The organism is uncultured Nostoc sp. (genome assembly GCF_937863485.1).
GTDB lineage: Bacteria > Cyanobacteriota > Cyanobacteriia > Cyanobacteriales > Nostocaceae > Nostoc.
This window is the reverse complement of sequence record NZ_CALMFY010000023.1, coordinates 1-53,338: the sequence shown is the minus strand read 5'-3', so window position 1 is coordinate 53,338 and position 53,338 is coordinate 1. Positions and strand designations below refer to the sequence as shown.

54 protein-coding genes and 4 pseudogenes are annotated in these 53,338 nt (G+C 41.3%); 33 read left to right on the top strand and 25 right to left on the bottom strand.

All coding sequences use genetic code 11. The annotated features are described in order from the left end of the window. Window positions 1–619 precede the first annotated feature (619 nt). Window positions 620–814: a hypothetical protein gene (locus Q0541_RS03550; protein WP_298905490.1), complete on the top strand. Its 195-nt coding sequence runs from the start codon at window positions 620–622 to the stop codon at window positions 812–814. Between the two features lie 242 nt (window positions 815–1,056). Here Q0541_RS03550 and Q0541_RS03545 read toward each other — a convergent pair whose 3' ends face one another. Continuing rightward, window positions 1,057–1,602, bottom strand: a complete 546-nt coding sequence (locus Q0541_RS03545) for a hypothetical protein (protein WP_298905488.1) — start codon at window positions 1,600–1,602, stop codon at window positions 1,057–1,059. Window positions 1,603–1,933: 331 nt separating this feature from the next. Here Q0541_RS03545 and Q0541_RS03540 point away from each other — a divergent pair, with 331 nt between their 5' ends. After that, window positions 1,934–2,116 (top strand): hypothetical protein, encoded by a 183-nt coding sequence (locus tag Q0541_RS03540; protein ID WP_298905486.1) that lies wholly within the window; start codon window positions 1,934–1,936, stop codon window positions 2,114–2,116. 24 nt (window positions 2,117–2,140) lie between these two features. On the opposite strand, the gene Q0541_RS03535 is transcribed toward Q0541_RS03540, so the two are convergent. From Q0541_RS03535 to Q0541_RS03520, 4 genes are all read right to left on the bottom strand, one after another. Continuing rightward, window positions 2,141–2,482: a 4Fe-4S binding protein gene (locus Q0541_RS03535; RefSeq protein WP_298905484.1), complete on the bottom strand. Its 342-nt coding sequence runs from the start codon at window positions 2,480–2,482 to the stop codon at window positions 2,141–2,143. Between the two features lie 12 nt (window positions 2,483–2,494). Continuing rightward, window positions 2,495–4,192 (bottom strand): FAD-binding protein, encoded by a 1,698-nt coding sequence (locus tag Q0541_RS03530; RefSeq protein WP_298905482.1) that lies wholly within the window; start codon window positions 4,190–4,192, stop codon window positions 2,495–2,497. 153 nt (window positions 4,193–4,345) lie between these two features. After that, window positions 4,346–5,569 carry a glutathione S-transferase family protein gene (locus tag Q0541_RS03525; RefSeq protein ID WP_298905480.1) on the bottom strand — a complete coding sequence of 408 codons (1,224 nt, stop codon included), beginning with the start codon at window positions 5,567–5,569 and terminating at the stop codon, window positions 4,346–4,348. A gap of 3 nt (window positions 5,570–5,572) precedes the next feature. Beyond that, window positions 5,573–6,229: a class I SAM-dependent methyltransferase family protein gene (locus Q0541_RS03520; protein WP_298905478.1), complete on the bottom strand. Its 657-nt coding sequence runs from the start codon at window positions 6,227–6,229 to the stop codon at window positions 5,573–5,575. A gap of 291 nt (window positions 6,230–6,520) precedes the next feature. Between Q0541_RS03520 and Q0541_RS03515 the strand changes: the two genes are divergently transcribed. The 3 genes from Q0541_RS03515 (at window position 6,521) to Q0541_RS03505 (ending at window position 10,806) form a co-directional block, all read left to right on the top strand. After that, the gene (locus Q0541_RS03515) at window positions 6,521–7,696 is read left to right on the top strand and encodes an ImmA/IrrE family metallo-endopeptidase (protein ID WP_298905476.1); all 1,176 of its coding nucleotides are present in this window, start codon (window positions 6,521–6,523) and stop codon (window positions 7,694–7,696) included. Window positions 7,697–7,704: 8 nt separating this feature from the next. Next, on the top strand, window positions 7,705–8,238 hold the full coding sequence (locus Q0541_RS03510; protein ID WP_298905474.1) for a hypothetical protein: 534 nt from the start codon (window positions 7,705–7,707) through the stop codon (window positions 8,236–8,238). A 276-nt stretch (window positions 8,239–8,514) separates the two neighbouring features. After that, window positions 8,515–10,806, top strand: a complete 2,292-nt coding sequence (locus Q0541_RS03505; RefSeq protein ID WP_298905472.1) for an FAD/NAD(P)-binding protein — start codon at window positions 8,515–8,517, stop codon at window positions 10,804–10,806. A gap of 13 nt (window positions 10,807–10,819) precedes the next feature. On the opposite strand, the gene Q0541_RS03500 is transcribed toward Q0541_RS03505, so the two are convergent. Further along, entirely contained in the window at window positions 10,820–11,509 is a 690-nt protein-coding gene (locus Q0541_RS03500; RefSeq protein WP_298905470.1) for an SDR family NAD(P)-dependent oxidoreductase, read from the bottom strand. Between the two features lie 433 nt (window positions 11,510–11,942). Here Q0541_RS03500 and Q0541_RS03495 point away from each other — a divergent pair, with 433 nt between their 5' ends. Further along, entirely contained in the window at window positions 11,943–12,893 is a 951-nt protein-coding gene (locus tag Q0541_RS03495; RefSeq protein ID WP_298905468.1) for a D-2-hydroxyacid dehydrogenase, read from the top strand. A gap of 63 nt (window positions 12,894–12,956) precedes the next feature. On the opposite strand, the gene Q0541_RS03490 is transcribed toward Q0541_RS03495, so the two are convergent. From Q0541_RS03490 to Q0541_RS03465, 6 genes are all read right to left on the bottom strand, one after another. Further along, a complete protein-coding gene (locus tag Q0541_RS03490; protein WP_298905466.1) occupies window positions 12,957–13,829 on the bottom strand; it encodes a bile acid:sodium symporter in 873 nt (290 codons plus the stop codon). Window positions 13,830–13,982: 153 nt separating this feature from the next. After that, the gene (locus tag Q0541_RS03485; protein ID WP_298905464.1) at window positions 13,983–16,367 is read right to left on the bottom strand and encodes a sulfatase-like hydrolase/transferase; all 2,385 of its coding nucleotides are present in this window, start codon (window positions 16,365–16,367) and stop codon (window positions 13,983–13,985) included. A 77-nt stretch (window positions 16,368–16,444) separates the two neighbouring features. Then, window positions 16,445–17,515: a formylglycine-generating enzyme family protein gene (locus Q0541_RS03480; RefSeq protein ID WP_298905458.1), complete on the bottom strand. Its 1,071-nt coding sequence runs from the start codon at window positions 17,513–17,515 to the stop codon at window positions 16,445–16,447. Between the two features lie 722 nt (window positions 17,516–18,237). Then, window positions 18,238–18,453: a hypothetical protein gene (locus tag Q0541_RS03475; RefSeq protein WP_298905454.1), complete on the bottom strand. Its 216-nt coding sequence runs from the start codon at window positions 18,451–18,453 to the stop codon at window positions 18,238–18,240. Between the two features lie 58 nt (window positions 18,454–18,511). After that, entirely contained in the window at window positions 18,512–19,360 is an 849-nt protein-coding gene (locus Q0541_RS03470; protein WP_298905453.1) for a class I SAM-dependent methyltransferase, read from the bottom strand. 44 nt (window positions 19,361–19,404) lie between these two features. Further along, a complete protein-coding gene (locus Q0541_RS03465; protein ID WP_298905452.1) occupies window positions 19,405–20,151 on the bottom strand; it encodes an aspartate/glutamate racemase family protein in 747 nt (248 codons plus the stop codon). A 275-nt stretch (window positions 20,152–20,426) separates the two neighbouring features. Between Q0541_RS03465 and Q0541_RS03460 the strand changes: the two genes are divergently transcribed. From Q0541_RS03460 to Q0541_RS03435, 6 genes are all read left to right on the top strand, one after another. Next, window positions 20,427–21,098 carry a glutathione S-transferase family protein gene (locus Q0541_RS03460; RefSeq protein ID WP_298905451.1) on the top strand — a complete coding sequence of 224 codons (672 nt, stop codon included), beginning with the start codon at window positions 20,427–20,429 and terminating at the stop codon, window positions 21,096–21,098. A gap of 84 nt (window positions 21,099–21,182) precedes the next feature. After that, window positions 21,183–22,049, top strand: coding sequence for a CmcJ/NvfI family oxidoreductase (locus tag Q0541_RS03455; RefSeq protein WP_298905449.1), 867 nt, complete (start codon window positions 21,183–21,185; stop codon window positions 22,047–22,049). A gap of 50 nt (window positions 22,050–22,099) precedes the next feature. Continuing rightward, window positions 22,100–22,810, top strand: coding sequence for an adenylyl-sulfate kinase (locus tag Q0541_RS03450; RefSeq protein ID WP_298905447.1), 711 nt, complete (start codon window positions 22,100–22,102; stop codon window positions 22,808–22,810). Next, window positions 22,810–22,992 carry a hypothetical protein gene (locus tag Q0541_RS03445; protein WP_298905443.1) on the top strand — a complete coding sequence of 61 codons (183 nt, stop codon included), beginning with the start codon at window positions 22,810–22,812 and terminating at the stop codon, window positions 22,990–22,992. The genes Q0541_RS03450 and Q0541_RS03445 overlap by 1 nt, the downstream gene beginning before the upstream one ends. 2 nt (window positions 22,993–22,994) lie before the next feature. Further along, on the top strand, window positions 22,995–24,038 hold the full coding sequence (locus tag Q0541_RS03440) for a hypothetical protein (RefSeq protein ID WP_298905441.1): 1,044 nt from the start codon (window positions 22,995–22,997) through the stop codon (window positions 24,036–24,038). Between the two features lie 87 nt (window positions 24,039–24,125). Further along, entirely contained in the window at window positions 24,126–24,941 is an 816-nt protein-coding gene (locus Q0541_RS03435) for a class I SAM-dependent methyltransferase (protein ID WP_298905439.1), read from the top strand. A gap of 56 nt (window positions 24,942–24,997) precedes the next feature. Here the strand turns inward: Q0541_RS03435 and Q0541_RS03430 are convergent, their stop codons facing one another. Next, entirely contained in the window at window positions 24,998–26,008 is a 1,011-nt protein-coding gene (locus Q0541_RS03430) for an Mrp/NBP35 family ATP-binding protein (RefSeq protein WP_298905437.1), read from the bottom strand. 100 nt (window positions 26,009–26,108) lie between these two features. On the opposite strand from Q0541_RS03430, the gene Q0541_RS03425 reads away from it, so the two are divergent. Next, entirely contained in the window at window positions 26,109–26,621 is a 513-nt protein-coding gene (locus tag Q0541_RS03425; protein ID WP_298905435.1) for a 2'-5' RNA ligase family protein, read from the top strand. 35 nt (window positions 26,622–26,656) lie between these two features. On the opposite strand, the gene Q0541_RS03420 is transcribed toward Q0541_RS03425, so the two are convergent. The 9 genes and pseudogenes from Q0541_RS03420 to Q0541_RS03380 all read right to left on the bottom strand — a co-directional run. Next, window positions 26,657–27,619, bottom strand: coding sequence for a HEAT repeat domain-containing protein (locus tag Q0541_RS03420; RefSeq protein WP_298905433.1), 963 nt, complete (start codon window positions 27,617–27,619; stop codon window positions 26,657–26,659). 19 nt (window positions 27,620–27,638) lie between these two features. Continuing rightward, window positions 27,639–27,866 carry a ferredoxin family protein gene (locus Q0541_RS03415; RefSeq protein ID WP_298905432.1) on the bottom strand — a complete coding sequence of 76 codons (228 nt, stop codon included), beginning with the start codon at window positions 27,864–27,866 and terminating at the stop codon, window positions 27,639–27,641. Window positions 27,867–28,054: 188 nt separating this feature from the next. Beyond that, window positions 28,055–28,516, bottom strand: a complete 462-nt coding sequence (locus tag Q0541_RS03410) for a GNAT family N-acetyltransferase (protein WP_298905430.1) — start codon at window positions 28,514–28,516, stop codon at window positions 28,055–28,057. Window positions 28,517–28,540: 24 nt separating this feature from the next. Then, window positions 28,541–29,323: a class I SAM-dependent methyltransferase gene (locus Q0541_RS03405; RefSeq protein WP_298905429.1), complete on the bottom strand. Its 783-nt coding sequence runs from the start codon at window positions 29,321–29,323 to the stop codon at window positions 28,541–28,543. A gap of 240 nt (window positions 29,324–29,563) precedes the next feature. After that, on the bottom strand, window positions 29,564–30,067 hold the full coding sequence (locus Q0541_RS03400) for a GNAT family N-acetyltransferase (protein ID WP_298905428.1): 504 nt from the start codon (window positions 30,065–30,067) through the stop codon (window positions 29,564–29,566). Window positions 30,068–30,234: 167 nt separating this feature from the next. Next, window positions 30,235–31,674 carry a fumarate reductase/succinate dehydrogenase flavoprotein subunit gene (locus Q0541_RS03395; protein WP_298905427.1) on the bottom strand — a complete coding sequence of 480 codons (1,440 nt, stop codon included), beginning with the start codon at window positions 31,672–31,674 and terminating at the stop codon, window positions 30,235–30,237. Between the two features lie 16 nt (window positions 31,675–31,690). Then, window positions 31,691–32,101: pseudogene (locus Q0541_RS03390) on the bottom strand (FAD-binding protein); the annotation flags it as partial. 26 nt (window positions 32,102–32,127) lie between these two features. Then, on the bottom strand, window positions 32,128–33,189 hold the full coding sequence (locus tag Q0541_RS03385; protein ID WP_298905425.1) for a sulfonate ABC transporter substrate-binding protein: 1,062 nt from the start codon (window positions 33,187–33,189) through the stop codon (window positions 32,128–32,130). 380 nt (window positions 33,190–33,569) lie between these two features. Beyond that, window positions 33,570–33,746 (bottom strand): annotated as a pseudogene (locus tag Q0541_RS03380) (IS630 family transposase); the annotation flags it as partial. A gap of 158 nt (window positions 33,747–33,904) precedes the next feature. On the opposite strand from Q0541_RS03380, the pseudogene Q0541_RS03375 reads away from it, so the two are divergent. Beyond that, a pseudogene (locus Q0541_RS03375) lies at window positions 33,905–34,112 on the top strand (hypothetical protein); the annotation flags it as partial. A gap of 82 nt (window positions 34,113–34,194) precedes the next feature. On the opposite strand, the gene Q0541_RS03370 reads toward Q0541_RS03375, so the two are convergent. Beyond that, window positions 34,195–34,413 (bottom strand): hypothetical protein, encoded by a 219-nt coding sequence (locus tag Q0541_RS03370; RefSeq protein WP_298905423.1) that lies wholly within the window; start codon window positions 34,411–34,413, stop codon window positions 34,195–34,197. A 76-nt stretch (window positions 34,414–34,489) separates the two neighbouring features. After that, window positions 34,490–34,651: pseudogene (locus Q0541_RS03365) on the bottom strand (alkanesulfonate monooxygenase); the annotation flags it as partial. Window positions 34,652–34,958: 307 nt separating this feature from the next. Here Q0541_RS03365 and Q0541_RS03360 point away from each other — a divergent pair. From Q0541_RS03360 to Q0541_RS03275, 19 genes are all read left to right on the top strand, one after another. Beyond that, window positions 34,959–35,750, top strand: coding sequence for an LLM class flavin-dependent oxidoreductase (locus Q0541_RS03360; RefSeq protein ID WP_298905421.1), 792 nt, complete (start codon window positions 34,959–34,961; stop codon window positions 35,748–35,750). Then, on the top strand, window positions 35,650–36,225 hold the full coding sequence (locus Q0541_RS03355; RefSeq protein WP_298905419.1) for an LLM class flavin-dependent oxidoreductase: 576 nt from the start codon (window positions 35,650–35,652) through the stop codon (window positions 36,223–36,225). Before Q0541_RS03360 ends, Q0541_RS03355 begins: the two co-directional genes overlap by 101 nt. 126 nt (window positions 36,226–36,351) lie before the next feature. Then, on the top strand, window positions 36,352–37,167 hold the full coding sequence (locus Q0541_RS03350; protein WP_298905418.1) for a hypothetical protein: 816 nt from the start codon (window positions 36,352–36,354) through the stop codon (window positions 37,165–37,167). A 472-nt stretch (window positions 37,168–37,639) separates the two neighbouring features. After that, a complete protein-coding gene (locus Q0541_RS03345; RefSeq protein ID WP_298905416.1) occupies window positions 37,640–38,725 on the top strand; it encodes an aliphatic sulfonate ABC transporter substrate-binding protein in 1,086 nt (361 codons plus the stop codon). Window positions 38,726–38,751: 26 nt separating this feature from the next. Continuing rightward, window positions 38,752–39,633 carry a MetQ/NlpA family ABC transporter substrate-binding protein gene (locus Q0541_RS03340; RefSeq protein WP_298905415.1) on the top strand — a complete coding sequence of 294 codons (882 nt, stop codon included), beginning with the start codon at window positions 38,752–38,754 and terminating at the stop codon, window positions 39,631–39,633. A gap of 35 nt (window positions 39,634–39,668) precedes the next feature. Further along, window positions 39,669–40,646 carry an ATP-binding cassette domain-containing protein gene (locus Q0541_RS03335; protein ID WP_298905413.1) on the top strand — a complete coding sequence of 326 codons (978 nt, stop codon included), beginning with the start codon at window positions 39,669–39,671 and terminating at the stop codon, window positions 40,644–40,646. A 76-nt stretch (window positions 40,647–40,722) separates the two neighbouring features. Beyond that, complete coding sequence (locus tag Q0541_RS03330; RefSeq protein WP_298905411.1) at window positions 40,723–41,586, top strand: MetQ/NlpA family ABC transporter substrate-binding protein; 864 nt, start codon at window positions 40,723–40,725, stop codon at window positions 41,584–41,586. Between the two features lie 18 nt (window positions 41,587–41,604). Then, window positions 41,605–42,942 (top strand): LLM class flavin-dependent oxidoreductase, encoded by a 1,338-nt coding sequence (locus Q0541_RS03325; RefSeq protein ID WP_298905410.1) that lies wholly within the window; start codon window positions 41,605–41,607, stop codon window positions 42,940–42,942. An 82-nt stretch (window positions 42,943–43,024) separates the two neighbouring features. Next, window positions 43,025–44,053 carry an aliphatic sulfonate ABC transporter substrate-binding protein gene (locus tag Q0541_RS03320; protein ID WP_298905408.1) on the top strand — a complete coding sequence of 343 codons (1,029 nt, stop codon included), beginning with the start codon at window positions 43,025–43,027 and terminating at the stop codon, window positions 44,051–44,053. A 33-nt stretch (window positions 44,054–44,086) separates the two neighbouring features. After that, window positions 44,087–44,884 (top strand): class I SAM-dependent methyltransferase, encoded by a 798-nt coding sequence (locus Q0541_RS03315; protein ID WP_298905406.1) that lies wholly within the window; start codon window positions 44,087–44,089, stop codon window positions 44,882–44,884. Between the two features lie 445 nt (window positions 44,885–45,329). Beyond that, the gene (locus Q0541_RS03310) at window positions 45,330–45,515 is read left to right on the top strand and encodes a hypothetical protein (protein WP_298905404.1); all 186 of its coding nucleotides are present in this window, start codon (window positions 45,330–45,332) and stop codon (window positions 45,513–45,515) included. A 21-nt stretch (window positions 45,516–45,536) separates the two neighbouring features. Continuing rightward, on the top strand, window positions 45,537–46,775 hold the full coding sequence (locus tag Q0541_RS03305; protein ID WP_298905402.1) for an acyl-CoA dehydrogenase family protein: 1,239 nt from the start codon (window positions 45,537–45,539) through the stop codon (window positions 46,773–46,775). Window positions 46,776–46,876: 101 nt separating this feature from the next. Then, complete coding sequence (locus Q0541_RS03300) at window positions 46,877–48,073, top strand: LLM class flavin-dependent oxidoreductase (protein ID WP_298905400.1); 1,197 nt, start codon at window positions 46,877–46,879, stop codon at window positions 48,071–48,073. Window positions 48,074–48,145: 72 nt separating this feature from the next. Further along, on the top strand, window positions 48,146–48,577 hold the full coding sequence (locus Q0541_RS03295; RefSeq protein WP_298905398.1) for a GNAT family acetyltransferase: 432 nt from the start codon (window positions 48,146–48,148) through the stop codon (window positions 48,575–48,577). Between the two features lie 72 nt (window positions 48,578–48,649). Further along, window positions 48,650–48,766: an HAD hydrolase-like protein gene (locus tag Q0541_RS34285; protein ID WP_366941802.1), complete on the top strand. Its 117-nt coding sequence runs from the start codon at window positions 48,650–48,652 to the stop codon at window positions 48,764–48,766. Window positions 48,767–48,959: 193 nt separating this feature from the next. After that, window positions 48,960–49,616 carry a methionine ABC transporter permease gene (locus Q0541_RS03290; protein WP_298905396.1) on the top strand — a complete coding sequence of 219 codons (657 nt, stop codon included), beginning with the start codon at window positions 48,960–48,962 and terminating at the stop codon, window positions 49,614–49,616. Between the two features lie 123 nt (window positions 49,617–49,739). Next, a complete protein-coding gene (locus tag Q0541_RS03285; protein WP_298905394.1) occupies window positions 49,740–50,588 on the top strand; it encodes a MetQ/NlpA family ABC transporter substrate-binding protein in 849 nt (282 codons plus the stop codon). A 277-nt stretch (window positions 50,589–50,865) separates the two neighbouring features. Beyond that, a complete protein-coding gene (locus tag Q0541_RS03280) occupies window positions 50,866–51,939 on the top strand; it encodes an aliphatic sulfonate ABC transporter substrate-binding protein (protein WP_298905392.1) in 1,074 nt (357 codons plus the stop codon). Between the two features lie 31 nt (window positions 51,940–51,970). Next, a complete protein-coding gene (locus Q0541_RS03275) occupies window positions 51,971–53,002 on the top strand; it encodes an ABC transporter substrate-binding protein (RefSeq protein WP_298905390.1) in 1,032 nt (343 codons plus the stop codon). Here Q0541_RS03275 and Q0541_RS03270 read toward each other — a convergent pair. Then, window positions 52,989–53,123 carry a hypothetical protein gene (locus Q0541_RS03270; protein WP_298905388.1) on the bottom strand — a complete coding sequence of 45 codons (135 nt, stop codon included), beginning with the start codon at window positions 53,121–53,123 and terminating at the stop codon, window positions 52,989–52,991. The genes Q0541_RS03275 and Q0541_RS03270 overlap by 14 nt on opposite strands. Between the last annotated feature and the right edge of the window lie 215 nt (window positions 53,124–53,338).

Sequence of the window (53,338 nt, the reverse complement as noted above, 5' to 3'; positions counted from 1 at the left end):
TTAAGATTCTAAACCAGAAAAAACTGAAAAATAACACACCTTGAAAGGGCTAGTCTTAGGTATTTTTGAAGAAAATCTTTGTGTGGTGATCGTTTTATGCTGTTTGCTCTTAAATTCCAACCTAATCCATTCCGCTTTCTGATGTATACCGAGTATCCCAACCATCTGCGATCGCAGAACCTCTTCGCTTTACAATAGCAAGTATATTTTGTGCCATGACTACACTTTGGCGCTTTCGCTCTTTGTATGGTAAGCAATGACAAGGCATTTTAACCCTGGTAAGTGCTTTGAGTTAAATCACAACAGAATCAAAAGACTCCTTATAAGGAAAACCACAATAAGGACAAAAGCTAAATTTGAGTAATATATTGCTTTATCAGACTTAGCGCAACTATTACGTAACCAAGTTCCACATAGAAAACAAAACTTAGACCTGGGCGACAACCAAATATCTTCAAGCGTTGTTCCTGTAGTCCAGCAATGGGGACAAAATTAGTTTACAATCTTCTAACACTTTATTTAACACTACCCCAATTAAGAGTATTTACCTTTGGTGTCGCCAGAATGAGGAAAATGTTAGAGTTAAGAACTAACCGATAGTGAGAAATGTAAATAAGATATGGCTGACCAAAAAGATAAAGCTCAAGAAAAAAACCGCATTGAACAGCTTCAGGAAGAACAAGGTAACACTGATTCTAAACACTCAGGTGGTGCTGGTGCTTCTGGTGGCAATTCAGGTGCAGGTAAATCTGGCACATCAAAAATTTCTGCCACTGGTACACCTGATGATATTGAAAAAATTGATCAGGAGTAAAGCTGACTCCGACGACGAGTCAAGGTTTAACTGGGTCGGTTTTCATTAAGAAATCAACTCAACAATGGTGCATTGAATACCTGATTATTCACTCCACCATTGTTGAGCATCCTCAAGTCAAAAGGCGCACCTCACTGATTTGACTGTTTTTAACTAGGTTAAAAAGCCTGTACAAGATAAAACTACCTGGTACAAATCCAGAGTAGTGTTAATCTTAATCTATACCTCATTTTCCGCTCCAATTAAGATGGGTTTGCCCTAGCAGTTCCCTGGAGTCTGAGAGTCTGATATGACTGTAATTGTCCAAACAGGGGAGTGCGGATAGATCCTGATGTTTTTTGAGTAGTTAAAATGGCTTCGGTTTGAACAGGAGTTTCTCGCGTCCCGATAACTAAGTTGATAATTGGTAAGAGTAAGCTCAGTTTGACTATATTTCCTCCTAAATTAGGGTTTGGTGACTTGCTAATAATTACTGTCACTAATGTACCGATATCAGTAGCTAAGGTTTTAATTTGGTCACCACTGAAATGAGTGGAAATATTTTGAGTTTTGTAATCAAGCTGTGGAACTCCATTCAGAAGTGAGTACTTAATGTAAATACCTTCGCCCTGAAGTTCAAACTCATTCGGTCGTTGCACAACAATTGCTTGTGCTGGTTTTGTGGATTTGGTCATCAAAAAAGATACCAGTGATGTGGCGGTCAAACCAGTCACAAAGGTGAGAGTAGTTTTAAGAATTTGACGGCGGGGAAAACTCGCAGACATCTCTTTTAAGTTAGGTTTCATCATTAATAAATCTCAGAAGCTGATAAATCTTATCTTTTCAATCATCTCAATAAATTCATTGTTTGTATTAAGAAAATATTAAATTTTGATTAACATTGATCTATCTTTTATCATGGCTTCATGCGATCGCATAAAGCCACCCTCAGAGAAAACCAATCGTGTTGCAAACTTAAAGCTCTGAAAGGGTGACAAAGGGGCTGAAGCTGAGAAGATAGAAGAGTGTGACCGTTTTGGGGTAAAAAAGATAGGTGAGGTATTCTCAACAAGACCTATCAAATTTTTTTCATCAAGGTCTACAGGCTATGGTTATTATCCAGTCTGCTTTATAACTTCTTTGTCACTCCTTCAGGTCAAACCCATTGAACTAAAAGATGTGGCAGTGAGCGATGATAAAAGCGATCACTGGGATAAAGCCAGTGTTCACGAATTTGACGGAACTTATAGCGAATATATCTTGAATAAAGTCTCCAAAGTATTTCCAGAACTACGTCAAAAAGTGCTTGAAAGTGCTGAATAAAAACTTACTCCCCAAACACCCAAATTAACTTTGATAAGGACGTGGCAGTTGATGCAGCTTATGAGCCGTATCCAAGTCACTATTGTTTTTTCTACCATATCCCCAACCCAAGAGGCGACGATATTCACCCATAATGCCACTTTCAATTAAATCATCCTCATTGACTGCAACATTGGTATGAGATTCAGGCGCAACATAGAGTGCATCCGCAGGACAATAAGCCTCACACATGAAACAAGTTTGACAGTCTTCCTTGCGGGCGATCGCAGGTGGCTGGTTAGGTACGGAGTCAAAGACATTGGTAGGACACACTTGGACGCACAAATTGCAATTGATACAGAGTTTATGGCTGACAAGCTCGATCATGATATGCTCCTGCTACAACTTTGATACAGAGGGTATGGTTTGAGTGGTTTCTACTGGTGGTGTAGCGATTGCATCCGTAATCCAATCACGCCTTACCCAAAGCTTATCCAAGCCTCCTGTTGCTTGGTAATAACGCTGATTTGGATCGGTTTCGGGATAGTCCACACGAATATGTTCGCTGCGCGTTTCCGTGCGATGTAACGCGCTAAAATATGCCCATCGTGCTACAGCCGTCAGAGCAGCTGCTCGACGAGAAAATTCCACATCGCGCACTGTATCTTGTTTCGGGTTTTCTTGTACTTGCTGCCACAGCGTTTCTAATTTAGCGAGAGAATCCAAAAGTCCTTGCTCAGAACGCAAGTAATTCTTCTCCAACGGGAACATCTGGGCTTGTACACCATGCACGATCGCCTCACTATCGAATGTTTGAGAAGTGGGTGAGGGTGACGATGGGCTACGCCCCGCCAAAGGCGATGGCGTTCCGTCTACCGTAGGCGATCGCAATCCCACTTGACCAGCAGGATGCGTAACCCGTTCATTTGCATGAGCGCCTAGACTCTTAGCAAAGTCCGCTGCTCCAACTCCTGCCCATTGCCCTGTGGAAATTGCCCAGGCAGCATTGGGGCCACCACCCCCAGAAGCTAAACCGACTAAAAACTCCCGCGATGCTGCATCACCGGCAGCGTAAAGACCAGGAACTTTTGTAGCGCAATTATCATTCACAATCCGAATCCCACCTGTACCACGGACTGTACCCTCTAAAATAAGTGTCACAGGCACTCGTTCTGTATAGGGGTCAATACCAGCTTTTGTATAGGGTAGAAAAGCGATAAAATGAGACTTTTCAATCACTGCTTTAACTTCTGGTGTGGCTCGATCCAAACGAGCATAAACGGGGCCTTTCAAGAGGGCATTAGGGAGAAACGATGGATCGCGACGACCATTGATATAGCCACCCAGATCATTGCCTGCTTCATCCGTATAACTAGCCCAGCCAAAGGGAACACCCCTGGTTACAGTCCCATTGAAAGCCGTCGAAATGGCATAGTGATTAGAAGCTTCCATACTAGAAAGTTCCCCACCAGCTTCCACTGCCATCAACAGGCCATCACCTGTATTGGTATTGCAACCTAATGCTTTACTCAAGAATGCACAACCGCCATTCGCTAAGACTACTGCACTAGCACGAACGGTATAAGTACGATCATGCTGCCTCTGCACACCTCTTGCTCCAGCTACTGAGCCGTCGTCAGCCAATAAAAGCTCTAAAGCCGGACTTTGATCAAGAATCTGCACACCTACACGCAAAAGGTTTTTGCGAAGTACCCGCATATATTCAGGGCCATAATAACTCTGACGCACAGATTCCCCATCTTCTTTGGGGAAATGATAGCCCCAACTTTCCACTAAGGGCAAACTCAGCCAAGTTTTTTCGATAACACGCTCGATCCAACGTGAGTTAGCGAGGTTTTTTCCTATGCGATAACGCTCCGATAAAACTTTGTCCCAATTCTCTGGAGAAGGAGCCATGATGCCATTGCCACTAGCCGCCGCCGCACCACTCGTACCCAGAAAACCTTTATCAACAATGATGACTTTGACTCCTTGGGATGCGGCTGCCCAGGCTGCCCATGCTGCGGCAGGGCCACCACCAATTACCAGTACATCAGCAGTTAATTGTAGTTCATTTTCACTATGGACTGCTAGCAATTCCCTTTCCTCAATAAAGTTTCTACAGTACGGCAGAATTCAGGAGCAAAGCCGGAGACGCTCCGCCTCCGGTCAAAATTCAGAAGCGCTCCAACTTTTCGCTGTGTCTCTGATGAGGCAAATTCATTCATGCATTCAGCAACGCCCATAAAATTAATAAACAGAAGTCAACAATTTATCGATTGCAGCCCGAAACGCCGTTGCTGCACCAGCACCCATGTCACGGGGAGCGCAGATGCGATTTCTCAAATATGCGAAAGTGATCGCCCCCACAGCAGCGAAGATGGGATCAACACTACTATTTTTACCACCAGTCCTTCCACCCGGTAAAGTTTCGCCATTGCCATGAATGAGATAATCAGCTAGTTGTCGGAGGTGAAAATCAACAGCGTCCTTAACTGTGGTAGAATCACTATCTGCTGCTAAAGCCTGGACTCCAGAATTTCTGATAATATCTGCGATCGCAACTTCCCGATTATCGCTCAATCTCTCAGCCGCTTCTGCGCGATATTGAATTTTCTCACTATCTGCCACATCCAGAGGTAAAGGATTTCCAATCGGTTCTACACCCCATCTGCGACGCAAAAGTAAATTGTTGGTGATATTATCCGATTTTACCCTCTGATAAGCAGGACGCTGATTAAGTGCGTCAAACCAAGCATTAATTCGAGGAAAGCGAGGATTTCCTTTGAGGTGATATCCCCGATATACAGGTAAATTAGCCGACAATCTATCTAGATGGGGGCTATACAGAATGTCAACTAAGCTAAACGTACTTACAAAGTAAGGGCCGGTATATTTAGCTAAAGCTTGCTCAAGTTCATCTAACTTCGCCTCAAATGCTGCTTGTAAGTTTGCCAACTCATTAGCATCTACAGGTGCTTCTCTCAAGAATTTGTAAGCAATCTCTCTAAAACCGTTAGTCTCAGCATCTTCAACTAACTGCCTAGTAACAGCATTTTTTTCTGAATCTTCAGGTAATAATGCTGGATGTGGAAACCTTTCTTCTAAAGCTAAGAGAATATCTTTGGATTCGTATACTAACTTTCCTTCAATTTTTGCCGCTGGGACAAGGGTTGTGGGAACTAAGTCAGTGTACCATTTAGGTTTATTACTTAAATCAATAAATTCCGTTGCGAAGGGAATTTCCTTTTCTTCCAGAGCAAACCAAACTCGTTCGCAGAAAGGACACCAAGAATTAGTATCTCGATAAAGCAAGACTGGTGGTTGTGTGTTTGGGGGAAGTTTCTGTAAACTGTTGGGTATTGGTGCAGTAGAAGGAGATTGTCCTGTCCTCTTTACTCTACGCGCAAAGGTATTTTTTCTAGCAGTGTCTAAAACTTCTTCCCAAGTTGATAGTGTGTTTTGAATAGACATTTTTTACCTCGCTTTACTAGGAATACCGGAAAACACAAATAACTGTTGCTCTTTAGGTGCAGCCAAGTTCTTGCCAAGGTATTGATGAAGACCTACACCCATGTCTTTTGTAGCAGTGAACTTGAAGTTCACTTCCTCAAATCCAGATGCACTTAAAATTTTCCGTACATTGTTAGAGTAAGTAATACCGTTGGAGTGTCCACGAGTCCAAATGACAAAAGCACCTGGTTTACTCAGAAAACTCAGGTTATCTAATAAGCGATTAAGTTCATCTTCCTCAGCCAGATTGCCAAAGACACCACACACAATCACGATATCTGCTGGTACTGCTCCTACATAGTTAGTGGCAAGAGTTGCATCACCATTGATAATCTCAATTTGCTTGGCTAAACCCAAAGACTCTATAGTTGCTCGTCCACGCTCAACTAAATTTGAATTTATTTCAACTAGTCGTGCAGAAACATCCTTCGCACGAGGGTGATTTTTTAAAGTTCCTAGTAAATCTCGTCCATCACCCGCACAAACACTCACTATTCGGATAGCGCCATCAGGTGAGGCATTCAAGCTGTAAGCAATATATTCCTGCACGATTTCTAGACGCTGCTGCAATTTTGGCTCAGTGTTGTAGAGGTCGTGCCATTCATACCAATCTTTTGGCATAAGGAGTGATTCCCATTTGATACACACTGTCTGTTTATAAACTACGGTTAGTATATCAAATAACTGTAGTTTTAGGACGAAGGCAGAGTATCACAAACATTTATATAAAATCAAGCCTTATTGAATAAAAACCGGCCTTAATTGCTTGGTTATACGTAAAAATTATGTATAGTATTGGTGTGTAAATGCTTGTATAAAAAAGTTCAATATCTGTTGCTAAGAGGTTCCTGATTTGTCAAATACAGTAAGATGATTTTGGGTAAAGAAAATTTTTAAGCGTTTTTAAGAGTAATGGCGTTTGATTATGCGGTTTTGGGAAGAAAGCTCAAGGATGCGCGGGAAAGTCTTTTAATTGCTCCGCAAGATCCTGCATCACGCCTTCAAATAAACCTCCAGGAGTATCTAAATATTGAAGAGGGTAGGAACAGAATTACAGGTGATCAGTTAGTATTATTAGCCGTTCTATACCGTCGTGATTTTAGATACTTTGTTACGGGTGACTATCCATCAGCAGAGTCACAAGTTCAAGAGATGTTTCGACGAAATGCTGCCCTTTCCCAGAGCGATCGCGTCGCTATTCAGGAATTTGTTCGGCTCTGTGAATACGAAGATTTCCTGGAGAGAGAAATATTTCAGCGTCAGTCTATACCGATTCCCAATTATGGACAATTTTCGTTTGGTCACAGACACTTCAAAAGACAAGGCGAAGAAGCTGCCTTTTTTGAGAGAGAACGTTTAGCTCTGGGAAAACAACCAATAGAAAATATATTTGAGTTGATCAGAAATCAAGGTATTCATATTTTTAAACGTCAATTAAAGGATAAAAATATTTCTGCCTTATACATCAATCATCCGGTTGCTGGACATTGTATTCTTGTCAACTACCTTGATGACTTGTATCGGCAAAATTTTTCTGCTGCTCATGAGTACTGTCATGCTTTATTTGATTCATCTCAAGGTCAAGAGGTTACATACTTAAAATCCTCAAATGATAAATCTGAGCTTGAATGGAGAGCTAATAGTTTTGCAGGTAATTTTTTGCTTCCAAAGCAAAGACTGGAATTAGACTACTCACCTGTCAACACTTATGAAGCCTGGATTAGTCTGATCCGACAAATTGCCGAACGCTTTCGAGTTAGCTCACAAGTTGTCATAATCCGTTTATCTGAACTTAAATGGATTGATAAAGGCTTACAACAGCAGTTATTCCAAGATCAACGTTTAATTATTAAGCATGATGAGAAATTTGATCCTGAAACTCCACCAAGTTTATCTTCAGGGATACGAGACAAATCGACTCAAATTATACGCCGAGGTTTATCTTGGCACTTTATTGATCTTGGTACAGAGGCATACAGACGTGGAGAAATTACTTATCAAAAACTTCTAGATATGCTGTTACTTCCTTTAGAAGATGGTTATCAACTTCTACATGAACTGTTAACGTTTCTGGAGGTAGATAGCTAGTGAAAGGAGTGGTAACTATCGATAAGTGTTCAATTTTGAATTTCATGTATATCAATCGCTTTTATCTCCTCAAAGCACTTGGTTATTCTGTAATTACAACGGTGTATGTACAACTGGAATTTGAGAATGCAAAACACAAATATCCTGATAGCTTGACTTATTTCAGTAATTTAGTCAATTCTGGTGAAATTTCAAGATTTCCCTTGCAAATAGAGGATTTAGTAGAAATGTCAACTGTTCCTCAGTCAAAACGTGCAAGCGATGCAGAGTTATCTTGTTTTGTAGTTGCCAAACGTATTGGTGGTAAAGTTATGACTGATGATGGGAGGGCAATCAAGTACATTCAACGATACATTCAAATGCCTCCAGATAGTGTCACTCAGTTGGTTGAGGTTTTAATAGAAGCTTATTTGGAAAATCACTTAGGAGATCATGAACTTAAACCAATACAAAAAATGCTAGCAGACCATAAGTTTGTTATCAAGATTGATTTAGCTAATGAGGCAGCGAAAAGAAAATGGATGTTGGGTGACTACAGTTGATTAACTTTTAACGCATTCAATAACCGGAGCAAACCTATCATGAGGAATTTGTACGAAGTTTTGGTTATTTCGTTTACTAGTAAGGGATGATTACCATGTAATCCAAAACTACGGTTAATTTATCAATTAAATGTATTTAATGCCTGGAAAACAGGTATTATAAGACTTGAGACGTAATAAAGTCTTAATTCTTTTAGCTGGGTTGTAAATGTGTTTAGTCCTGTTAGATAGACTTTATGAAATCGGCGCAACTATTAGATTCTAACTAAGACTGCCATGAACCCTAGTTTTTTAACTGCCCATACTCCAACCACGATCGCTATTGTTGGCGGAGGTTTTAGTGGTTCTCTAGTCGCTACCCACTTATTGAAAACTGCCAGCCAACCTCTCACCATTAAGCTGATTGAGCGCAGTGACCAAATTGGCAAGGGAATTGCCTACAGCACAGATACCAACTGTCATTTGCTGAATGTATCGGCAGGCAACATGAGTGCATTTGCCCATGATCCAGGGCATTTGTTACGTTGGCTTCAGCACAACCGCGATGAGTTAACAGCATTTTTTTCAGAAGAAGTCAATGCCAGTACCTTCATACCTCGTAAGGTCTATGGTTTATACATTCAATCGGTTTTGGCAGAAGCAGAAGCCACAGCACCTAGTGATGTGCGACTAGAACGCTTGACCGATGAAGTGGTAGGGGTACAGCCTGAAGAAAAAGGCGCAATGATTTCTCTGCGTAGTGGTCGCTGTTTTGCCGCAGACAGAGTTGTGTTGGCATTGGGGAACTCACCTTCTGCACCCCCCGCCATCCAAAACGCCAACAGTAATGATGATTATCTACGGAATGCTTGGTCAGCCGATGCCCTAGCAGACCTTGATGCTGATGCACCTGTGTTGCTAATTGGTACGGGACTGACGATGGTGGATATGGTTTTATCTCTGAGCGATCGCCAACATCGGGGCAAAATTTATGCTGTGTCCCGACGCGGATTATTTCCCCTCAAACATCAAGCGGCTCAACCTTATCCCTGCTTCTTGACCCCAGAAAATTTACCAAAAAGTGTACGCGGCTGGTTACGTCGGGTGCGTGCCGAGGTGGAAATTGCTGCTGCCCAAGGCTACGACTGGCGAGCAGTAATTGATTCTCTGCGTCCCATGATCCAGAAAATCTGGCAAAAACTACCGACCGAGGAACAGCAACGTTTTTTGCGTCATCTGACACCCTATTGGGATGTGCATCGTCACCGCATTGCCCCACAAGTGGCGGATGTTGTCACTGAAATGCTAGATTCTGGTCAACTCACTATCTCTGCCGGGCGGATTCAGGAATATCAAGCTTTGGCGGACGGTGTAGCAGTGACCGTGTGTCAGCGCAAAACCCAAACTAATAATATCTTGCACGTCCACCGGGTGGTGAATTGTACAGGGGTAGCAGCAGATTATCGCCGATCGCCTCATCCTCTGATTACTAATTTGCGATCGCAGAAATTAATTCGCCCCAATGCCATTGGTTTAGGATTAGATACAGATACCCACGGTGCTTTATATGCAGCAGACGGTAACGTTTCGACGCTGCTTTATACTTTGGGAACTCCCCGCAAGGGCGACTTGTGGGAAAGTATCGCTGTACCAGAATTACGGGGACAGGCGCAGGAATTATCTAAGGCGTTGTTGCAGTCGCTACCAGTGCGTGTGCGGACTATTGCGACGATGCCTTTGTTAAGCGTAACTGATGGCAGTGCAGAGATACCCCAGTCAACTTTCCTATTTCGGCAATTTTTTGACCCTGAAACTAGTAGTTACACTTATTTAATTGCCGATCAGCAGACAGGAGATGCTGTTCTAGTCGATCCTGTATTAGAGCAAGTTGACCGCGATTTGCAATCATTAGGTGAACTGGGATTAAAGCTACGCTACTGTCTAGAAACTCACCTTCATGCCGATCACATCACAGGGGCAGGCAAACTCAGGCAACAAACAGGCGCTCAGGTAATTGTTCCCCAGAATACTGCTGTGACAAAAGCCGATCGCTCCCTTGTCGGTGGCGAAATCCTAGAGGTGGGATCGGTAATCATCGAAACAATTTCCACGCCAGGTCACACCGCCAGTCATATAGCATATTTGGTGAACAAAACCCATTTGTTAACTGGTGATGCCTTGTTCATTCGTGGTTGTGGACGCACAGATTTTCAGGGAGGTGATGCTGGAATTTTATACGATGTGGTGACACAACGCTTATTCGCCTTACCAGATGATACTTTGGTATATCCTGCCCATGATTATAAAGGACGCACAGTTTCCACCATTGGCGAAGAAAAGCGGCTTAATCCCAGATTTAGCGATCGCAGCCGTAGTCAATTCATTACCATCATGAATAATCTTAAATTGAGTTATCCCCAAAAGATGAATGCAGCTGTACCTGCGAATGAATACTGTGGTGATTTTATTCCTCAAGAAAGCTTAGACCAGGCTACAAGTTCGGCAACAGATCAAGAACAGAAACAAATAGAACTCACAGTCATGACTAATACAGAAATTTACAATGATTACTTTGCTATGTATATCTAGAGCAGAGTGAAAATCAAAATTTTTCTACCCAAGGTCGCAATTCAACTTCCCAAGTCCAAGCATTGCGAGGTTGGCTCAGAATGTTCAGGTAAGTTTGAGCGATGGCATCTGGATCAAGTAAACTATCTGGTTGATTATCTGGTTCTATCCGGGTAGCAGAACGAATTCCTCCATCAATCACAAAATGCGCCACATGGATATTCTGAGGAGCCAATTCACGGGCAATGCTCTGAGCCAAACCCCGTAAAGCAAATTTACCCATTGCAAACGGTGCAGACTGAGGATAACCCTTAACACTAGCGGAAGCACCTGTAAAAAAGATAGCTCCTCCACCCACAGCTAACTGACGTTTTGCTGCCGCTTGTGCTACTAAAAAGCCACCATACGCAGTAATTTCTAATGTTTTGGCAACATCGGCTGGGTCAAGTTCCACAAATGAACCCCGAACGCGCCAGCTAGGATTATACACAACTAATGTTGGTACTCCTAGTTTTTGTTCGACATCTGTAAATAGTTGTTCAACTTCATCTAGTTGAGAAGCATCAGCAGTAAAATTGACGGCTCCAATTTCATCAGATAATGCTTTGAGCTTATCAATTTGTCGCGCTGCTAAAGCAATAGTAAAACCTTCTTTTGCCAATAAACGCGCTAGTGAGGCACTGAGTCCACTACCAGCCCCAACAATTAATGCAATATTTGCCATACCTTTAATTTTTTCCTCATAATTTTATACAAACTCTCACCCTATAGAGTGATTAGCAATTTGTGATCCACTACAAACTACAATAAATCTATCGATAAACAGTATTTTGTAGTTCATGCACAGTATCATGGAAATTCAATCCAGATCAAGTCTGCTTGGACTCCAAAAATATATAGGTGATCCCCAGAGTTTGAATGATGGGTTACGAGAACGGGAACTAGCACCCCGTGTTCGCAAATCGTGGAATTTGTCTTTACGGGAAAGTGGGGTGAGACTTCATTTTTACTCTGGAAGTAGTAAGGAAAACTGTTAACTAGATTATGCGATGGTCGCTTTGCGAACCACCATAGGCATCGCTGTCTGCTCGTGATAGATGAGTAATCAGCAACATCCTCAGTAATTCACAATTTAACATGGTATAAAGGATCAACGCGTGGTCAAACTAATTTTACCTATAGAGCTTGCTGCTGAGATTGAGCCACATCTACCATCGGATACAAAATTTGTGCGGGTAGATAGTGATGGTAATTTTGATGGTGATGCTAGTGATGCTGAAGTTTATCTCAGTGGGTTAGAATTGAAGCCCACGACTCTACATAAGGTGCTAGCAGCTGCTCCTGGAATACGTTGGCAACAGACTCCTAGTGCTGGTGTGAATCACATCTTGACACCCATTTTTCTCGAATACGATATTATCCTCACTAATGGCGCGGGGGTTCATGCAATTCCCATTTCAGAATTTGTCTTAACTTTGATCCTCTATCACACCAAGCAGTTACGGGAACTGCAAGCAGATCATGATCAACGCAGATGGGAAAAAAGCTGGTTAGTACTACCAGAGTTAGCAAATTCAACTGTGTTAATTCTTGGGACTGGGAATATAGGTCAAGCGATCGCATCTCGCGCTAAAGCATTTGGAGCGAAAGTTTGGGGTGGTCGTCGTCGTCCTGAACCTCTAACAAACTTTGATAAAATCGTCGTTGGCAATGAATGGCACGCATTGTTACCAGAAGTTGACTATCTAGTTGTAGCCACACCTCTGACACCAGAAACCAAGGCCTTAATTGATGAAACAGTACTGCGATCGCTACCCAGTCATGCTTATTTAATTAATGTGGGTCGCGGTGCAGTTGTGGATGAATCAGCTTTAACTAAGGCTCTCACTGAAGGCTGGATTGCAGGTGCAGGATTAGACACAGTTTCTATTGAACCCTTACCGCCAGAAAGTCCTCTATGGTCATTACCTAACCTCTTGATTACACCCCATACTTCCGCAATTTCCCCAGCATTGAAAGAACGCATTGTCGCCTTGTTTCTCGATAATTTAGAGCGTTACCGAGTCGGTCAGCCTTTAAGAAATGTAGTCAATAAGCAAGCAGGATAGTAAACAAGCTCTTGACTTTTTGTCAAAATGAGCAACAGAGATATTTTTGTAGTTAGGAGAGTTTCAACCTTCTACCTGTTCTATCTCTACACCCGTTCCTTGGTCTAGTTCTATGAACTTTGGCCCAGCGATCAGAACTACAATCATCATTAAAATACTTGTCACCATAATGATGCTGACTACGCTAGGATCTTCAAAATTACTTGTAGCTACTAATAATGCTGCGGCAAAATTACGTTGAGCTGTTCCTACTCCTAGAACTCGTTGAGTATCGATACCAGGGCCGCCCAAAAGATAACCCACGGTAAAGGAGAAGACTATAAAAACGGCACAAACTAAAATTGCACCTGTTTGTAATAAGCCAATGATATCGTTAGTGTGAACTATCAGCCTGACAACCAGACCTAAAAGCAATCCAGCATTAGATAATTTGAACAAAATCGGCTGGATAATGGGGGCGATCGCACTCAATTTTGCTTTGATGAATAATCCAATGATTAATGGACTGACCATCATTAACAATAAGGGTTTGGCAATGTCCCAGGAGTTAATCTGCACACCTTCCACCACTAAGGGCAATACAATCGGCATATAAAAAATTGTGCCCAGCATTAGCAACATCATTAATCCCACCGAGAAAGCTATATTGCCTTTAACTATATGGGCAAGTTTAGGTAGTGCTGGAGGCCCTGATGCTACTGCCATGATCAGTAAGCCATCTCTGAGTGGTTCACTTAAATGTACTACTTGTAGTAACAAATATACAAAAAGCGGCACTAGCACAAAATTTGTTAGCAGCGATGATATGACTAAGCGGAGGTTGCGGAGTGGTTCCCAAATCTGTTGTACAGTTAGACTTAACCCTGCACCCAGCATAGTGAACACGATAAATGTGAAAAGTGCGAGTTTGTCGATTAGTGACAAGATTTCGTTCATGATTTTTTATCTTACGCAGAGACGCAGAGGGGCGGAGGGGCGGAGGAGGGAGTGTGAGGAATGTGGGGAGAAAGAGAATTTATGCTTCCCTCTCCTCCCACACTTCCAATGCCCACTTGCCCTGAGCGAAGTCGAAGGGATGCCCAATCCCTATTACTTCAATTCCAGGGTGACTTGCTGTAAGTTGCCGGTGAATGCAAAAGGTGTTTGGTAAGTACCTACCGCAGGTGTGCCAGTATCTTGACCAATATCAAAGGTTTCATCTAAACCAAATCGGTAGCCTATGGTTTTATCAATGCGGCCTTCCGCAACCTGTTGATCATTAATCAAGAGCTTACCAGTACCGCCTGCCCCCGGAGCGCCACCATCATAAGTAAAGTCAAATTTGATTTGGGATTTGCCGATCGCAATTGGTTGGGAAGATTGAATGATTGTGCGATCGCTATTTAAGAAGTTGTAGGCAAAGGTGGGTTTACCTTTTTTCAAAAAGAAACTCCAACCCGCAAAACGTCCGCCTTGGGTGACTAAAACGCCTTCAGTACTATCTTTGGCAGCATCCACATCGGCAGTGATGCTAAAGGAGCGATTCTTAATATTGGGAGCGCTGCCTTCGGGAATCCCTGCAACAGATGTGTAATAAGTAAAGTTATTGCGTCCTGTGATTAAGTTAGAACGGGTTTTGACATCAAACCGTTGAAATAAGCGATCGTCCAAGGGCAGAACTTTGTACTTCTTTGCTTCCTTCAGAAATAGATTTTGTAGTTGCGCTAACTTGTCAGGGTTCTGCTTGGCTAAATCGTTGGCTTCACTGAAGTCTTTAGTAATATCGTATAATTCCCAATTATCTTCATCGAAGGTAGTTTTGGAGACACGCTCCCAAGGTAAGCGTCCATGACGGGCGGCTGCTACCCAACCTTGATCGTAAATGCCACGATTGCCAAACATTTCAAAATACTGGGTTTTGTGATGGGATGGTACAGCAGGATCATCAAAGCTATAGGCAAGGCTAGTACCTTCGATGGGTTGTTGTTTTACACCGTTGACTACCTCTGGTTCTTCAATCCCCACAGCTTCCAGAATTGTAGGCGCAATATCAATTACATGATGGAATTGGCTCCGCAGTCCACCACGATTTTTGATGCGTTCGCCCCAAGCCACAACTAAACCATTGCGGGTTCCGCCGAAGTGAGAAGCAATTTGTTTTGTCCATTGAAAGGGACTATCCACTGCCCAAGCCCAAGCTGCATGAAAATGATTGAAGGCTTTTGGCCCACCTAAATCATCTAAAGCCGCGAGAACTTCTTGAGGACTTTCTGCTACGCCATTAAAGACTTTTAATTCATTAACACTACCTGTTAAGCCGCCTTCAGCACTCGCACCATTATCGCCGGCGATGAAAAAGACTAAGGTGTTATCTAATTTGCCTAGTTGGTCGATGGCATCAATGACTCTACCAATTTGTGCATCGGTATGGCTGAGGAAACCTGCAAATACTTCTGCCTGACGCGCATAAACTTTCTGCTCGGTGGGAGTGAGGGAATCCCAAGCCGGGAGTTCCGCCGGACGAGGAGTCAGCTTAGTATCGGCGGGAATTACACCAAGGGCTAGCTGACGAGCAAAGATATCTTCGCGTAATTTATCCCAACCTTGAGCAAATTTACCCTTGTACTTGTCAATCCATTCTTTGGGCGCATGGTGTGGGGCATGGGTTGCGCCAGTGGCAAAGTAGGTAAAGAAGGGTTTATCAGGAGCGATCGCTTGTTGGGTGCGAATCCACTTAATTGCATGGTCTGCTAGATCAGGGGTAAGGTGATAATCAGGGCGATTGCTTGGTTTCTGAATATGTTGGGTATTTTCCACTAAAGCTGGACTCCATTGATTAGTATCACCGCCCATAAATCCATAGAAGTACTCAAAACCTAAACCTGTCGGCCAGCGATCAAATGGGCCTGCCGCACTGGTTTCATAGTCTGGGGTATTGTGCCATTTGCCAAAGGCCGCCGTGTTATATCCATAGTCTCGCAATACTTCGGCGATCGTTGCCGCACTTCTAGGTAAAATCGCAGTATAACCTGGATAGCCTGTGGCTAACTCCGTAACCACACCTGTACTCACAGAATGATGGTTGCGTCCCGTGAGCAATGCAGCTCTGGTAGGAGAGCAGAGTGCTGTAGTGTGGAATTGGTTATAACGCAATCCCCTTTCTGCTAGACGGTCTAAATTAGGCGTATCGATCAGACCGCCAAAGGTGCTGGTTTGTCCAAAACCGACATCATCAAGCAACACCAGCAAGACGTTTGGTGCATTTTCTGGAGCCTTAATGGGTTTGGGGAAGTCTGGTTGGGATTCTTGGTAAGTAATGCCAATTTTGCCTTGAAAAGATGGTTGGGGTAATGGCAATTTGTCGCCGTAGTCCGCCCAAGCAGGTAGAGGTAAGAGACTAGAAAATATTAGCGTCAGGGCTGTCAAAAAGGCGATCGCACCAGAAGTTAACTTGAGAGATACATACAAAGAATCTTTCTTGTGAGGATCAGTCATACAATTTTGGATTTTAGATTTTAGATTTTGGATTTATTTCACAGATAAATCTAGGGGCTTGTACACTAAGGAAGTATTTATTGGTCAGTTGTGCCATTATTGTTGCTCATCAAACGTAGTGTGCTGGAATCAGCCAAATTTTTAACTAGCCGAAACCCGATATGAGTAGTTCCCGTATCGGGTGATTCTGACTCCCGCGCCGCCGGACGGAAGCGGCTACAGTAATTGGGAGCGCAGAGATATGATCCCCCCTTGATCACGTGTAACTCTGATTCATCGGGCTTTTTGGGATTAAAGCTTTGATTTAAGGCAATAGGATTAATTTGATGGGATTTGCGATCGTGTCCGACTTGAAAAAAATCAGTAGTCCATTCCCACACATTGCCGGTCATGTCATAGAGTCCATAACCATTGGGTGCAAAAGAACCGACGGGAGCAATGCCCAAGTGACCATCAGCTTTGGTGTTGAAAAAGGGAAAAATTCCTTGCCAAGTGTTGGCTCTATGTTCAGAATATTTATTGCCCCAAGCATAGGTTGCACCATCCAAGCCACCACGGGCGGCATATTCCCATTGAGCTTCGGTGGGTAGGGATTTTCCTGACCATTTGGCGTAGGCTAGGGCATCTTCGTAAGCTATGTGAACAACTGGATAGTTGAATTTGCTAGTGATGCCTGCGGCGGGCTGTCCCAACGCACTGTCTGAGCCAAAGGGATGTTGCCAATTCGCGCCAGTAGTCCAATGCCACCAACTCAGAAAGGGAACTTGCTTGACACCTGGTTTTGGCATCTCAAACACTAAAGAACCCGGTAATCGCTGCTCATCGGGTAAATCGGGAAACTGTTCTTCAGATAAGGGACGCTCTGCAACTGTCACATATCCTGTTTCCTTGACAAATTCGCCAAATTGTGCATTTGTTACCTCATATTTATCAATACAGAAGTTAGTCACCGTTACATCTCCAGGCGATCGCTCTTCCACAAAACTGGAATTATCAGACCCCATTTTGAACGTTCCTCCTGAAATCATCGCCATACCTTGGGGACAGGGATTGACTGTGGCTGCAAATGCGGTTGTATTGATGAATAAGAGTGCGATCGCTATTCCTTGAATGAATATTAATGTGAGAAAGCAATATTTTTTTTCCATAGCTAATATTCTCTCTTTTGCTATTTCTAATTGAATGCCTGTAGTTCATCAATAAGATATAACTTTTCTTAAAACTTATATCATTTTAGATAAACAATTCCCCTTTTTGTTGTGTTTTTCGGTAATCTATTTCTCGCATTACATTATTTATTGTCGAAAAATCTGTATTTTATAACAATATATCTTAAGAAAATTTTCAATCTTTGATACTATGCAGAAACTGTTAACTCTAAACTCAGGCTAATTTCCAATAAATATATTTATTTCTGTTAAAGGACTTCCAAGAAATAAATTATCCAAATAAACGTAGACGCATACTCCTACGGAGAAGCAAGCTACGCGGAGCGTCTCGTTACAGGCTACCACAGAGGCACAGAGAAATGAGGAGGAGAGAGTTTTTCAGCTATTTTTTTATTTGAAATTTACTAAAGTACTAAAAATCGATTAGTTTACCGATGTTTTATCTAATATTGATAAATTACATCTTGTGAAAACATAAGTCAAGCACTATATATATTTAGCTACGAAAAAGCTTAACACCACCTTAGTGAGATATTGGTGTAGCCACAAAACCAGTTTTGATACCCTTCTTAAACTCAGTTTTTTCGTAAAACTGGAGTACTTCCTTGGTTTGCCTTCCACTTAGGAGCATTACTTTGTAACAATTATCCTTGTACGGGAAGCAGTTCACCCTCAAAAGCTTTAGCAGTACGGGTATGAAGTTAAGTCACAAAATCTTGTGGCATCTTTCTCCCTAGTCTTTGCTCAATGACAGCAAGACAATCAGCCATTTTGCAACCTTTAAATAACAAAATGGCTTCTTCAAGTTTCAATATCAAGCCAAACTCGGCGACAAATTCAACAAGAATACGATTACCCAATGTTTTGCTGTCTACCAACACTCCATCACAGTCGAAAATAACCAGTTCTGTTTGCACTTAATATTTATTTTTCTTAATTAACTAAGGTTTGATAAGGTTAATGTGCATCTTGCTGTCAGACTGTCACCTTTTTAGCAATAGCCATAATGTGAGCGCTCACACCTAGTGTAGAAGGTTCAGTCTCCAGCCAACGAATAGCTTGTAGGAGTCTTTGACGGCGACTTTGTTCACTCCAATGTTCGTCAAAATTTTGTAGTAATTTGCCTGGGCCTTCTATGGCTAACAGCTTTTCACAAGATAACCCTGCTTCTTCCACCTCTGCTTTTAGTTCATCAGGATGATGAAAGAAGGCTGTTGTAAAGTAAGCAGGATGGTTATTCGGATTACGATGCTGCCCTTCAAGCAAGTCTCGATAAGCAATTTCCACAAACTCCGGATCGTCTAGCCATCCCCGAAATAAACCGTCTAAAAGCGAAGCAAAGCGAGAACAAGCAACGGCAAAAACAAGACCTCCGCTCTTTAAAACACGATCAGCCTCGCGTAATGCTTTTATGCGATCGCTACGTTCGATCAAGTGATACAGTGGCCCAAATAGAAGAACTGCATCAACGCTGTTGTTTGCTTGATTTAACTGACGGGCATCTCCAACTTCTGCGCTTGCAAGTGGATAATCTGGCTGAACCTGAGAAGCAAAACGGGCTTGTTCTACGTGCAAAGGAACTGGATCAATCAGATGAACTTTATACCCTAGCTGGGTAAGCCAACAAGCATAGATACCTGAGCCGCCACCAACATCGAAAATCACTGCGGGAGGAGGAGGCAAGTAGCGGCTAAGAAGCTCTTGGGTGCGAACTAGTTCAATCGGATTTGTACGCTTTGATAAGCGTTCAGCTTCCAAACCACGCTCATAATGAGCTAGTACCTCATCTAAAAGCGGGTTTTGTAAATTAGACTTGTCTGACATGAAATTTCCTCTTTTTAAGATTTCATTTATGAAAAGCTCTGTGATTAAATAGCAAACAATTTTCCTCTCGGACGAAGTGCAGATTCAATAGAAGCACGCCTTGCTAAACTCCATATTGTGGCTTGGTTTGCTGTGACTACAGGAATATTCAAATCTGCCTCTAATTCCTCAATCACCTCAAATGTTCTCCATGCCGTACAGGGCAACACAATAGCATCTGCACCTTTGTGAGATAGCTCTTTGATAAAAGCTGCGGCTTCATCGGGTAACTGATGCCAAAGGTAATTATTTTTCGCTACTTCTTTTGGGCGTTCATCACCTTTAAACCCCACTATTTCAAAAGACGCTTCACTCAAAAACGTTTTTAGCGTTTGGTTGTTCCATTCTGGATAAGGAGTGACTACATAAATTTTCCTAATTTTTAGGTATGTCAACGCTTCTAATAGAGCTAAAGCAGGCACAATAACGGGTACTCCTAGCGCCTGTGTCAAACGTTGCTCTAATTTTTCAGCAAAAACTCGCCCTCGGTAAAATGTTGCTGTTGTGAAGCCGTATGCTCCAAAATGTACCCCGGCTCTAGCTAATTTTTCTACTTCCTTAACAGCTTCTTCGTTGATGTCATCCATTGATTCATAGCTCTCATAGGCGTGGGAGCGTTGGGCAATCACGCGATGGCTATGAACACTGACTTGACTGGAAAAAGCACAGTGAAAGTCAGGCTCAAACGTCGTGTTACCTGCGGGTACTAGCAAGCCAAGACGGATCTGCCTACTATCAGATTTCGAGTACATAAGAATACCTCTTTTTGACAAACCTGATTATGTCTAGATATTTATTTAGTTACACTAATAATTAGGTATGCATATTTTCATAAAGACTGTATAATATTTAAAATACGTTAAGTCGACCGACAAACTGTAATATACCATTTAACTGACGTAGATACCTGCCAGTCAATTATTTAACTGCACTAATCAACACATCTCGCTTCTGTCTTATTGCTTTAGTTGGAGTTGTGCAATCTCAAATAGTCTGCATGTCACGATAATTACAAGGAAAAGATTTCATGAGCAACATACAACTGTACTTCGCCAAAGCCTCTACCTTCTCTCAACGGACTCGTGTAGTCTTACTGGAAAAAGGCATTGACTTCACGCCGATAGAAATTGACTTACAAAATAAACCAGATGGGTACACGCAGATTTCCCACTATGGCAAAGTTCCAGCTATCAAGCATGGAGATGTTGAAATTTACGAGTCCGCTATCATCAATGAATATCTAGATGAGGTTTTTCCAGAACCACCATTGTTACCCCGCGATCCCGCAGCTAAAGCGATCGCTCGCATCTGGATAGACTACGCCAATACTCGCCTTGTCCCAGCTTTTAACAAATTTCTGCGCGGTAAAGATAGCACCGAACAGGAACAAGGACGAAAAGAGTTCACAGAAGCACTTCTATATATTGAACAAGAAGGATTAGGTAAAGGTGATTACTTGTCAGGAGATCAGTTTAGCCTAGTTGATATCAGCTTCTATCCTTGGTTTGAACGTTTACCACTCTTAGAACACTTCCGCAAATTCACACTACCGGCCGAAACACCTCGTTTGCAGACATGGTGGAATCTGGTAGGCGATCGCCAGTCAATTCAAGCAGTAGCAAACCCTGTGGACTTCTATTTGGAAAGATTCGCTAAAGTTCTCGGTGAACCTGTTCCCGTTGGTGCATCTCAAAAATAGGACAAAGGGGTGTGGTAATGGAAGTGAATCATTAACTGTTGAGTATTGACCAAAAATTAACCGAAATCCAAAATGGGATGACTTATGAGCTTAAATAACCAAGTTTTAGACAGACCGATTTCCCAAGAACTGCCAAACGTAGAGGCTAACCTCACTTACCTGATTCCAACGGCAGAAAAACCTGTTAACTATACTTATGAACCGCCAGCCGGGATTACCCGCACGAATGCAACTTATCAGACGCATAAACTGCCAATTTACAATGCTCGTTCTATCTCAGAGAACATCTCGTTAGATAAAGAAGGATTCGCCTTAACTGGACATAACACTAATGTTCGCAACTTTTATGATGAAGACGAAGTGCGCCGCGTCTACTATCCAGAAGCCGAGCAATTGTTAAAAGAAGTGACAGGTGCAACCAAGGTAGTGATATTCGATCATACCCTTCGTAATGCTAGTCAGTCAAAGCCAGGTGAGAATAATATTAAAGAACCTGCCTTGCGCGTACACAACGACTTCACCGCCAAATCAGGCTACACTCGCGCCCATTTGGAACTAGCAGCGCGGGGGATAGATGATATTGATGCGCTACTAAAACAACGATTTGCCATCATCAATGTTTGGCGAGCGATCGCACAACCAATTCAAGAGTCACCATTAGCAGTGTGTGACGCACAAAGCATTGCAATAACAGACCTTGTAGCTGGTGATTTAGTGTACCGCGATCGCGTCGGTGAGACATACGGAGTCACGTATAACTCTAAACATAAATGGTTCTACTTTCCGCAAATGCACAGAGACGAAGCACTATTTATCAAATGCTTCGACTCCGCAGAAGAGGGACACGCCCGTTTTGCCGCCCATACAGCCTTTGAAGACCCTACTAGCCCAGCCAACGCCCCCCCACGAGAAAGCATTGAACTAAGGACATTCGTCTTTTACCCCGCATAGATCGCAAAAAAAGGATAACCCTCACGAGTGAGTGTGCATACACGGGTAATATGGCCAATACACGTAATAGGGTTCTGGAAACAATAGCTGATGTTTTAGACAAACGTGCCACATCTCTCCCTGCTCGTGTTTTGCGCGTGGCTGTCACTGGCATTACTGCTAGTGGCAAATCCACGTTGGCCCAAGAGTTAGAGCAGACTTTAAAAAGACGTGGGCGAAACTGTGTCCATATTGCAGTAGATGATTTTCATAATCCGCGTGACCTGCGCTATCGCCAAGGTCGTGAATCTGCCGAAGGCTATTATTTCGACGCTTATAACTATCCACTCCTCAAAAAGCTTGTCCTTGAGCCACTTGCAGCTGGAGGCAACCTAATTTATCAAGCGCATGGGTTTGACTTGGAAACAGATACCCTGATAACAGAGGAGCCTAAGAAGGCCAATGCCGGAGACATTTTTCTATTTGCTGCCAGTTTTCTACTGCAACCAGAATTAGTATCCTACTTTGATTATCGAATCTATGTAGATACAGATTTTGAGGTAGCCCAACAGCGTGGAATACAGAGAGATTTGGTACGACTTGGATCTTGGGAAAATGCAGTCCGCCTGTATTGTCAGCGTTATCATGCTGCACAACGAATCTACTTTGCAGAATCGAATCCTGTGCAATATGCCGATGCTTTATTGAAGAACAACAATTTGGCAGAACCGATTCTTTTCTTGAGAGCAAATGATTATGAAAATAACGATCGCACTTTTTGATGAAACTCTTTTACACACCTAACTCTCCCTATGCACGCATTGCCAGGGTAACTGCATTAGAACTTGGTCTGTGCGATCGCATCGCTATGCAGAAAGTCACTGTACGAGATCCGAAAAGCGAGCTACTGAATTACATGTCTTACCTTTTCCCTTTCCCCAGTCTCCAGTTTCAGGAGATATAACATTGATCGATCCACTTGCTGAAATTAAGCTAGACCCGCGTATTGCTGCACTCCCCAAAGTAGACCTGCATGTACATCAGGAGTGGTCGCCGCGCCTTGACCGCGTGCTGGCGCGGCGTGAAGGGCGATCGCCATATAATTGGCATGATTGGGCAGAGCAGCTAATAACTGAAATTCCACCAGGAATGCCTCGCCTCCAAAAACTTGCTCAGGTTTTCCCTGCAACACAAGAGGCTAATGCAAAGCCAGAAAACTTTATCGCACGTATTGAGGATCTATTAGAAGAGGCAGCAGCAGACGGAGCTATTTTGGTAGAAGTCCGTTTTGGCAACGAAGATGTACTCAAACCTGACCTGATGGCATTGTTCCGAGAAGCTGAACGTCGCGTCCAGGTGCGATATCCCAGACTCCGGGCTGAGGCAGTATTTATTTTGATTTTAAGTAGGTTTGAAGGCGATCGCTTAAACTATCTCGTAAAAGCATGTATTCAGGCGGTAGATGAAGGCTTAGGCGGAATAGATTTTCTTTACAAACCTTATGATACAGAAGCAGATTGGACTACGGCTTATCAAATTGCCGAGCAGGCTGCTAGCGCAGGGTTAGGAATCACCGCCCATGCTGGGGAATTCTCTAGTGCCAATATTGCTGCTGTCCTGCGCGTACCTGGGCTGACGCGAATTGGTCATGCGACACACGCCATCAGTGACCCCCATGTATTTGACTTACTAGCTAAAAGCAGCGTAACTGTTGAGTGTTCTTTAAGTTGTAATGTTCTTTTAGGGGCAGTACCTTCCTATATAAAGCATCCAATTCGACAGTTTGTAGAGTCCGGCATTCCTGTTGTCCTGTGTACAGACAATCCTGTTCAGGTCTGCACGACCATTGGACGGGAGTATACAATAGCCCATGCCCTCGGTTTTTCTACAAATGAATTACTTAATGTGACCCGTCATGCTATTCAGGTAGCGTTTACATCCCGACAGCGACGCAATGAACTACTGAATGAGTTGAATAAATGGGGAGATACTGAATCAAGAGTTTTATGACTTAGTAGATTTGTTACAACACCAAAATAATTTACGAGTTCTAGATTTAGGATTACAAATGTTTTTCCATATCTTAACACAGAATATATGACTACCACTGTTTCATTTGATCGAGTTTCTGATATTTACGATGCTACAAGAGGATTTCCCCCAGGAATTTCTGAGCAAGTGACAGACTTTATTCTCAATTTGGTTTCACCAACAGCAGATACTAAGTTTTATGAAACGGGTATTGGTACTGGCAGAATTGCTGTACCAATTGCCAAAAAAGGCTATTCTTACACTGGTGTAGATGTCTCAGAAAAAATGTTGGCTGAACTGCACCGAAAACTAGAGGGTGTTTCTCATAAACTAATAGCAATTAAAGGAGATGCTACTGCTTTACCGTTTGATAACAACTCCTTTGATGTAGCGTTAGTTGTTCTCGTTTTTCACCTAATTTCTGCTTGGAAACAGGCGCTAGCAGAAATTCGTCGCGTCCTGAAACCAGGTGGCATTTTGCTTTACACTCACGGATACGCTAGCTCTGTTAGTGCTAGTTCAGAGGTGAATGCCCAGAGATGGGAATTTAATGAGTATTGGAAAGCTATTTTAGAAGGCTATGGTCATTCTTTACCGCGTTACGGTGCTACTGAAGAAGAAGTTTTAGCAGAGTTAGAAGCACAAGGCGCAACTTTAGAAACCGAAATTGCAGTTCAATGGCGAGTTGAAGATACTGTAAGTAAATTGATAGAAAACCAAGAAAATAAAATTCCAAGTGCAGCTTGGAGTATTCCTGATAATATCTTTCCTCATGCTATTCAAGATTTGCGAAACTGGGCTTTAGAACGCTACGGTTCGCTGGATTATATTTTGCCCCAACAACGTGAATTCAAGATTATTGTAGTACGCAACTGGGCTTAAATTAAGATGATATTCTTAAATTGCTAGCTCATGGTTGGTAAAAATGAATTTCACCATTAGAAAAGTAAAAAAGTAAAAGTAGTATTTAATGAAGTAGCTATTTGTGTAAAAACCTCCTTTGCTGGTGAAGTGTATTCGCTTATCGCAATCGGATTTCCAGTATCACTACCACTACAAATGCGGGAATCAATAGGAATTTGTCCTAATAGAGGCGCTTGTAATTCTGCGGCTAGTTGTTCGCCACCACCACTACCAAAAATCGGTGTGCGTAAACCACAATCACTACAAATTAAATAACTCATATTTTCAATGATGCCAAGGACAGGAACACCCACTTGACGAAACATATATATATTACGTCGTACATCTGCAACAGCCACTTGTTGAGGAGTTGTCACTAAAATGACTCCACAAATTGGACTTTCTTGGATAATTGTAATTTGAGCATCACCTGTACCGGGAGGTAAATCTATCAATAAATAATCTAATTCCCCCCATTCCACATCTTGCAAAAATTGCGTGATTATTTTATGCAATACAGGCCCCCGCCATGCCAAAGGACGATTTGGTTCTGCAAGTAAACCCACTGACATTATTTTTATTCCTTGAACTTCTAAAGGTAAAAACTTATCACCTGTGGGAGTATTAATCACTTGAATATCAGCTTGTCCTAAACCCAACATCTGGGGAACATTGGGGCCATAGATATCAGCATCTAATAGTCCTACTTTTGCACCTTGTAATTTTAAAGCTGCGGCGATATTAACGGCTGTTGTGGATTTGCCCACACCACCTTTACCACTAGAAATTGCAAGAGTTATTTTAACACCAGGAATTGTACAAATTTGAATATAAGTTTTTTTACACCAAGATAGAGATGATAATTTAGATTGAATTTCTGGCTGTAATTGGTGCTGATGAGAACCAATATATAAACGTAAGTAAATATAGTCATCAACTATGCGTAAGTTTCGTACCATTCCTAAACTAACGATGTCATTTTTTAAAATAGGTTCGATAATTTGTTTGAGTAATTGGACGACTTCTTGGTGATGGACTGTAGTCATATCTTCTGAATGTTGGAAGAGATATTTATGTACCTCATGTTAGTGTAAGTTCTCCTAGATAATTTGAAATCTGCTGTATAACCTTTAATAATTTATGAGTATGTCTTACGCACTCGTACATTACCCCAATATTAACACGGAACATATCAATCAAATAAGGCAGAAATATGGCCCACAATTTGATTTAATTGAGCCACATATTACACTTGTATTTCCCCTAATCGAGTCTATTAATGAAAACAACCTCATTCTTCATATTGATAGTATCTTGAGTAAGTGGAAAATATTTCCTATTTGTCTCAAAGGATTACAAAAATCATGGGATGAATATATGTTTTTAATGATTGAAGAAGGAAAAGTAGATCTGGTAAAACTATACAACAAATTATATACAGGTATATTAGCTGAATATTTCAAGGAAAATTTACCATTCGTTCCGCATTTAACACTAGGAAAATTTACAAAAGGTACAGATAAATTTTTGCAAGTGTTAGAAGAAGCACAACATTTAGATTTAAATTATCGTTGTTTTGTCGAGAAAGTTCACCTCATAAATATTATTGATAAGCAGACGTCAATAATTTGGAGTAAAGAATTTGTATTGCGAAATTAGCAAAGCTTTTATCGTGTTAGCATTTCCCTAGTAATTTACTGCTCCCTTGAGACTTTTTTATCTGTTTGAATCTTCTGAATTGCCCGTTGTGCTTGGATAGACACTTCTTTGTCAGGGTCATCTAAGGCTTGTTGTAGGGGGTTAATAACGTTGGGATGAGCTAAATTTCCAAGTGCGATCGCAGCTTCTTTTCTTACATCTGCATATTCATCTGTTAATGCTTGAATTAATCTTGGCATAACTTGAATATCTGGAATTTTTTGCAAAGCTTGTGCTGCTGATTTCCGCACTTGCCAATGTTCATCATTTAAAGCTATTTCTAATGCTGAAATTGCTTGATTATTTGCATGAATAGCCAAAGATTTAGTTGCATTCCGGCGAACTTGCCAGTCACTATCATTTGTAAGTGCTTGACAAAGTATTGTAATCACTTCTGCATCTTGTAAATGTTCTAAAGTTAAAGCAGCAGCACGACGTACACTTGCTTCCTCATCAAAGATTAAATTTAAAGCTTGTGGACATTTTTCTAGTTGATTGATATATCGCAGTGTCGTAACGGCTGCTTCTTTTAAGTCAGGATTTTTTGATTCTAAAAATGGTAAAATGTCAGATAAAGATTGAATATCATGTATCTTCCGCAAAAGCATCAAAATATTTAGTTGAATATTTTCATCATTACTTTGGAGTTTATCTAGTAAAAGTAACAATTCGTCTTGTGTAACTAACTCGTTTAATGCTGATGCGGCTTCAGTGCGAATATCTGTATCTCCTGAACCGAGGCATTCAATTAAAGCAGGGATGGCTACAGGATTAGCAATTTCCCAAAGGGCAGATATGGCTATTTTTTGTACAGTGATATTTTCATCTTTCAAAGCGATAATTAAAGGGTCTATTGTTTCTTCATCGCCTAAATGTTGTAAGGTTTTGACAGCTACTAAGCGGTCATTTACGGCAGGCGATCGCAACATTTCTAGCCAATGTTTGAGGTCATCATTCATTAATTTTTACCACAGATAGTTAACGTAATAAAAAGGGAATTTGCACAGTAATTGCATTGGTTGGACATTCTTTTTCACAAGGTAGACAAAACCAACACTCATCATATTTCATGTAGGCTTTGCCTGTTACTGGATTTTTTGCTAATACATCCAAAGGACAAACTTCAATACAAGCTGTGCATTTTTCTAAACATTTCGATTCATCAACGATCACAGGAACATCTATTCTTTGATTGATTAAAGCCATAAAATAACTCCATGATTTTGTACTGAAACTGCTAAACGGGAAAATAAATGGTGTAAGCTTATATGAATTATCTCACGATTGTAGGTTATTTAGATACATACGATGTAGTTCATTCAAATATTTAAATCGCAGACGATCATTAAGCAGACGGTAAGTGGCAAATGTATTAATTAACTGCATATTTTTCACTAAAACAATTTTTTATGAAAAGTTAATGATTGCTTGATATTGCTATAACCAATTTTCTCATAAAACAAGTGAGCTTCTTGGCGTTTAATATTAGAACGTAACAAAATACTATCACATCCAGCCACAGAAGCCCACTGTTCAATTTGCTGCATCAAAAAACGTCCAATTCCACTATGACGGTAATCTTTATCTACAACTAATCCCAAAATAATCGCTGGAGTTGGAATAACTATTGAGTCACAAATATGAGCGTGCGCCCAACCAATTACATATTTATCTTCCAAAGTGGCAACATACACAATGTGAGCATCGTTATTTTTAATTTTAGTAAGGCGCTGCTCTATTTGTTGATTTGTCACAAAATATTCAAGTTGTTCGCAAAGACTAGCAATTCTCTGTACATCTTTAATCTCAGCTTGTCTAATTTTAATTTTCTCACCTACACTAACTTTGTTTGTCATAATTTAATTTTAAATTACAATTATTTAGTTATCCAGCGTTGCACAGATAAAACGATAGCCTATATCAATCTCTGTAAAATTGTGAATATCACCATATTTTTTCCTCCATTCTCCACTACTTAAATCTGCTGCAAGTAACTTTACTCCTTGCTCTACTAAATCTTGATTAGCTAACGCAAAAGATGATATTCCCGCACGTACTTCTGGTTGAAGATATAACTCTGGTCGTCTCCAGCCTGCTGCTGCGAATAAATCAGATAAATCGTATGGTAACAAAAGGGGTATGGCTTCAACACGCCTTTTAGTATTACTCTGAATTAAATTAACCTGTTCGTTAAGTGGTAAAAATCGTAACGCATCTTCCCATAAAAACGGAAAATAATCATAAAGCCATATCTTCTGAGCTAATCTAATATCAAAAGTTAACAAAATTATTGCCCCATCTTTAATTATTCTTTGCATTTCCTGAAAAGCTTTTTCGAGATGAGAAAAGTGATGAATTGCCAGGATACTTACAACAGCATCAACAGAGTTATCTAATAGAGGTAAATTTTCTGCATAGCCAGTAAACCACTTAATTTGCTGATGTTCTACTGCTTGTTTTTGCATAACTACAGAAGGTTCAACAGCATTAACAAGAAATCCTTTATTAGCTAGCGCTAGACTGTAGCCACCAGTACCAGCGCCGATATCAGCAATAATTCTACCTTTGGGTAAATTGAGTAAATCAATTAATTTATTGACAATACGGATATCAGGAACGCGAGTTTTTGAGTATTTTTGACCAATTGAATTATATATAGACATATTTATTATAAAGTTACTCAAAATAATTGAAAATTAACCAGTTAAAATTGAACTTTAAATGAACTAATTAAACATCTGTTACTTAACTAATTCTAGCAATTTCAAGAGTTCACTTATCATAAACTTTTGATATTCCGCCACAATATCAATAAACTCTGAATACAAATCACAAGTTGGATTAATTAATTCAAGTATTTTATAAAAGTTATTGAATTGCTAATGAATTTTCAAATACTCTAATTACAATTTTTTTATCATCCGAATAGATGGCATTTTTCGACCAGAACGTAGGGTATGTTCTTCAAAACCTTCATTCATATAACCATTAACTTGATAAAACGGTTCAGCGTTAAGCGAAGCGTTCAGATGTAATTCCGACAATCCTTGCTCACGTGCTAATCGCTCTAACTCTTGAAGTATTGCATTTCCTACTCCAGAACGACCGAAACTTGGAGACACGTACACAGCACGTAGTTCGTTATTACTGACAACAATTGCATCGAAGCCCACAATTCGACCATTAATTTCTGCCACAATTCGGGTTTCTTCCCCAACAACAGTGTTGTCTGCAAAGGCTTTGATTTTAGAGGGCGTAATTGGAGATGCCCAATCTTGAATAATTTCTTTTGCATAACACGATGAAGCAGTTTCATGAATTGCAGCTCGGTGTACTTTTAAGACGCTCTCTGCATCTGATGGCAGACAACTTCGTACTTTTATATCTAACTTCACAACTTCCGACATAATATATTACGAGTTACCGTTCCAAATAATGTCTTTGACTTGGATTTACTTAGGAACTAAGATGTGGGTTAAGGAACGAAATCAAACACCTCAAAACCTTGTAATTGTTGGATTTCACTACGTTTAACCCAACATACGCATCTGTTTCATTTTTTCTGAAATTGGTATTACTTAGCTGCAACACTATACGATTCTTTAATTGTATCTACTTCCACAATGTAAGTATCTACAGGACGCTTAAACAATATCATTTGTCTTGATTCATCTTTCTTTAAATTGACATGACAAAACCACTCATCATCATTCTTTTCGGGGTAATCTAAACGGTAATGATAAAGTCCCCAACGAGTTTCTTGACGATATAATGATGCTCTGGCTGCCATTTCTGCACAGTCTCGAATAAAATGCACTTCTAGACTACGCATCAATTCATGAGGGTCACGAGCGCCCATTAAATCTAATGTTTCTTGATATTGCACAAAATGTTTTAAACCAATCTCGATTTTATTACCTGATTTTGGTGGTTGTAGATAATCATTAACTAAGCGTCTTAATTTATATTCTACCTGGGTATGAAGTACACCATTCGGACGAGTTAAAGGTGCATAAATTCTGGCTTTTTCAGCTTCTAAAAAATCTGTATCTGGTTCAATAAAATCTAAATCTTGGATATATTCAATGGCATGAGTTCCGGCTATGCGACCAAAAACAAATGCTCCAATCATATAATTATGGGGAACGCTGGCCATATCTCCGGCTGCATATAAACCTGGGATGGTTGTTTGAGCATTTTCATTTACCCATACACCAGAAGCACTATGACCGCTACATAAGCCAATTTCGGAAATGTGCATCTCTACACCGTGGGTGCGGTAATCTTCATTTCTACCTTGATGAAAACGTTCTCTACTAGGTCGTTCATTCGCCCACAGTATAGACTCAATTTCAGCGATTGTGTCTTCATCAAGATGGGTCATTTTCAATTGGACTGGCCCTTTTCCAGAATTTAATTCTTTCCAGATTTCTAACATCATTTGACCACTCCAATAGTCACAGCTAATGAAGCGATTTCCTTCGGCGTTAGCAGTATGTGCGCCAAAAGGCCCAGCAACATAAGCACAGGCGGGGCCATTATAATCTTTGATTAAAGGATTAACTTGAAAGCATTCAATATTACTAAGTTCTGCACCTGCATGATAAGCCATTGAATAGCCATCTCCAGCATTGGTAGGATTTTCATAAGTGCCGTAGAGATAGCCAGAAGCCGGTAATCCTAATCTGCCACAAGCACCTGTACACAGGATGACTGCTTTAGCTTGAATGACAATATAATCTCCGTTTCTGACATCAAATCCCACTGCACCAATAGCACGTCCTGCTTTGACTAATACACGGGTTGCCATGACGCGATTTGTCACTTTGACTTTATGGCGTTTAACTTGTCGGGTGAGAATTGTTTTGAGGTCTTTTCCTTCGGGAGCAACGCGATTTTGTGAGGTGCTGCAACCTGGGACGTATATAGCTTGTTTCGGGATGCGATCGCAACTAAAAAACCAAGTTTTGTTGAGAATATAGAGGTATAATTGAGAACTAAACCCCGATCTCACTTTTTCGCGTTGCTCCCTTTCCTTCTGGCATGGGTAAGACATATTTACCTACACGATGCACTTGTTTTAAGTCATAGTTGCCTTGGGCATCTTTTTGAAATTTCACACCCCAACTTTCTAATTCTTGGATAACTTCATAACCTAATTTGCCTGTTTGATATACGGCTTTTTGGTTGACAATGCCATCGTTAGCTAGGGTGATTTCGCGCACGTATTGTTCTGGTGTGGAATGACCGGGAATAACTGCGGTATTCACGCCATCCATACCCATTGCGATCGCACCACTCCGTCGGATGTTAGCCTTTTCTAAGATCAGCACCTCTGCATCGGGATTCGCTTGTTTGGCTTTAATTCCAGCCATTGTCCCGGCTGTACCGCCACCAATGACAAGTACATCCGTTTTTATTTGTTGGGTGTTGATGTCCATAAGCTTTTGCGAGTAGGAAGTAACTTCTAAGATTTATTACCGTTCCAAACAATATCTTTGACTTGGATTTGCTTGGGAACTAGCTTGATTTTGTAAAAAGTATCGGCAATTTTTTGTTGCTGAGTAATTACCTCATATGTTAGCGGTAAAATGCCATACTTTCGTCGTTTTTCGGCATTTTCTAATGCTGCTGCGGGAATACCTAACTCTGGTTCTAAAAACTTGGCAACTTCTTCTGGATTATTTGTTGCCCATTTATCTACTTTGCTGACTTCATCTAATAGGGTTTTCAACAAATCTGGATGAGAATTAACAAACTCTTGACGCGCAAGATAATAACCCCGATTCGGTGCTAAATTTGTCGCATCGGTTAATGTCCTAACCTTTATGTCGTGTTCAACTGCTGCTAGGTAAGGGTCCCAAATTGCCCAAGCATCAACGTTACCACCAGTAAATGCTGCACGGGCATCTGCTGGTGTTAGATGTGCTGGTTGAATGTCACCATAGTTTAATCCGGCAGCTTCTACAGCTTTGACAACAAGATAGTTAGCGTTCGAGCCTTTAGCAAAGGCTACTCTTTTCCCTTTAAGGTTAGCAACCGTTTTAATTGTTGAATCTTTCGGTACAATAATTGCTTCGGCTTTGGGACCCCAAGGATCATAAGCAACATAAAGCAAGAGAGTACCTCCGGCTTGGGCAAATATTGGTGGTGATTCACCTGTATAGCCAAAGTCAATACTACCTGCGTTCATTGCTTCTAGCATGGGTGGGCCCGCGGGAAATTCTGCCCATGTCACCGAAGCACCAGCAGTCTTTAAAGTTTGCGCTAAATTGCCTTGGTTTTTGAGAGCACTGAGGATAGTCGCCGCTTTTTGATAGCCGATACGAACTACCACACCTTGATTTGCTGTCTGTGTTGCTACAGAAGAATTACCTGTATTGTTGGCAGAACACGCAGATATCACAAGAGTCAAACTTAACCCACAGGTAAAGAATAAGGCAAATATGCCAATTCTGGATATTTCATAATTTTGAAGAAAGCTGCTGACAATCTTCATCAGTCGATTTGGTAAATACTTACTGAACATACGTACATTAAACTACGAGCAATATCAATACTACGATGAATAGAGCAGCTTACCGTATTTTGCTAATAGAATATTCACATAGATAAGCCGCAAATGCAAGATCCGAAAAAGTATGCCTATAATGAAAACTATTATGGTTATTAGGAATAAGGGCATCACCGTGCCAAAACGGGAAAATTGTAAGTAAAGGCTGAAAGCCTTCCCCCATAGCATCTTAACTACCAATTTTTCAATAACACTCGTAAGTGATATTGAGCCGAGATCGGTGTAATTTGGCGTAAATATAGCGAAACTGTCACCAGGGGCAAGTTAGCTGAAAGTACTGCTATGAATGACTTTCAGTCTATAAGATTCTCAGAGATGCTAATACTATAGTAATCCTAAGTCATTCGTGAGAAAACATTATATTTATCAAGCTTAGGAAAGTCAAAAATTTGACAATCAATTGCCAATTCAAATAAACCCTTAAGAACAGAGAAAGAATGACATAAAAAGTAAAATTATTGAATCAATCTTTTTGCTTGCAACCAGATATCTTCTACAGGATTTTGTTCTGGCACAAGCTTTGCCATAAATCTCATCCCAACCACAAAAAAAGACTAAATTCTAATTTCTTCTTTGGCTTTTTAGGAGCTTTTTCAACGTGAAAGCTATGCTAATTCAGCATTGTACTCTTTTTTACTCTTAAATTTTGTTTAAGTAGTCCCGTTAAAGAAAAAAACAGTTTACCCCTTTAGTTTTTCTTTCTGAACAGGTAGTATACACCAATTGGGGCAAGTGAGGGGCTATTTGAAAATGTTCTCAAACATTATTTTGGTGAAATTGTTTCTCCCCAGCAGGTGATGCTTCCTCCAGGGCATCGACTACCATTTATGGCTGATTTTCTTATTATTGAACCAAATACTGGCTTACACATAGATTTGTATGATCTGCTTTCGGTGTAGCCCAACTAGGCATCGCTCATCACAAATTACCAACCGTTGGAAGGGCGTATTCGGTCAACAACTAAGCAACTTTTTGCAAGTGTTGCACGCGAAGCATAACTTCCTGGGCAAAACGTGTCATCTCCCGGACAAAGGGATTAAATTGCAGCATAAAAGTGTCGATACCTGCGTCAACGAAAGCTGCAACGCGAGTTGCAACTGTATCATAGCTGCCAACCAATCCTGCGGCTGTGCCACCATTGCCGCTAACAGCAGAATTTTTGGTGAAGAGTTGGAACATGACATCTGAGTCAACTCCTTTAGCAACACTTAACTTATATGTTTATGGCAAAACGTCCACCACTGATAGCATCAATTCACAGGGCCATCTTGGCTATAACGGCTGGATGAAATAATAAAGGTTTAATCGCGGCAATAATTTCTATACTTTCCCTAGCTTCAGCCAATGCGGCACAAGCCGTCCAAGTTTCCAACTGTTCTAAATCTAGACTACGAGGATTGGCAAGGTGGTGTGCGACTAAGGTTGTGGCATATCCTAAGCGTTTTGCTTCTAATACTAGCGATCGCGTGCGTTCATAATTAGACTAGCATCAATCGGTTCATCTGGCATATTGAGAGGGTCAAAATTACCTCTGACAGGTGCCCAAATACCGTACCGTGGTTTTGACATTCTTACCTCCAAATGTAAATAGGGAGCGGGGAGATATATTTTGTTTTTTATCTTCACCTATGCAAATCTCATAATATACTACTATAAATCTATCGATTTACAGTATTATTTAGGTGCAAAAAGAAAATTTTAGTGCCATTCGGTTCTAGAAAACTATGTCTGAACCACGCTATGGGATTTGGATTCCCGTTTACGGCAACTGCGGTGTGATGAACCATCCTCTTGAACCTCGTGATGCTAGTTACTCACGAGCCAAGAATCTAATCCAATTGGCCCAAAGGCGCGGATTTACCACAACTTTAATCGCGCAACATATCATCAATCCCAGGAACCAAGAACTCGACCACCTAGAAACTTGGACAGCAGCAGCGGCTCTTTCCGAAACAACAAACTCTATCAAGATTATTGCAGCTGTGAAGCCATTGCTTTTTCATCCCGCCGTCTTAGCAAAGATGGCATTAAGTATTGATGCAATCAGTGGTGGACGTTTTACGATTAACTTAGTAAGTGCCTGGTTTAAGCCAGAAATGGAAAAACCAGGAATAAACTTCCTTTCTCACGATGAACGTTATCGCTATTCGGATAAATGGATAAGGGTCGTAAAAACTTTGTGGAGTGGAGAAAAAGTCAATTTCTACGGTGAATATTTTCAGATCAATGATTTGAAGCTCAATCCCTCACCCATAGCCAAAGCACATCCGCGTGGGGAGCAACGCGAAAAAGTGAGATCGGGGTTTAGTTCTCAATTATACCTCTATATTCTCAACAAAACTTGGTTTTTTAGTTGCGATCGCATCCCGAAACAAGCTATATACGTCCCAGGTTGCAGCACCTCACAAAATCGCGTTGCTCCCTCCGCGTGTATATGTAGGAGGAGAGTCACAACCAGCCCAAGAATTAGCCGCAAAAGAAGCACATACATTTTTCTTCAATGGTCGTCCGATTGAAGTCATCCGTGAAACCATTGCTCAGTTTGCTAAAAGAACTAAATTTCGCTCTCAACCTCTGCGCTTCGGCATGTCAGCTTTTGTTATTGCTCGACCGACAGACAAAGAGGCGGAAGCGGAATATCAAAACCTTAGAGCAATGGTACTAGCACAAGATGATCGCTCAGAATTACTCAAAGGAGTAGATTCTGAAGTAGTTATATTCAAAAACATGGCTAAGTGCCCTAGTGTGGCGAGCAATGGGGGTACAGCAGCAGGATTGGTTGGTAGCTATGAAACTGTAGCCCATCGGATTGCTGAATTTACTAAAGTAGTAATTGGTACTTTCATGCTGCAATTCCAGCCTTTTGCCCCAGAAATGGAGCGTTTTGCGGCGGAAATTATAACAAGAGTACAAGCGTTAACGGTAGATAGTGAAGCGATGTCTGCGACGGGCTGCGCCTACACTAACTTTAAAATAGGGGCTAGAGGCTAAGAATTTTAGATTTTGGACTTCGGCTCCTTTCGGCTTCTTTACGAGACGCGCAAGAGACACTCAAGGCAAGTCGCTCAGTCGAACGATTTTGGATTAAATTGTTCTCCATTACCCAAAGGAAACTTTATGACAGCAATACTTACTCGTCCAGCTTGGACTACTGATTTAGAACTGGAAATTTTTGACAAACTACTTGATAAATACGCTCCTCACATTCCGAAGAAGCGATCGCTAGAACCTAGATCACCGGAAACTGATGAGGAAAGAGAGAATTTCTACCGCTTCCGTATGGCTGGTGCAGCCCATGACTTGTTTATTGTGCAAGTCTGCGCTAAGATAATTGACTCCTTTGCTAACCCAGAATTACAGCTATTTTTAAGTAGACAAATAGGTGATGATGGCGCACACGCTCAAAATACTCGTTTAAGAGCGCAGGCTATATTGGGACATGACCCAATTGAGGATATTCAAAAGCAGGTGCAAAAGCATTGGGATTATATGGGTGATTTACCTATTCGTAATTGGCAAGGCTTTTTAGCATTTGAGTTACATTACGAACTTCATATTGTGGCTTTATTATTCATCAATAGCCGTACCAGCAAAATCAACGACCCAGACTCAGCCAAGTTTGCGGCAGAAAGAATCCTGCCAGATGAAGCAGTTCACCGCCTGGGAGTTGTGGATTGGTGGCAACGTAAATATGATCAAGCTTCACCCGCAGAGAAAGAGGATTTAATCGCACAAGTCATAGAAGCAGATGAAGAAGGTCAACGCCGACGCAATCCTTACCTTCGGGATCATTGGCAGTTGAGTCAAAAAGCTATTGGTATTGAAATTGATGATTTGCCAGTACTTTATGATGCTTGGCGGCGAGAAATTCTTTCTTACTTCTTGGATATCCCTATATCTAGACTACCCCAACTTGTGAGTGTGAATGATTGATATTGAAGCAGACAGAAGATAGAAACTCTTTAATATCTGATTTTGAATTCTACATTTTGTAGCTCCATTACTTACAAAATCTAGATTTTATATAATTTTAAATATTACTAGTTTAGAATAAACTAGTAATATTTACGCTTGTCGGACTAATTTATTAATATCTCATTTAGACTAACTAGCTATTATATTAATTATTTTTTGATTATCTAGAAAAGTTTTTAATTTAGTCGCCAAGAACACTACAGTTTTAAAATTTAAGTTCTATCATATTTTATGTAATAAAACCAAGTTTTCAAGACTTACGCCAAATACCTCTCAAACTCTTATTCCTCTGTAGTTCGATTTTCTTTTCTCTGTGTATAACTCCTATTTTTGTAAATAAGTTCGATATTTAATTTGAACTATAACTTTTTTTTTAGATATAACCTCGATTTTAAATTTGGACAAAAATGCTAAAAAGCAAAGGAAAAATATGTTCACTCGATTGATAAATCAGTTTTTAGATGCTATCAAGAAAAGAAGTTTATTTAAATATCACAATATTAAAACTTTTTTTCTCTTCTTTGTTATTGGTATAGGTTCAACTTTAGCGATCGCTTCTTGTACTCCTAGTAATTCAGCTAATGCACCTGCACAACAACTCCAAGCACCTAAGTTAACAGTGCTGAAAATGGGACATCAAAAAGGAATGGCACTGCTAAATATTGTGAAAGCGCAAGGAAGTTTAGAAAAGCGCTTACAACCCTTGGGTATTTCTGTTACCTGGAATGAATTTTCCTCCACAGCACCTCTATTGGATGGGATGGGTGTAGGTGCGATCGTTTTTGGTGGCGGTGGCGGTACAGGAAGCGTCTTTGCTCAAGCAGGAGATAAACCATTTGTCAGAGTTGCAGCCGGTACAGGTAGCACTAGAGGTTCAGCTATTTTAGTCCAAGAAAACTCACCGATTAAGACTCTTTCTGATTTAAAAGATAAGAAAGTTGCTTTTGCAAAAGGTTCTGGTCAGCACTACATTATTGTGCGTGCTTTAGAGAAAGTAGGTTTGAAATACAGTGATATTAAACCTCTTTACCTGACACCAGCCGAAGCTTTACCAGCGTTTGAGCGGGGCGATATTGATGCATGGTTAATTTGGGACCCTTATACTGCTGAAGCTGAACGTAAACTTCGCACTCGTTTATTGGCAGATAATAGCACTGTATTTGGAGATAAAGCCCCACTAGAAAGCCCAAGCTTTTATTATGCTGCTCCAGATTTTGTGCGCGATTATCCAGACATTCTCAAGACAATTTTACAAGAGCTAGAAAAGGCTGGTAATTGGTCTAGAGAAAACTATCAGGATTCAGCCAAACTCCTTTCTAAGCTATACAAAATTGATTTTAAAACAATGGAAATTGTAGAAGAACGTGGTGGTCAACGTCAGGTATTACCTGTAACAGATGAGGTTCTGAGTGGGTTGCAACGCATGGCAGATACCTTCTATGAACTCAAAATTATTCCTAAAAAAATAGATGTCAAAGATAAAAACTATAACTGGACTACTGCTCAAAAATGGTAAAGCGAGATAATTCGTAATTAAAACAAATGAAATTACCTATCAACATTAACCGTCGGTTCTTTTTAATAACCTTTACATCATTTGCCGCTTCTACAGTATTTTCTAGCTGTAGTTCACCTCAAAATAATTCTGCGGCAAATCCATTAGCTGCTCCAGCTGCTAACACAACCACAATTGCAGCCAAAGAAAAAATCAAAGTTGGTGTTACACCAGTTCCAGCCGGAGAGATTTTAGAGTTTGTCAAAAAAAATTTAGCACCGGAAGCTGGGGTAGATATCGAAATAGTTACTTTTAATGACTTTGTGCAGAATAACACTGCCTTGAAAGATAGAGTAATTGATGCCAATTATTTTCAACATATTCCTTTTATGGAGGACTATGGCAAGAAACATAATTTCGAGATGTATGCTTTTACCCCACAAATTCATTTAAATCCAGTAGGAATTTTTTCTAAAAAATATAAGTCTCTCAAGGATGTGCCTAATAAAGCCCTTGTCACTATTCCTGATGATGTTAGTAATGCTCATCGCGCCTTAAAAGTGTTGGAGGAATCAGGGTTAATCAAACTCAAACCGAATGTCCAGCCTGCAAGTCCTAAAGATATTATTGCAAATCCTAAAAACTTGCAAATCAAAGAGATACCAGGAGCGCAAGCAATTCCTAGTCTCCCTGATGTTGATTTAGCAGGAGTTACAGGTAATTGGATTGTGCAAGCTGGATTGAAAACTGATAAAGACGCTTTGGCATTAGAGTCAGCAAACGATCCGATTTATGCTGTTACTCTCACTACATTAAAAGGCAAAGAAACCGACCCCAAAATTCAGAAACTATATAAGTTATTGCGGGACGATAAAGTGAAGCAATTTATTAAAGATAAATATCAAGGTGCAGTGATTCCTATTCTTTAGAAAGTAGTAGTGATTTATTATGGGGCAATTCTAAGATGATCACATTTACTGATGTCCACAAAGTTTATAACCAAGGAATACAAAAAGTTGTAGCTTTAGATGGTGTAAGTGTTCAGGTCAAACCAGGAGAAATTTTTGGTGTTTTAGGTGAAAGTGGTGCAGGTAAAAGTACTTTAATTCGCTGTGTGAATCAATTAGAAAAACCCACATTTGGTTCAGTTGTAGTTGATGGTCAAGAGATGACAAAACTTTCTGGAGATAAGTTACGCCGCGCCCGTCAACACATTGGCATGATTTTTCAACACTTCAATTTACTTAGTTGCCGAACTGTCGCCGAAAATATTGCTTTTCCTTTGGAAGTAATGGGTTACAGCAGATTGAAACGTCGGGCGAAAGTGGAAGAATTGATTTCACTTGTGGGGTTGAAAGGCAAGGCAGATGCTTATCCGGCACAACTTTCTGGCGGTCAAAAGCAACGGGTAGGTATTGCTAGGGCTTTGGCTGGAGAACCAAAAGTTTTACTTTCCGATGAAGCGACATCAGCACTTGATCCGCAAACTACAAGGTCAATTTTAGATTTATTGCGCGACTTGAACAAGCGTATGGGTTTAACAATCTTACTAATTACCCATGAAATGGCTGTAGTCAAGCAAATCTGCGATAGTGTCGCTATACTCAATGCTGGCAAGATTGTGGAAAAGGGATATGTTAGCGATTTAATCACCAAGCCAGAATCATTTCTTGCCCAGGAATTTTTTCCCCATCGCAATGGTTATAAACCAAAGCCTGGTGCAGTTATCGCTACGATCGCCTTTGCGGGAGAACAAGCAAGTCAACCGATTTTCGCCACCCTAGCCCGTAATTTTGATGTGGATGTCAATATCCTCAGTGGGAGTGTGGAAACAGTAGGCGATCGCCGAGTTGGTCAGTTTCAGGTTGAATTACAAGGTCAAAAGGTAACTCAAGCTTTAAAATATTTACACGAAGCAGAATTTGAAGTACAGGTGCATTGAATTGGGGATTGGGAGGAAAATCAAATACAAAACTTCCTTTTTAACCTGTATTAAAAATTACGAATTACGAATTATTATGTTTTATCCAAAGTTTTATCGCCGCTATTTTATACTAACAATAGGATTAGCGATCGCATCTATTATTTTTGCCAGTTGTACACCAAAACAAAATTTATCTCCGGGTCAATTAGTTAGCCAATCAACTAAAACAGCACTACTAAAAGTTGGATCTCGAAATACCACGACTGAAGATGTTTTGAAGTTCATTCAAAAAGAAATAGCCTCCAGGCAAGGCTTAGATTTTCAAATTGTGACTATCGCTGATTCAGTGAAAATTAACGATGCCCTTAAAAGTGGAGAAATTGATGCTAACTTTTTTCAGCATGAACCATTCATGAAACAAGCTGCCAAAAGACTCAACGCGGATTTTGTTATGTTAAATCGCAGTTATACTACCATAACCGGACTCTATTCAAAACGACTAAAGATAAAATCACTCAATGAAATTCCTATAGGGGCGACAATTGCTATTTCTAATGATGACAGCAATCAAGACCGCGCCTTGAAATTCCTGAAACACATCGACTTAATCAGTTTAAAAGACAAGTCAGCGGAGTATTACAGTGTCAAAGATGTGATTAAGCATCCCAAAAATCTCCAAATTAAGGAATTAGACAATTACGCTATTGTTAGAGCGTTGGACGATCTAGATTTAGCTGTGACATCTGCATCCTTCCTTGTGCAAGCAAAAATATCTCTAAATCCTATTGTGTTAGATGAGATTGGCATGGCTAACAAAAATTATGCGGTGGGTTTAGCGACTGTACAATCAAAAGTAAATGATTCCAACATCCAAAAACTAAATCAATTGGTTGTCGATCCCAAATTGAAGGACTATATCAATAACTACTTCAAGGGGACGATCACACCTGTATTTTAGACTTAATACGGAGGACTGATGAGCAGATTGAAGCAATTAAAACTAGGTGCTTTTATGCGCCCGGTGAGCATACATACAGGCGCTTGGCGCTATCCTGGCGCTTTGCCTGACGCTAATTTCAACTTCCCAGCACTGAAACGATTTATCCAGAAATTAGAGCAAGGCAAGTTTGACGCATTCTTCATGGCTGACCACTTAGCTGTGCTGAATATGCCAATCAACGCACTGAAGCGCAGCCATACTGTCACCTCTTTCGAGCCTTTCACCCTGCTCTCTGCCCTCGCCAGCGTCACCGAACACATCGGGCTGGTAGCCACCGCTTCCACGACCTATGACCAGCCTTACCACATTGCTCGCCGCTTCGCCTCTCTCGACCATATTAGTGGCGGTCGCGCTGGCTGGAACATCGTCACCACAGCCAATCCAGACGCAGCGCTCAACTTCGGCTTAGAAGAGGAGGTAGAGCATGATGAACGCTACCGGCGGGCTAGAGAATTTTATGATGTTGTCACGGGTCTTTGGGATTCCTTTGCTGACGATGCGTTTATTCGGGACGTGGAAGCAGGGATTTATTTTGACCCTGCAAAGCTTCACGTTTTGAATCATAAGGGAAAATATCTCTCGGTGCGAGGGCCATTGAACATCGCTAGACCTGTCCAAGGCTGGCCGGTAATCGTTCAGGCAGGCGCATCCGAAGCCGGACGGCAATTAGCCGCCGAAACCGCCGAGGCTGTGTTTGCACCTGCTGGTAATCTGGAAGCTGGCAAAGCTTTATTTGCAGACATTAAGGGACGGGCGCAAGCGATCGGACGTGACCCAGACAGCATAAAAATTCTTCCAGGTGCTTTAGTCATCGTAGGGGAAACCGTCGCCGAGGCACATGCCAAGCGTCTTCATTTGGACAGCTTAGTACATTATGACAGTGGGATCGCCACTTTAAATGGCGCACTTGGCTACGACGTTTCCGGCTTTGATCCAGATGGCCCCTTGCCAGAAATCCCACCGAATAACGCTGGTCACTCTTCACGAGAAACAGTAATAGCCTTAGCGCAACGTGAGAACTTGACTATTCGACAACTGGCGCAACGCATTGGCAGTTACGGCGGGCTGGCCTTCGTCGGCACACCCCGAAGCATCGCCGATGAAATGGAGCAATGGCTGACTGAGGAAGGTTCTGACGGTTTCAACATCATGTTCTCTTTTCTTCCTGAAGGATTGAATGATTTTGTCGATAAAGTTGTGCCAGAACTCCAACAGCGTGGGATTTTCCGTAAAGAGTATGAGGGTAAAACCCTGCGCGAAAATCTCGGATTGGCGCGTCCTGCTAATCGCTTCTTTGAGACCAGTTTAGTGTAAGCAGCGATCGCCACTATTACACCTCAAAATTAGTAGTAATTAAAGCGTGTATGTTTACACCCCAGAAAATTGGCAATACATCATGGTAGCAATATTTAAAAAACGCAACTTTCTAAGGTTTTTAGTAGCTGGAGTATTTACCCTGTCTACAAGCTTAGTTGGTTGTAGCTCACAAACTACAGACAAAAGCGCTGTTGCCTCTAATAATATCAAGACCAAAGTATTACGAATGGGCTATCAGTCAGCCGGAGATATAGTCAAGGTTAAAGGAGTTCTAGAGAAGCGTTTAACTCCACTTGGTATTTCTGTAGAGTGGTCGAAATTTGCCGCCGGGCCGCAACTTTTAGAAGCGATGAATGTAGGAAGTGTAGATTTTGGTTCTGTTGGTGAAACTCCACCTATCTTTGCTCAAGCCTCTGGTGTTCCTTTCGTCTATGTTGCTAGTACTAAACCTGGTACTGGTGAAGCGACTGCTGTTGTAGTAGATAAAGACTCTCCAATCAAGACTGTAGCTGATTTAAAAGGTAAGGGACTAGCTTTTCAAAGAGCCACAGCACAGCAGTACTTCGTTGTCAAGGTTTTAGAAGAAGCCGGACTAAAACTTAGTGATATTAAACACATCAACCTTACACCATTAGAAACTCGTGCAGCATTTGAGCGTAAGAGTGTTGAAGCGGCAGTGATTGGCGATCCCCATTTGGCTTTATTTCAAAAAACTGGTATAGTTCGTGTTCTCCGCGATGGTAAAAATATTACTACTCAAGGAGGCTACTGGTTAGGTTCGCGTAACTTTGTTAAAGAAAACCCTGAGCTAGTCAAAGCCATTTTGGAAGAGATTAATAACATCGGTAAATGGGCCGAAAGCAACCCACGAAAGGTTGCCGAACTAATTTCACCCGAAGCAAAAATTGATGTTCCCACATTGGAATTAGTTTCAAAGCGGCGGCTGTACACTTTAAGACCCCTGAGTGAAGAAGTTTTATCAGGACAGCAGAAAATTGCGGACTTGTTTTATGAACAAAAATTCATCACAAAGAAAATCAACGTTAGGGACGCAACTCTCTCTCCTGAACAGTATGCTGCTTTTACTCCAATAGATGTCAAGCCTTGAGCATTTGTCAAATTATGGTATGACCACAAACATATGACAGATGAGATAAGTCAGTTAAGAACCACTTTTAATCAAGTAGCACTGTTATATGACCAAGTTCGACCAGGATATCCAGAAGCGCTTTTTGACGATGTGGTGTCTCTCTCAGAAATCACTCCAGACGGAAGGATATTAGAGATAGGTTGTGGTACTGGTCAGGCAACTGTGCCCTTTGCCCACCGGGGTTATTGTATACTCTGCATTGAGTTGGGTAACAATCTTGCTACGGTTGCCCAAAAAAATCTGGCTGCTTATCCGCAAGTAGAAGTGCGTAACATCGCTTTTGAGGATTGGGTGACGGAAGAAAATGCTTTTGATTTAGTGATTTCGGCGACTGCTTTCCATTGGCTTGACCCAAGTATTGCTTACAAAAAAACTGCTCAAGCCCTCACATCTGAAGGAGCGATCGCGCTATTTTGGAATGAACATGTACATACTGATGCTAGTAATGGCTTCTTTGAGGAGGTACAGGAGCTATATCGCCGTTTAGCTCCTGAGTTAGTTAAGGATGACAAGCCTCTTCCTCGTGAGCATGAAGTCCCTGGTAAAACGGACGAGATTCAGCAAACAGGTTTGTTTGGTGAAGTAGTCTATCGCTCTTATCGATGGGATGCAACATACAACAGTGCAAGTTATCTCAACCTCTTAAATACTTACTCCGGTCATCTAAATTTAGATCGCATTACAAGGACACGTTTTTTCCATGCGATCGCTGAATTAATTAATACTGAATTCAATGGTCAAATTACTAAAGGTTACTTAACCACTTTATACATAGCCCACCTATTGTAATCTTATCTAAACATTTTGCAGATTATGATTAAACAATTACGTTTTGTAAGGGAAACTGTTACCCCAACACAAACAACCCGTTGTGTATGCAATACGGTTTGGTTAAGGCAAGAGACGCGATAAATCGCCGTCTCTACAAAGGACTGATTATTGTAAAGACGGCGATTTATCGCGTCTTTGCGATCTAGGGCGTGTCATCAAAAAACCTTATCCGAACCGTATTGGTTGTGTATGGGCTTTTAAACTCCTTTAAGTAGGATAAAGATTGTCTTTGAAGAAGTTCACAAATTAGGCAAGGGGCTGGCGTTATCCCTGAGCTTACTCTGTAGACGCTTTTTTGCTTTCAACTTTGAGTTTTTCCCGCAAAAAGACGTTAAAACAGATTGACAACTTGGGGAAAATTTGGGAGTATCAAACTACGGTAATTCGGTAGGCTTTTAGTATTTTGCAAAACTTAAATACATCTAAAACCCTTACAGAGGAATGGTTTTTGTTGAGTGCAGTCGATGGCTTGAATATGTTACCAGATGTAATCGCCTCAAAGCTGGAAACATTCTTCAACTTTGTAGTGCTATCACCTCACCCAGAACTAGCAATTGCCTCACCACTCACCAACATAGATTTTCCATAATATATTCGGAGATAAAAACTAATGATTAAGAGTCCAGAGAAGCTTACAGATACGACAATTCAGTTTTCGGCTCCTGTGAGAGCAAACTCGCCGGAACTCCAGCAGCTTTTTGATTTTATTGCTCTGGGGGCAAGTGAGCGCGATCGCGATCGCATCCTTCCTTATAATGTGGTTGAATTGATCCGGCGTTCCAAGTTGGGTGCATTGAGAATCCCCGTTGCCGAAGGTGGTGGTGGTAGCACCGCACGTGAACTATTCGAGGTAGTGATTAGACTGGGGGATGCCGATCCAAACGTCGCTCACATTGTACGGAATCATTTCTCTGTAACAGAGCGAATTTTGCGTTCTGAGCGCACCCAAAGGAATCGTCGCTGGCTCAAAGCCGTTGTTGATGGCGCGATTATTGGACTCGCTTCGACCGAACTAGAAGCCAAGCGATCGGGTGGTCGCCAAGTCGTGAATACAAAATTAACACCCGATGGCGACGGTTATCGTCTAAATGGAAGGAAATATTACAGCACTGGCAGCCTTTACGCAGACTGGATTTTTGTGCGTGTGTTAACACCAGATGGCTCTACAGCGTATATACTAATTCCTACTAACCGCGAGGGTCTTGAACTGGTGGACGACTGGGACGGCTTCGGACAAAGACTCACAGGTACGGGAACGACCACCTTCACCAATGTCCGTGTAGAGGCTGAAGAAGTAATTTTGGAGACAGACACAGACAAAGACGACCTGCCCTACAACATCGTCCCGCAATTATTTTTGACTGCCATCAACGCCGGTATTATTCGCAGCGTTCTGCGTGATGCTACAGCCCTCATCCGTAACAGACCCCGGACTTTCTACCATGCTGTATCCGAGCAAGCCTCAGAAGACCCAATCTTGCAACAGACTGTCGGGCAGATTGCCGCCAATGCCTTTGCGGCCGAAGCGATTGTTTTAGCAGCAGCTGATGGTCTTGATCGCCTTCCTGCTGCCCAAGCTCAGGGTGAAGAGGCAGAGACGGCTACGGCACTAGCAACTTCTTTGAGTGCATCCAAAGCCAAATTGATTGTTGATGATTTGGCTCTACGTTCAGCTACCTTATTGTTTGAAGTGGGTGGGGCTTCTACAACTAAAAAAAGCTCCAACTTTGATCGTCATTGGCGCAACGCCCGTACCTTATCCTCACACAACCCAAATCACTTTAAGGCTCGTGCGATCGGCGACTACGAGATCAACGGTATACCATTGCCGCAACGGGGATTTTTCTAATTTTGTTCAGATCCCTGACTTCTAACATGCGGGAAACCACTTTATGAGTACTTATTAGAAGCCGGGGATCTTGCAGCCAACCGGAACCGTTGAGAAGAACTATGAGTACAATTGACACTACTTTTTTGAGAGCAAGTAAAGAGGCGATCGCTTCTCCAACAGACTATCCTCAAAGCCCATTATCCCAAGCTCTCCAGCAGCTAGTACTATTAGGGCTGTTCTTACCGATTCATCATGGTGGTTGGAGTTCTTCTAACCTCCCACGTACTACAGACTGGTCATTTGATTACAATGCCAAACTTACCCAAAAGGCTGAGGAGCTAAGTTTTGATCTGGTTTTTGGCTATTCTACATGGCAGCCGAAGGGCGGACAAGGGCCAACTCGCACAGAAGCAGGCTTAGATGCCTTCATTGCCACTGTCTCCCTTGCTGCCATTACCTCACGCATTTTATTAATCTCAACAATTCACGTCCTCTACGGGCCTTGGCATCCCATCCATCTGGCTAAATTTGGTGCCACACTTGACCACATTTCTAAAGGTCGCTGGGGAATTAACGTTGTCACCGGACACAGGGCTTATGAGCATGAACTGTTCGGCTGGAGCCAAATCGAACACGATCGCCGCTATGAACTTGCTGATGAATTTGTCACCGTCCTCAAACGACTCTGGTCGGAAACAGAGAATTTTTCTTACAAAAGTCAAAGTTCTCGGCAGTTTAAGGATGCTTACATCAGCCCCCGACCGCTTTATGGTCGTCCCATCCTAGTTAACGCCACTGGCTCGGATGCTGGCATCGAGTTTGCGGGTCGCCATTCTGATATCGTATTTATCACCAGTCCGGGTGGCGGTGACATAGAAAGCGCCTTGTCGTCGTTACCCGCCCATACAGCCCGTGTCAAACAATCAGCGATCGCTAATGGTAGGCAAGTCCGCACTCTCCTAAATCGGCTTATTGTCGTGCGTGAAACTGAAAAAGAGGCGGAAGAATACGCTCAGGCGATAATCGACCATGCCGATTATCAGTCAATTGCTGGACGTTCTGGCGTTAGCAGTGATGCACACGCCTGGAGGGGGCATCAAAAGGGAAATCTGCGTCATGGCGTTGGTAGTGCGATCGGCGGTAATGTACAGCTAATTGGTTCACCCGAACAAATCACCGAGCAACTTCTGCAACTCAATAAAGCTGGTGTTGATGGTTTCCAGCTTGCCTTCTATGATTTTGAGCCGGATCTCGATTTTTTTGGTAAGCGCGTTCTACCACTATTGAAACAGGCTGGACTTAGAGGTGAGTTTTAATAATTAGGTACAAGCTAGGAAATTAGAAAAAATGTATAAACCTATCCTATTTAACTTTGATAAAATATTATTATGGCGCACATGGAGATCCGAGCTTTTGAACTTACTGATGAGTCTGCTGTCATCGCCCTATGGATGCGGTGTGGTTTAACTCGACCCTGGAATGATCCCAAAAAAGACATTGATCGAAAGCTTTGTGTACAACCTCATCTTTTTCTTGTGGGTATAATTGGGCAGGAGCTTGTAGCAACAGTTATGGCAGGATATGAGGGGCATCGAGGTTGGATAAATTACCTTGCAGTTGCCCTACAATATCAGCGTCAAGGAATTGGAAGGTTGATGATGCTAGAAGCCGAACAACTCCTTATAAAAGCAGGTTGCCCGAAAATTAATTTGCTAGTGCGGACTACAAATAGCAAAGTTATTAAGTTTTATCAGCAGTTAGGATATGTTGTTGACGATGTTATCAGCTTAGGCAAGCGGCTTGAGTCTGATGAGTCATGACCTAAAAGCATTCCCATCAGAAGCATTGAAAAGAAGATTGGCTAGTAACTAAGCTTTGATTAAGACAAGGTTATCTCTGAAAAAATTGGCTATGCAAAGCCCGCACGACAAATTTTTGATATTGCACTTACAAATTTGCAAGTGGACTCAAAAGATACCCTATTTGTGGGTGACTCAATCTACTCATAATTACTATGGAGCAGTTAATATGACCATTGACTTTTGCTATTATCAAGTGCCAGCACACAAGCCAATATCACATGTGCAGCCCAAATATATAATCAAGCAGATGAGTCAGTTGATAGAGGTTTTAAAAGGACTCTGATTTCTTCAACATAGTACCTATTGAGTATTAAAAATTACTTTTGGAGGTGGATCAATAATGCAAGGACAAGAATTACTACAAAGCTTATTGCAAGCCACTAATGAAACTTTTTATATGGTGGGTATATCTACCCTGGTTGCAATAGTGTTAGGCTTACCTTTGGGCTTGTTACTAGTGATGACAGGCCCCGGAAACTTGCTAGATTTTCCCCAAGTGCATAAAGTGCTGGGTGCGATCGTCAATACTGGACGCTCATTTCCTTTTATTATTCTGCTTGTCGTTTTAACACCACTAACACGCCTAATTGTTGGCACTTCCATCGGTAGCACAGCCGCTTTAGTTCCCCTGACTCTTGCCGCCATCCCATTTTTTGGTCGTATCGCTGAAACTAGCATTTTAGAAGTTGATAAGGGACTAATAGAGGCTGCCCAAGCAATGGGATGCAATTATTGGCAAATCGTTCTCAAAGTATTGATTCCCGAAGCTTTGCCTTCACTGATATTAGGTATGACGATTCTAATTGTGAGTTTGCTTAACTCTTCCGCGATGGCTGGGGCTGTGGGTGGAGGTGGATTAGGTAACTTGGCAATTCAATACGGTTACCAACGCTTCGATGTCGGGGTTATGTTTTCTACCATTGTGGTTTTGATTGCACTAGTACAAATTATTCAATTTATAGGTGATTTAATTGCACAGCGGATGAGAAAACGGTGAACGAAGGTAAAGAGACAAAGGAGCAGAGATACAAACATAACTCCTGACTTTTAACTCTTGTACAGACGCGATTAATCGCGTCTCAGCATTCATCATTTACAATTTACACTAGTTACAAATATTATGAATAGACGCAGATTTTTCTTAACAGCTTTAGGCTCCTTGACTGTCTCTTCAATTTTTGCTAGTTGTAGCCAACAATCTACTCAAAACTCTACTAATAATACGCAAACAATTAGCCAAAAAGAGCAAAAAGAAGTAATTAAAGTTGGGGTGACTGGTATACTCTCGCAGGATATTTTGAAATTTGTGAATAACGATATAGCAGCAAAAGAAGGCTTGGAGATTCAAGTTGTTACCTTTAATGACTGGATACAACCCAATACAGCTTTGAGAGATAAGGTTATTGATGCTAATTTCTTTCAGCACAGACCTTTCATGAATAATGCTAGTAAAGAATTAAATCTAAATTTAGTAGCATTGAATACAGTTTATTTAAACACACTTGGTCTTTTTTCTAATAAGTTAAAATCAGTAAGTGAAATTCCCCAAAATGCAACTGTGACAATTGCTAATGATGTCATCAATAACGACCGAGGATTACGGTTATTGGCAACTAACGGTTTAATTAAATTAAAAGGAAATTCTAAACAATTTGTGAACCAAAGAGATATTGCTGCTAACCCGAAAAATTTGCAAATCAAAGAAGTAGAAGGTGTACAAGTTGTTCGAGCTATTAATGATGTAGACTTCATTGTATCTTCTGCTCAAACTGTTGCGCTTGCGGGGATAGAACCTAATTCTATGGGTAAAGAAACAGCTAAGGACAAGAAATACGCTCTGGCATTAGTTACATTACAAGGTCGAGAAAACGAACCAAAGATTCAAAAGTTAAACAAATTACTCGTCCATCCAAATGTCAAGGATTTTATCAACAAAGAATACAAAGGAAGGATTATACCAGTTTTTTAGAGAGTGTCGCTCAAATCGAAGATTTTTTAATATTTGTGTCTATGGTTTTTTTACAGTTTATTTTCTCACTACTTGGGTGTAGGTTCACCTAGAAATACCTAGACTAAATTCTCATAGTCAAAGGTAAAGAAATATTGATTAGATTTGAACAGCCCATCAAAAGGTGGTATCTTATCTCTCAATACTACGGTAAGTCAATCAATTTAGTGTATTATGCTCTTTATCATTATAGATATGGCTGCTTAAACTCCTAAAAATTGATATCAAGGAGTCAATTGTGGTGAATTATTTAAAAGAACACCGCTTTCAGTATAAACAAAAATGTTCTGTCAGTATAATCTTTGCGATCGCAACATCTTTTCTTGGTTTGATAGCTTCTAGTTGCAGTCAACAAACAGCTATCAAAGCCACAGCTAACTCAGATTCCTCTTCAAAAACTCTCACTACTAAAACTACAGAGAAAAACAATGTGATTCGCTTGGGCTACCAAAAAGGTGGGATTATTCCCATTGCACGTCAACGGGGTGAGCTAGAGCGTCAGTTAGTAACGCAAAATATTAAAGTTGAATGGAGTGGGCCATTTGACCGTTGCGCTACACTTTTAAGTTCTCTCAATGGTAATCGAGCGGATATTGGCGGCTGTGGTGATATTCCTTCCATCTCTGGAATTGCTGCTGGACAACCTCTTTGTATTGGTTCTGTACAGCGTCCTAGTCCAGATTCTTTGGGTAATGCCATCTTAGTTCGTGGTGATTCTCCCATTCGTAAATCGGCTGATTTAGTAGGTAAAAAAGTTGCTGTTAATCAAGGTGGTGCAGGCGAGTATCTGTTATTAAAAGTTTTGGAAAAAGAAAATATTCCTAAAGAAAAAGTCCAGCGAGTTTATTTATCACCGAATGACGCTGCACCTGCTCTATATCAAGGTTCTGTTGATGCGTGGGCGGTTTGGGAACCTTATATTTCCATTGCGGAATTAGAGCATAACGCCCGGAGAATCACCACCACACACCCTGCTCCTACCTACGGCATTATGGTTGTTCGTAGTGATGCAGCTAAAGAAAATCCTATAGCCGTGAAAGCTGCTCTCACTGCTTTGAGTGAGGATGGTGAATGGTTAAATCAACATACTAATGCTGCATCAGATTTTTTAGTTAAAGAGCTAAAAGTCTCTGATGTAGTAGCCAAGCAGGTGACTAAAAATCGAGGCCCAGAGTCTTACGTATTTTCTAATGGTGAAGATATCGCCAAGCTTCAGAAAACAGCTGATTGGTTACTAGAACAAAAAATTATTCCGCAACGAGTAGATATTACAACGGCAGTGTGTCCGTTAGAAACTACCGCTGTTAGGTAGTAAAGATGACAAAAATATACCCAAAAATAACGTGTCTACCAATTTGCAGCAGAATTTTTTCTTCTCTCTGGGTTGCTTGTTAGCTCTAGCAACAACAGCTTGCTCAGAGGTTAAGTCTACCAGTCCGGCAACGATCGCTGCTAATCATAGTCCATCCCAAATCGCAGTATCGGATACAACTCAATTGCATGTTGCTAAATCTAAAGGTGGCTGGGACTTAAATTTAAAGTTAGCTGGACTAGATAATTTCCCTTATCAAACTCAATTTACTGAGTTTACTGGGGGTAATTTGATGGTACAGTCAATCAATGCTGGTGCGATTGACTTGGGATCAGCTAGTGAAATTCCACCGATTTTTGCGATTGAATCGAAAGCATCTGTAAAAATTATTGCCAGTCTCAAAGGGCCGACGGTTGGTCAAGTTGTACTCGTACCTAAGGACTCGACTGCCAAAACGATCGCTGACCTCAAAGGTAAGAAAGTGGGTTACGTTAAAGCTACAACTGCCCACTACTTCCTGATTAAGATGTTGGAAAAAGTCGGGCTGACGATGAAGGATATCAATGCAATTCCTTTATCAATACCTGATGGGCTTTCGGCTTTTCGTAAAGGACAGCTTGATGCTTGGGCTACCTACGGTTATTCCATCCCCCAAGCCAAAAAAGAAGGGGCGCGGGTGCTGGAATCTGCAAAAGATATTTTGAGTGGTAACTTCGTAATTATTGCTTCACCCAATGCGATCACCGATCCCCAAAAGAAGGTTGCGATCGCTGATTTTCTCTGTCGTTTGCAGAAATCTCAAACTTGGCGGGAATCTAATCTCAAGCAATGGTCGAAGAATTATGCAACTACCATTGATGTTGATGAAGGCATCGTTTATCAAGATGCCAAGCAAGGACAACAACAGCGTCGTCAAGAATTACTTCCTGTTTCTGATGCAGCTATTGCTTCTCAGCAAAAGGTTGCTGATACCTTTTTTAAAGCGGGTGTAATTCCCACAAAAGTTGATGTGAAACAACTTTGGGACAACAGTTTTAACGAAGATATTGCTAAATGCCGATAATTGCAGCAAGGTGTCCTGCTAAAACAATTTGCTCTGTGTGCGGAATTTGTTCAATGTAAGGACACATCAACTTTTTTCGCGGTGGCTTGCTATCTTCCAGTGCTTCATAGGTACTAGACAATTTCGTCGAAACACTAGAGTCAACGATAATTCCACGAATGATTTTACACTACGTGTTCTTAGCACCGTATCCATTAAGTCAAATAGGGCATCCTTGCCGTTACCCAAAATGGTGTATGCATCTTGCCGAAATTGTTTAAGGGACTTCCAAGGAATAAATTACTCAACAAAAATCAAGAGTCCCAATTTAAATTATAATAATAATCATTATAAGGG

Excerpts from the sequence above, each read along its gene's own strand:
- Q0541_RS03550 (WP_298905490.1), top strand. The coding sequence starts at position 620 with ATGGCTGACCAAAAAGATAAAGCTCAAGAAAAAAACCGCATTGAACAG.
- Q0541_RS03420 (WP_298905433.1), bottom strand. The coding sequence starts at position 27,619 with ATGAATGATGACCTCAAACATTGGCTAGAAATGTTGCGATCGCCTGCC.
- Q0541_RS03405 (WP_298905429.1), bottom strand. The coding sequence starts at position 29,323 with ATGTCTATATATAATTCAATTGGTCAAAAATACTCAAAAACTCGCGTT.
- Q0541_RS03290 (WP_298905396.1), top strand. The coding sequence starts at position 48,960 with ATGCAAGGACAAGAATTACTACAAAGCTTATTGCAAGCCACTAATGAA.
- Q0541_RS03320 (WP_298905408.1), top strand. The coding sequence starts at position 43,025 with ATGGTAGCAATATTTAAAAAACGCAACTTTCTAAGGTTTTTAGTAGCT.
- Q0541_RS03325 (WP_298905410.1), top strand. The coding sequence starts at position 41,605 with ATGAGCAGATTGAAGCAATTAAAACTAGGTGCTTTTATGCGCCCGGTG.
- Q0541_RS03295 (WP_298905398.1), top strand. The coding sequence starts at position 48,146 with ATGGCGCACATGGAGATCCGAGCTTTTGAACTTACTGATGAGTCTGCT.
- Q0541_RS03520 (WP_298905478.1), bottom strand. The coding sequence starts at position 6,229 with ATGCCAAAAGATTGGTATGAATGGCACGACCTCTACAACACTGAGCCA.
- Q0541_RS03315 (WP_298905406.1), top strand. The coding sequence starts at position 44,087 with ATGACAGATGAGATAAGTCAGTTAAGAACCACTTTTAATCAAGTAGCA.
- Q0541_RS03545 (WP_298905488.1), bottom strand. The coding sequence starts at position 1,602 with ATGATGAAACCTAACTTAAAAGAGATGTCTGCGAGTTTTCCCCGCCGT.
- Q0541_RS03410 (WP_298905430.1), bottom strand. The coding sequence starts at position 28,516 with ATGACAAACAAAGTTAGTGTAGGTGAGAAAATTAAAATTAGACAAGCT.
- Q0541_RS03360 (WP_298905421.1), top strand. The coding sequence starts at position 34,959 with ATGTCTGAACCACGCTATGGGATTTGGATTCCCGTTTACGGCAACTGC.
- Q0541_RS03480 (WP_298905458.1), bottom strand. The coding sequence starts at position 17,515 with ATGGAAAAAAAATATTGCTTTCTCACATTAATATTCATTCAAGGAATA.
- Q0541_RS03470 (WP_298905453.1), bottom strand. The coding sequence starts at position 19,360 with ATGTCAGACAAGTCTAATTTACAAAACCCGCTTTTAGATGAGGTACTA.
- Q0541_RS03425 (WP_298905435.1), top strand. The coding sequence starts at position 26,109 with ATGTCTTACGCACTCGTACATTACCCCAATATTAACACGGAACATATC.
- Q0541_RS03415 (WP_298905432.1), bottom strand. The coding sequence starts at position 27,866 with ATGGCTTTAATCAATCAAAGAATAGATGTTCCTGTGATCGTTGATGAA.
- Q0541_RS03490 (WP_298905466.1), bottom strand. The coding sequence starts at position 13,829 with ATGAACGAAATCTTGTCACTAATCGACAAACTCGCACTTTTCACATTT.
- Q0541_RS03455 (WP_298905449.1), top strand. The coding sequence starts at position 21,183 with ATGAGCTTAAATAACCAAGTTTTAGACAGACCGATTTCCCAAGAACTG.
- Q0541_RS03300 (WP_298905400.1), top strand. The coding sequence starts at position 46,877 with ATGAGTACAATTGACACTACTTTTTTGAGAGCAAGTAAAGAGGCGATC.
- Q0541_RS03340 (WP_298905415.1), top strand. The coding sequence starts at position 38,752 with ATGAAATTACCTATCAACATTAACCGTCGGTTCTTTTTAATAACCTTT.
- Q0541_RS03485 (WP_298905464.1), bottom strand. The coding sequence starts at position 16,367 with ATGACTGATCCTCACAAGAAAGATTCTTTGTATGTATCTCTCAAGTTA.
- Q0541_RS03430 (WP_298905437.1), bottom strand. The coding sequence starts at position 26,008 with ATGACTACAGTCCATCACCAAGAAGTCGTCCAATTACTCAAACAAATT.
- Q0541_RS03335 (WP_298905413.1), top strand. The coding sequence starts at position 39,669 with ATGATCACATTTACTGATGTCCACAAAGTTTATAACCAAGGAATACAA.
- Q0541_RS03535 (WP_298905484.1), bottom strand. The coding sequence starts at position 2,482 with ATGATCGAGCTTGTCAGCCATAAACTCTGTATCAATTGCAATTTGTGC.
- Q0541_RS03435 (WP_298905439.1), top strand. The coding sequence starts at position 24,126 with ATGACTACCACTGTTTCATTTGATCGAGTTTCTGATATTTACGATGCT.
- Q0541_RS03285 (WP_298905394.1), top strand. The coding sequence starts at position 49,740 with ATGAATAGACGCAGATTTTTCTTAACAGCTTTAGGCTCCTTGACTGTC.
- Q0541_RS03330 (WP_298905411.1), top strand. The coding sequence starts at position 40,723 with ATGTTTTATCCAAAGTTTTATCGCCGCTATTTTATACTAACAATAGGA.
- Q0541_RS03350 (WP_298905418.1), top strand. The coding sequence starts at position 36,352 with ATGACAGCAATACTTACTCGTCCAGCTTGGACTACTGATTTAGAACTG.
- Q0541_RS03460 (WP_298905451.1), top strand. The coding sequence starts at position 20,427 with ATGAGCAACATACAACTGTACTTCGCCAAAGCCTCTACCTTCTCTCAA.
- Q0541_RS03445 (WP_298905443.1), top strand. The coding sequence starts at position 22,810 with ATGAAACTCTTTTACACACCTAACTCTCCCTATGCACGCATTGCCAGG.
- Q0541_RS03525 (WP_298905480.1), bottom strand. The coding sequence starts at position 5,569 with ATGTCTATTCAAAACACACTATCAACTTGGGAAGAAGTTTTAGACACT.
- Q0541_RS03400 (WP_298905428.1), bottom strand. The coding sequence starts at position 30,067 with ATGTCGGAAGTTGTGAAGTTAGATATAAAAGTACGAAGTTGTCTGCCA.
- Q0541_RS03345 (WP_298905416.1), top strand. The coding sequence starts at position 37,640 with ATGTTCACTCGATTGATAAATCAGTTTTTAGATGCTATCAAGAAAAGA.
- Q0541_RS03515 (WP_298905476.1), top strand. The coding sequence starts at position 6,521 with ATGGCGTTTGATTATGCGGTTTTGGGAAGAAAGCTCAAGGATGCGCGG.
- Q0541_RS03505 (WP_298905472.1), top strand. The coding sequence starts at position 8,515 with ATGAACCCTAGTTTTTTAACTGCCCATACTCCAACCACGATCGCTATT.
- Q0541_RS03500 (WP_298905470.1), bottom strand. The coding sequence starts at position 11,509 with ATGGCAAATATTGCATTAATTGTTGGGGCTGGTAGTGGACTCAGTGCC.
- Q0541_RS03370 (WP_298905423.1), bottom strand. The coding sequence starts at position 34,413 with ATGTTCCAACTCTTCACCAAAAATTCTGCTGTTAGCGGCAATGGTGGC.
- Q0541_RS03385 (WP_298905425.1), bottom strand. The coding sequence starts at position 33,189 with ATGTTCAGTAAGTATTTACCAAATCGACTGATGAAGATTGTCAGCAGC.
- Q0541_RS03465 (WP_298905452.1), bottom strand. The coding sequence starts at position 20,151 with ATGTACTCGAAATCTGATAGTAGGCAGATCCGTCTTGGCTTGCTAGTA.
- Q0541_RS03305 (WP_298905402.1), top strand. The coding sequence starts at position 45,537 with ATGATTAAGAGTCCAGAGAAGCTTACAGATACGACAATTCAGTTTTCG.
- Q0541_RS03450 (WP_298905447.1), top strand. The coding sequence starts at position 22,100 with ATGGCCAATACACGTAATAGGGTTCTGGAAACAATAGCTGATGTTTTA.